At 55.8% G+C, this 54,841-nt stretch carries 58 protein-coding genes and 1 tRNA gene (2 of these 59 only partly in view); 34 read left to right on the plus strand and 25 right to left on the minus strand.

The features are described from left to right. The 5 genes from SIC18_RS02915 to purF form a co-directional block, all read left to right on the plus strand. Window positions 1-230, plus strand: the 3' portion of a protein-coding gene (locus SIC18_RS02915) for a hypothetical protein (protein ID WP_413430115.1). 769 nt of this gene lie to the left of the window's left edge; only the last 230 of its 999 coding nucleotides appear in the window; the start codon falls outside the window, past its left edge; the stop codon is at window positions 228-230. A 470-nt stretch (window positions 231-700) separates the two neighbouring features. Further along, window positions 701-1,858, plus strand: coding sequence for a DNA polymerase III subunit beta (gene dnaN, locus SIC18_RS02920; RefSeq protein ID WP_048347594.1), 1,158 nt, complete (start codon window positions 701-703; stop codon window positions 1,856-1,858). Between the two features lie 16 nt (window positions 1,859-1,874). Further along, complete coding sequence (locus SIC18_RS02925) at window positions 1,875-2,675, plus strand: RNA methyltransferase (protein ID WP_250395497.1); 801 nt, start codon at window positions 1,875-1,877, stop codon at window positions 2,673-2,675. A 36-nt stretch (window positions 2,676-2,711) separates the two neighbouring features. Beyond that, window positions 2,712-5,045: a phosphoribosylformylglycinamidine synthase subunit PurL gene (gene purL, locus SIC18_RS02930; RefSeq protein WP_413430116.1), complete on the plus strand. Its 2,334-nt coding sequence runs from the start codon at window positions 2,712-2,714 to the stop codon at window positions 5,043-5,045. Beyond that, window positions 5,045-6,550: an amidophosphoribosyltransferase gene (gene purF / locus SIC18_RS02935; protein ID WP_413430117.1), complete on the plus strand. Its 1,506-nt coding sequence runs from the start codon at window positions 5,045-5,047 to the stop codon at window positions 6,548-6,550. The genes purL and purF overlap by 1 nt, the downstream gene beginning before the upstream one ends. Here the strand turns inward: purF and SIC18_RS02940 are convergent, their stop codons facing one another. The 3 genes from SIC18_RS02940 to queG form a co-directional block, all read right to left on the minus strand. After that, window positions 6,551-9,013, minus strand: a complete 2,463-nt coding sequence (locus SIC18_RS02940; protein WP_048347598.1) for a DNA topoisomerase (ATP-hydrolyzing) subunit A — start codon at window positions 9,011-9,013, stop codon at window positions 6,551-6,553. Between the two features lie 69 nt (window positions 9,014-9,082). Beyond that, window positions 9,083-9,922, minus strand: a complete 840-nt coding sequence (locus SIC18_RS02945) for a tetratricopeptide repeat protein (protein ID WP_245407177.1) — start codon at window positions 9,920-9,922, stop codon at window positions 9,083-9,085. Between the two features lie 59 nt (window positions 9,923-9,981). Then, the gene (queG, locus tag SIC18_RS02950; RefSeq protein WP_250395227.1) at window positions 9,982-10,959 is read right to left on the minus strand and encodes a tRNA epoxyqueuosine(34) reductase QueG; all 978 of its coding nucleotides are present in this window, start codon (window positions 10,957-10,959) and stop codon (window positions 9,982-9,984) included. Between the two features lie 41 nt (window positions 10,960-11,000). Here queG and SIC18_RS02955 point away from each other — a divergent pair, with 41 nt between their 5' ends. From SIC18_RS02955 to SIC18_RS02985, 7 genes are all read left to right on the plus strand, one after another. Continuing rightward, window positions 11,001-11,663 (plus strand): HpsJ family protein, encoded by a 663-nt coding sequence (locus tag SIC18_RS02955; protein ID WP_048347601.1) that lies wholly within the window; start codon window positions 11,001-11,003, stop codon window positions 11,661-11,663. 55 nt (window positions 11,664-11,718) lie between these two features. Then, window positions 11,719-12,468, plus strand: coding sequence for a DUF502 domain-containing protein (locus SIC18_RS02960; RefSeq protein WP_250395228.1), 750 nt, complete (start codon window positions 11,719-11,721; stop codon window positions 12,466-12,468). Window positions 12,469-12,489: 21 nt separating this feature from the next. Next, a complete protein-coding gene (nusB, locus tag SIC18_RS02965) occupies window positions 12,490-13,122 on the plus strand; it encodes a transcription antitermination factor NusB (RefSeq protein WP_250395232.1) in 633 nt (210 codons plus the stop codon). A gap of 4 nt (window positions 13,123-13,126) precedes the next feature. After that, window positions 13,127-14,752, plus strand: a complete 1,626-nt coding sequence (ftsY, locus tag SIC18_RS02970; RefSeq protein ID WP_413430118.1) for a signal recognition particle-docking protein FtsY — start codon at window positions 13,127-13,129, stop codon at window positions 14,750-14,752. 67 nt (window positions 14,753-14,819) lie between these two features. Continuing rightward, a complete protein-coding gene (locus SIC18_RS02975; protein ID WP_250395230.1) occupies window positions 14,820-16,229 on the plus strand; it encodes a PP2C family protein-serine/threonine phosphatase in 1,410 nt (469 codons plus the stop codon). Window positions 16,230-16,260: 31 nt separating this feature from the next. Next, on the plus strand, window positions 16,261-17,679 hold the full coding sequence (gene argH / locus SIC18_RS02980; protein ID WP_413430119.1) for an argininosuccinate lyase: 1,419 nt from the start codon (window positions 16,261-16,263) through the stop codon (window positions 17,677-17,679). A gap of 126 nt (window positions 17,680-17,805) precedes the next feature. Continuing rightward, window positions 17,806-18,357: an RNA recognition motif domain-containing protein gene (locus SIC18_RS02985; RefSeq protein WP_413430120.1), complete on the plus strand. Its 552-nt coding sequence runs from the start codon at window positions 17,806-17,808 to the stop codon at window positions 18,355-18,357. A gap of 18 nt (window positions 18,358-18,375) precedes the next feature. On the opposite strand, the gene dusA is transcribed toward SIC18_RS02985, so the two are convergent. Beyond that, complete coding sequence (gene dusA / locus SIC18_RS02990) at window positions 18,376-19,380, minus strand: tRNA dihydrouridine(20/20a) synthase DusA (RefSeq protein ID WP_413430121.1); 1,005 nt, start codon at window positions 19,378-19,380, stop codon at window positions 18,376-18,378. A gap of 66 nt (window positions 19,381-19,446) precedes the next feature. On the opposite strand from dusA, the gene msrB reads away from it, so the two are divergent. Together msrB and SIC18_RS03000 are read left to right on the plus strand one after the other, a co-directional pair. Then, entirely contained in the window at window positions 19,447-19,959 is a 513-nt protein-coding gene (msrB, locus tag SIC18_RS02995; protein ID WP_413430122.1) for a peptide-methionine (R)-S-oxide reductase MsrB, read from the plus strand. A 34-nt stretch (window positions 19,960-19,993) separates the two neighbouring features. After that, entirely contained in the window at window positions 19,994-21,199 is a 1,206-nt protein-coding gene (locus SIC18_RS03000) for an NAD(P)/FAD-dependent oxidoreductase (RefSeq protein WP_413430497.1), read from the plus strand. A gap of 69 nt (window positions 21,200-21,268) precedes the next feature. Here the strand turns inward: SIC18_RS03000 and SIC18_RS03005 are convergent, their stop codons facing one another. Genes SIC18_RS03005 through SIC18_RS03015 form a run of 3 tightly spaced genes read right to left on the minus strand, consistent with a single transcriptional unit; the run spans window position 21,269 to window position 25,411 of the window. Continuing rightward, window positions 21,269-22,537 (minus strand): type II secretion system F family protein, encoded by a 1,269-nt coding sequence (locus SIC18_RS03005; RefSeq protein ID WP_413430123.1) that lies wholly within the window; start codon window positions 22,535-22,537, stop codon window positions 21,269-21,271. Window positions 22,538-22,553: 16 nt separating this feature from the next. Next, window positions 22,554-23,627: a type IV pilus twitching motility protein PilT gene (locus SIC18_RS03010; RefSeq protein WP_413430498.1), complete on the minus strand. Its 1,074-nt coding sequence runs from the start codon at window positions 23,625-23,627 to the stop codon at window positions 22,554-22,556. An 11-nt stretch (window positions 23,628-23,638) separates the two neighbouring features. Continuing rightward, on the minus strand, window positions 23,639-25,411 hold the full coding sequence (locus tag SIC18_RS03015; protein WP_371190312.1) for a GspE/PulE family protein: 1,773 nt from the start codon (window positions 25,409-25,411) through the stop codon (window positions 23,639-23,641). 79 nt (window positions 25,412-25,490) lie between these two features. On the opposite strand from SIC18_RS03015, the gene grpE reads away from it, so the two are divergent. The 4 genes from grpE to rsgA are packed head-to-tail and all read left to right on the plus strand — an operon-like array spanning window position 25,491 to window position 28,536. Continuing rightward, window positions 25,491-26,219 (plus strand): nucleotide exchange factor GrpE, encoded by a 729-nt coding sequence (grpE, locus tag SIC18_RS03020; RefSeq protein ID WP_048347610.1) that lies wholly within the window; start codon window positions 25,491-25,493, stop codon window positions 26,217-26,219. A 42-nt stretch (window positions 26,220-26,261) separates the two neighbouring features. Beyond that, window positions 26,262-27,392, plus strand: coding sequence for a molecular chaperone DnaJ (dnaJ, locus tag SIC18_RS03025; protein ID WP_048347611.1), 1,131 nt, complete (start codon window positions 26,262-26,264; stop codon window positions 27,390-27,392). A gap of 3 nt (window positions 27,393-27,395) precedes the next feature. Further along, the gene (locus tag SIC18_RS03030; protein ID WP_048347612.1) at window positions 27,396-27,635 is read left to right on the plus strand and encodes a sulfurtransferase TusA family protein; all 240 of its coding nucleotides are present in this window, start codon (window positions 27,396-27,398) and stop codon (window positions 27,633-27,635) included. A gap of 19 nt (window positions 27,636-27,654) precedes the next feature. Then, a complete protein-coding gene (rsgA, locus tag SIC18_RS03035) occupies window positions 27,655-28,536 on the plus strand; it encodes a ribosome small subunit-dependent GTPase A (protein ID WP_048348405.1) in 882 nt (293 codons plus the stop codon). On the opposite strand, the gene SIC18_RS03040 is transcribed toward rsgA, so the two are convergent. From SIC18_RS03040 to murC, 3 genes are read right to left on the minus strand one after another with little or no spacing between them, the layout of a single operon-like run. Beyond that, entirely contained in the window at window positions 28,511-28,852 is a 342-nt protein-coding gene (locus SIC18_RS03040) for a YbaB/EbfC family nucleoid-associated protein (protein WP_048347613.1), read from the minus strand. The genes rsgA and SIC18_RS03040 overlap by 26 nt on opposite strands. Before the next feature lie 24 nt (window positions 28,853-28,876). Continuing rightward, window positions 28,877-29,815, minus strand: a complete 939-nt coding sequence (gene murB, locus SIC18_RS03045; protein ID WP_413430124.1) for a UDP-N-acetylmuramate dehydrogenase — start codon at window positions 29,813-29,815, stop codon at window positions 28,877-28,879. Next, the gene (gene murC, locus SIC18_RS03050; protein WP_413430499.1) at window positions 29,791-31,197 is read right to left on the minus strand and encodes a UDP-N-acetylmuramate--L-alanine ligase; all 1,407 of its coding nucleotides are present in this window, start codon (window positions 31,195-31,197) and stop codon (window positions 29,791-29,793) included. Before murC ends, murB begins: the two co-directional genes overlap by 25 nt. 212 nt (window positions 31,198-31,409) lie before the next feature. Here murC and gap point away from each other — a divergent pair, with 212 nt between their 5' ends. Then, entirely contained in the window at window positions 31,410-32,435 is a 1,026-nt protein-coding gene (gene gap, locus SIC18_RS03055; RefSeq protein ID WP_048347616.1) for a type I glyceraldehyde-3-phosphate dehydrogenase, read from the plus strand. Between the two features lie 65 nt (window positions 32,436-32,500). Here gap and thiL read toward each other — a convergent pair whose 3' ends face one another. Both thiL and SIC18_RS03065 read right to left on the minus strand, forming a co-directional pair. Beyond that, window positions 32,501-33,481: a thiamine-phosphate kinase gene (gene thiL / locus SIC18_RS03060; protein WP_413430125.1), complete on the minus strand. Its 981-nt coding sequence runs from the start codon at window positions 33,479-33,481 to the stop codon at window positions 32,501-32,503. A gap of 7 nt (window positions 33,482-33,488) precedes the next feature. Continuing rightward, complete coding sequence (locus SIC18_RS03065; protein ID WP_048347618.1) at window positions 33,489-34,562, minus strand: peptidylprolyl isomerase; 1,074 nt, start codon at window positions 34,560-34,562, stop codon at window positions 33,489-33,491. A gap of 65 nt (window positions 34,563-34,627) precedes the next feature. On the opposite strand from SIC18_RS03065, the gene efp reads away from it, so the two are divergent. Further along, window positions 34,628-35,191 (plus strand): elongation factor P, encoded by a 564-nt coding sequence (gene efp, locus SIC18_RS03070; protein WP_048347619.1) that lies wholly within the window; start codon window positions 34,628-34,630, stop codon window positions 35,189-35,191. Between the two features lie 2 nt (window positions 35,192-35,193). Next, window positions 35,194-35,673, plus strand: coding sequence for an acetyl-CoA carboxylase biotin carboxyl carrier protein (accB, locus tag SIC18_RS03075; protein ID WP_048347620.1), 480 nt, complete (start codon window positions 35,194-35,196; stop codon window positions 35,671-35,673). Here accB and pdxA read toward each other — a convergent pair. Beyond that, entirely contained in the window at window positions 35,660-36,688 is a 1,029-nt protein-coding gene (gene pdxA / locus SIC18_RS03080) for a 4-hydroxythreonine-4-phosphate dehydrogenase PdxA (protein WP_413430126.1), read from the minus strand. The two genes, accB and pdxA, sit on opposite strands and share 14 nt — an antisense overlap. Between pdxA and SIC18_RS03085 the strand changes: the two genes are divergently transcribed. After that, a complete protein-coding gene (locus SIC18_RS03085; RefSeq protein ID WP_048347622.1) occupies window positions 36,687-36,881 on the plus strand; it encodes a hypothetical protein in 195 nt (64 codons plus the stop codon). The genes pdxA and SIC18_RS03085 overlap by 2 nt on opposite strands. Here SIC18_RS03085 and SIC18_RS03090 read toward each other — a convergent pair. Next, window positions 36,844-37,773 carry an SDR family oxidoreductase gene (locus SIC18_RS03090; RefSeq protein ID WP_413430127.1) on the minus strand — a complete coding sequence of 310 codons (930 nt, stop codon included), beginning with the start codon at window positions 37,771-37,773 and terminating at the stop codon, window positions 36,844-36,846. The genes SIC18_RS03085 and SIC18_RS03090 overlap by 38 nt on opposite strands. Before the next feature lie 72 nt (window positions 37,774-37,845). Here SIC18_RS03090 and SIC18_RS03095 point away from each other — a divergent pair, with 72 nt between their 5' ends. Further along, window positions 37,846-38,037 carry a serine protease inhibitor gene (locus tag SIC18_RS03095; RefSeq protein WP_413430128.1) on the plus strand — a complete coding sequence of 64 codons (192 nt, stop codon included), beginning with the start codon at window positions 37,846-37,848 and terminating at the stop codon, window positions 38,035-38,037. Here the strand turns inward: SIC18_RS03095 and SIC18_RS03100 are convergent, their stop codons facing one another. Continuing rightward, the gene (locus SIC18_RS03100; RefSeq protein WP_413430129.1) at window positions 38,038-38,469 is read right to left on the minus strand and encodes an HNH endonuclease; all 432 of its coding nucleotides are present in this window, start codon (window positions 38,467-38,469) and stop codon (window positions 38,038-38,040) included. Window positions 38,470-38,758: 289 nt separating this feature from the next. Here SIC18_RS03100 and SIC18_RS03105 point away from each other — a divergent pair, with 289 nt between their 5' ends. Next, window positions 38,759-40,267, plus strand: a complete 1,509-nt coding sequence (locus SIC18_RS03105; protein WP_048348406.1) for a DEAD/DEAH box helicase — start codon at window positions 38,759-38,761, stop codon at window positions 40,265-40,267. Here SIC18_RS03105 and SIC18_RS03110 read toward each other — a convergent pair. From SIC18_RS03110 to SIC18_RS03120, 3 genes are all read right to left on the minus strand, one after another. Beyond that, on the minus strand, window positions 40,222-40,608 hold the full coding sequence (locus SIC18_RS03110; protein WP_413430130.1) for a hypothetical protein: 387 nt from the start codon (window positions 40,606-40,608) through the stop codon (window positions 40,222-40,224). The two genes, SIC18_RS03105 and SIC18_RS03110, sit on opposite strands and share 46 nt — an antisense overlap. Before the next feature lie 11 nt (window positions 40,609-40,619). Next, window positions 40,620-41,051, minus strand: coding sequence for a DUF6554 family protein (locus tag SIC18_RS03115; RefSeq protein WP_413430131.1), 432 nt, complete (start codon window positions 41,049-41,051; stop codon window positions 40,620-40,622). Between the two features lie 64 nt (window positions 41,052-41,115). After that, complete coding sequence (locus tag SIC18_RS03120; RefSeq protein ID WP_048347628.1) at window positions 41,116-41,631, minus strand: AbrB family transcriptional regulator; 516 nt, start codon at window positions 41,629-41,631, stop codon at window positions 41,116-41,118. 84 nt (window positions 41,632-41,715) lie between these two features. On the opposite strand from SIC18_RS03120, the gene SIC18_RS03125 reads away from it, so the two are divergent. From SIC18_RS03125 to SIC18_RS03135, 3 genes are read left to right on the plus strand one after another with little or no spacing between them, the layout of a single operon-like run. After that, window positions 41,716-42,006 carry a chemotaxis protein gene (locus SIC18_RS03125; protein ID WP_048347629.1) on the plus strand — a complete coding sequence of 97 codons (291 nt, stop codon included), beginning with the start codon at window positions 41,716-41,718 and terminating at the stop codon, window positions 42,004-42,006. 39 nt (window positions 42,007-42,045) lie between these two features. Continuing rightward, a complete protein-coding gene (locus tag SIC18_RS03130) occupies window positions 42,046-42,249 on the plus strand; it encodes a hypothetical protein (RefSeq protein WP_048347630.1) in 204 nt (67 codons plus the stop codon). A gap of 54 nt (window positions 42,250-42,303) precedes the next feature. Further along, window positions 42,304-42,531, plus strand: coding sequence for a hypothetical protein (locus SIC18_RS03135; RefSeq protein ID WP_413430132.1), 228 nt, complete (start codon window positions 42,304-42,306; stop codon window positions 42,529-42,531). A 3-nt stretch (window positions 42,532-42,534) separates the two neighbouring features. On the opposite strand, the gene SIC18_RS03140 is transcribed toward SIC18_RS03135, so the two are convergent. Together SIC18_RS03140 and SIC18_RS03145 are read right to left on the minus strand one after the other, a co-directional pair. Beyond that, a tRNA-Gly gene (locus SIC18_RS03140) sits at window positions 42,535-42,606 on the minus strand. 51 nt (window positions 42,607-42,657) lie between these two features. After that, window positions 42,658-43,812 (minus strand): pyridoxal-phosphate-dependent aminotransferase family protein, encoded by a 1,155-nt coding sequence (locus tag SIC18_RS03145; RefSeq protein WP_048347632.1) that lies wholly within the window; start codon window positions 43,810-43,812, stop codon window positions 42,658-42,660. A 54-nt stretch (window positions 43,813-43,866) separates the two neighbouring features. Here SIC18_RS03145 and cbiD point away from each other — a divergent pair, with 54 nt between their 5' ends. From cbiD to mrdA, 6 genes are all read left to right on the plus strand, one after another. Then, the gene (gene cbiD / locus SIC18_RS03150; protein ID WP_413430500.1) at window positions 43,867-45,042 is read left to right on the plus strand and encodes a cobalt-precorrin-5B (C(1))-methyltransferase CbiD; all 1,176 of its coding nucleotides are present in this window, start codon (window positions 43,867-43,869) and stop codon (window positions 45,040-45,042) included. Window positions 45,043-45,090: 48 nt separating this feature from the next. After that, a complete protein-coding gene (gene guaA, locus SIC18_RS03155) occupies window positions 45,091-46,677 on the plus strand; it encodes a glutamine-hydrolyzing GMP synthase (protein ID WP_413430133.1) in 1,587 nt (528 codons plus the stop codon). 194 nt (window positions 46,678-46,871) lie between these two features. Continuing rightward, window positions 46,872-47,384, plus strand: coding sequence for a hypothetical protein (locus SIC18_RS03160; protein WP_413430134.1), 513 nt, complete (start codon window positions 46,872-46,874; stop codon window positions 47,382-47,384). 472 nt (window positions 47,385-47,856) lie between these two features. After that, on the plus strand, window positions 47,857-48,468 hold the full coding sequence (locus SIC18_RS03165; RefSeq protein ID WP_413430135.1) for a hypothetical protein: 612 nt from the start codon (window positions 47,857-47,859) through the stop codon (window positions 48,466-48,468). 14 nt (window positions 48,469-48,482) lie between these two features. Beyond that, window positions 48,483-48,878, plus strand: a complete 396-nt coding sequence (locus SIC18_RS03170) for a hypothetical protein (RefSeq protein ID WP_413430136.1) — start codon at window positions 48,483-48,485, stop codon at window positions 48,876-48,878. Window positions 48,879-48,883: 5 nt separating this feature from the next. Continuing rightward, window positions 48,884-50,689 (plus strand): penicillin-binding protein 2, encoded by a 1,806-nt coding sequence (gene mrdA, locus SIC18_RS03175; protein WP_413430137.1) that lies wholly within the window; start codon window positions 48,884-48,886, stop codon window positions 50,687-50,689. Window position 50,690: 1 nt separating this feature from the next. Here the strand turns inward: mrdA and SIC18_RS03180 are convergent, their stop codons facing one another. From SIC18_RS03180 to SIC18_RS03195, 4 genes are all read right to left on the minus strand, one after another. Then, window positions 50,691-51,836, minus strand: coding sequence for a glycosyltransferase family 4 protein (locus tag SIC18_RS03180; RefSeq protein WP_413430138.1), 1,146 nt, complete (start codon window positions 51,834-51,836; stop codon window positions 50,691-50,693). Between the two features lie 13 nt (window positions 51,837-51,849). After that, window positions 51,850-53,046 carry an NAD-dependent epimerase/dehydratase family protein gene (locus tag SIC18_RS03185; RefSeq protein WP_048347641.1) on the minus strand — a complete coding sequence of 399 codons (1,197 nt, stop codon included), beginning with the start codon at window positions 53,044-53,046 and terminating at the stop codon, window positions 51,850-51,852. 58 nt (window positions 53,047-53,104) lie between these two features. After that, window positions 53,105-53,272: a photosystem II assembly protein Psb34 gene (psb34, locus tag SIC18_RS03190; protein ID WP_048347642.1), complete on the minus strand. Its 168-nt coding sequence runs from the start codon at window positions 53,270-53,272 to the stop codon at window positions 53,105-53,107. Window positions 53,273-53,406: 134 nt separating this feature from the next. Then, complete coding sequence (locus SIC18_RS03195) at window positions 53,407-54,219, minus strand: thiazole synthase (protein ID WP_413430139.1); 813 nt, start codon at window positions 54,217-54,219, stop codon at window positions 53,407-53,409. A 94-nt stretch (window positions 54,220-54,313) separates the two neighbouring features. Here SIC18_RS03195 and SIC18_RS03200 point away from each other — a divergent pair, with 94 nt between their 5' ends. Then, the gene (locus SIC18_RS03200; RefSeq protein WP_048348407.1) at window positions 54,314-54,835 is read left to right on the plus strand and encodes a hypothetical protein; all 522 of its coding nucleotides are present in this window, start codon (window positions 54,314-54,316) and stop codon (window positions 54,833-54,835) included. Here SIC18_RS03200 and SIC18_RS03205 read toward each other — a convergent pair. Beyond that, window positions 54,803-54,841, minus strand: the final stretch of a protein-coding gene (locus tag SIC18_RS03205) for a tetratricopeptide repeat protein (RefSeq protein ID WP_048347644.1). 537 nt of this gene lie beyond the right edge of the window; the window shows 39 of its 576 coding nt (coding positions 538-576); its start codon lies off the right edge, out of view; it ends in the stop codon at window positions 54,803-54,805. The two genes, SIC18_RS03200 and SIC18_RS03205, sit on opposite strands and share 33 nt — an antisense overlap.

The raw sequence follows: 54,841 nt of genomic DNA on the forward strand, positions 1-54,841 counted from the left end.
TCTACAAAGCCTTCCTGTCCACTTTCCCTCTCAGCACCACATGGGTATTCCTGGGGTTAATCGGTGGCCGGGAGGTTGCCCTGCGGGTTAAGGAAAAAGAGTTTGAGTTTGTATTCACCAATCGAGAAGGCGGAAATCTTGGACGGATCATCGGTCATGACCTTTGGAAAGCCTTCGTCGGCCTGGTGGTGAGCCTGGGGATTGCCCTCGGGATTCAAACTCTGGTTTGACTCAGCGGCAGTTGAATTCCCCCATCACTGGATTTCCGAAGGATGCAAAGGATGTCTGCCCCTCGTTGAACCTCCCATCACCATCAAATTGAAGAGGTTCGGGACAGAAAGTGCCTGCGGAATCCACCGATTAACAGCCTTCTAAACCGTGGAAAACCAGGGACAACTCAGCCGCAAAAAGCACCACCGCTTTTCCCCAGGCTGTGAGCAATGGGGAAAAGGGTCAATTGTCCCCATTGCCTCGCTGAGATTCCACAACCGTTTTCAAGTCAAAAGCAAGATAAATACTGGGGTCAAGGACTCTTTCCCTCCTTTCCACAAGACCTACTACGGCTGTTTTAGTAGTTCTTTTAAGAGAATAAAAACAGCCCTAAAGCCGGGGAACACAAAAAAAGCGTGAAACCATTGCGCTTCTCCCAAGCCTGTGAAATTGTGAGGGGAGATTTGTTCACGCCGTTGATTCGGACCTCATGAAATTGGTCTGTTCCCAGGCAGAACTCAACGCAGCTCTGCAGTTGGTCAGTCGAGCTGTCGCTTCGCGTCCAACCCATCCGGTATTGGCCAATGTTTTGCTCACTGCCGATGCCGGCACCGATCGGCTCAGCCTCACAGGATTTGATCTGAATTTGGGAATTCAGACGTCACTCCCTGCTTCAGTCGACACCAGTGGTGCCGTGACATTGCCCGCCCGCTTGCTTGGTGAAATCGTCTCCAAGCTGTCCAGTGATTCGCCGGTTTCATTGTCCAGTGATGCGGGTGCCGAACAGGTTGAGCTCACCAGCTCCAGCGGCAGTTATCAGATGCGAGGAATGCCCGCTGATGATTTTCCTGAGCTCCCACTCGTGGAGAACGGCACAGCCTTACGTGTCGATCCCTCCTCTTTGCTGAAAGCTCTGCGCGCGACCTTGTTCGCAAGTAGTGCTGATGAGGCAAAACAGCTCCTCACAGGAGTTCATCTGCGCTTCAATCAGAAACGTTTGGAGGCCGCATCCACCGACGGGCATCGTCTTGCGATGTTGACGGTTGAGGATGCCTTGCAGGCTGAAATCAATGCTGACGAGTCTGAGCCTGCTGAATTAGCGGTCACGCTTCCGGCACGCTCCCTGCGTGAGGTGGAGCGATTAATGGCGAGCTGGAAAGGCGATGATCCGGTCAGCCTGTTCTGTGAGCGAGGTCAGGTCGTCGTGCTCGCGGCCGATCAGATGGTGACGAGTCGCACCCTGGAAGGGACCTATCCCAATTACCGCCAGCTGATTCCCGATGGTTTTAGCCGCACGATTGATCTGGATCGGCGGGCTTTCATCTCTGCTTTGGAACGCATCGCAGTCTTGGCTGACCAACACAACAATGTGGTCCGGATCGCTACGGAACCAGCCACGGGATTGGTTCAGATCAGTGCTGATGCCCAAGATGTGGGTAGTGGTTCTGAGTCGTTACCGGCCGAGATCAACGGCGATGCCGTACAAATTGCCTTCAATGTGCGTTATGTGCTGGATGGCCTCAAGGCCATGGATTGTGATCGCATCAGGTTGTCTTGCAACGCTCCAACAACGCCGGCGATCCTCACCCCAACCAATGATGAGTCTGGACTCACCTACCTGGTGATGCCTGTTCAGATCCGTTCCTGAAACCGTTCACGACCTCTTGACTGTTCCGGACCAGCTCCTCTTGAGCGATCTGTTGCACCACCGGGTGCGCTGTGATCAAGGCCTTGATCATGGGCCAGGGGTGATGGCTTGGATGCATCCGCCTGTCCATCGGTTGCTCGGTTGGGTGAGCCGCCCGTCTGCGTTGCGTACCAGTCGAGATGTGTGGCGACTGGATCAATGTCGTGGATTCGACGACCAGCAGGTTTTTGTGAAGGGGGCTCCTGCTGAAGCTGATCAGATCACCTTGGATCGGTTGCCAACCTTGCTGGATGCCGATCTTCTCAACGCCGATGGAGAGAGGATTGGCATCATCGCCGATTTGGCTTTCTTGCCAGCGAGCGGGCAAATCAGTCATTACCTGGTGGCACGCAGTGACCCTCGCCTACCTGGAACCAGTCGCTGGCGCTTGTTGCCAGATCGAATCGTTGACCAACAGCCTGGCTTGGTGTCCACGGCTATCCATGAGCTCGATGATTTGCCTCTGGCTCGGGCCAGTGTTCGTCAGGATTTTCTTCAGCGTTCAAGGCATTGGAGGGAACAGCTCCAGCAGTTTGGAGATCGCGCTGGTGAGCGCCTAGAGGGCTGGTTAGAAGAACCGCCTTGGGACGAGCATCCTGCGGCCTCTGACGTTGCCTCTCCCTATCCGTCAGCAGCATCTTCCACTGTCGACCCATTAGATGACTGGGATGATGGCGATTGGCCCGATGAGCCTGGGGGTGAGCGTGGCCGTTCAGCTCGAAATCATTCAAGGGATCGACACGATTGGCCTGATCATGAGGAAGATCCTTGGGTCTGATCGTCGGCAACACTGGGTACAGATGACTCATCGGTTGTGACCCAGTCCTCTCATGCGGTTGCGGCATTTGATCTTGGGGCGGCTCTGCGCCAGGAAGGGCTCAACGAAACGGATTACAGCGAAATTCAGCGGCGTCTTGGACGGGATCCGAATCGTGCCGAGTTGGGCATGTTTGGGGTGATGTGGTCAGAGCATTGCTGTTACCGCAATTCCAGACCCCTTCTGAGTGGCTTCCCAACGGAAGGCCCACGCATCCTTGTGGGCCCTGGCGAGAACGCCGGCGTGGTGGATCTTGGAGAAGGTCACCGCTTGGCGTTCAAAGTTGAAAGCCACAACCACCCTTCAGCTGTTGAGCCTTTTCAGGGAGCTGCCACTGGTGTTGGTGGCATCCTGCGTGACATTTTCACGATGGGCGCTAGGCCGATTGCGTTGCTGAATGCCTTGCGTTTTGGACCACTGGACGAACCAGCGACCCGTGGATTGGTGGAAGGGGTTGTGGCTGGCATTGCTCACTACGGCAATTGCGTAGGCGTGCCCACCGTGGGTGGAGAGGTTGCCTTTGATCCGTCGTATCAGGGCAACCCCTTGGTGAACGCCATGGCCCTGGGCCTGATGGAAACGGATGACATCGTTCGTTCGGGAGCCGCTGGGGTCGGTAATCCAGTGGTGTACGTCGGGAGCACCACGGGCAGAGATGGCATGGGAGGTGCCAGTTTTGCGAGCGCTGAGCTCAGCGCGGATTCACTCGATGATCGCCCTGCTGTGCAGGTTGGAGATCCCTTTCTCGAGAAGGGCTTGATTGAGGCTTGTCTGGAAGCCTTTCAAAGCGGTGATGTTGTAGCTGCTCAGGATATGGGTGCTGCGGGTCTTACCTGTAGTTGTTCGGAGATGGCCGCTAAGGGAGATGTCGGTGTCGAGTTGGACCTCGATCGGGTGCCCGCAAGAGAAAAAGGCATGACCGCCTACGAATTCCTGCTTTCGGAATCGCAAGAGCGCATGTTGTTTGTGGTCCGTTCAGGTCGGGAGGAGCAGCTGATGCAGCGTTTCCGGCGTTGGGGGCTTCAGGCAGCGGTCGTCGGTCGGGTTTTGGAAGAGCCGGTGGTGAGGGTGTTGCAACACGGTGCTGTCGCGGCAGAAGTTCCGGCCCGGGCTTTGGCTGAAGACACACCGATCAACAAGCACGAGCTGCTTTCCGAGCCTCCAGATGACATCCAGACGCACTGGACCTGGCGTGAATCAGATCTTCCTCGTCCTGCCATCGATCGCGATTGGAATGCGGATCTGCTGCGTTTGCTGGATGACCCCACGATTGCCAGCAAGCGCTGGATTTATCGCCAATACGACCAGCAGGTGCTGGCCAATACGGTGATTCGAGCTGGTGGTGCGGATGCTGCTGTGGTTCGTCTCCGTCCTCAACAGGGTGATGCATCGCTCCAAACGTCTCAGCGTGGCGTTGCGGCCACGCTGGATTGTCCCAATCGCTGGGTGGCGCTCGACCCAGAGCGGGGAGCGATCGCAGCGGTGGCTGAGGCTGCCCGCAATCTCAGTTGTGTTGGAGCCCAGCCGATCGCTGTGACCGACAACCTGAATTTCCCATCTCCGGAAACCCCCAAGGGGTATTGGCAATTGGCGATGGCATGCCGCGGCCTATCCCAGGCCTGTCGCGCCTTGGGCACCCCTGTCACCGGTGGCAATGTCTCTCTCTACAACGAAACGAGGGGGGACGATGGCAGTCTTCAGCCCATTCACCCCACGCCTGTTGTGGGCATGGTGGGACTGGTGGAAGATCTCAACCGCACCGGAGGTTTGGCTTGGCGTCAACCTGGCGATCTTGTGGTGCTGCTTGGTGTCTCCACAGATGAGGAGGGGAATGAAAGTGTTGGCTTGGCGGGCAGTAGCTACCAGGGAGTTGTTCACGGGTTGCTCACTGGTCGTCCCCCGAGCGTGGATCTGGAATTGGAGATTCAAGTTCAAGCTTTGGTTCGTCAGGCGTTTGCCCAGGGAGTGTTGGCTTCAGCCCACGACAGCAGTGATGGTGGGTTGGCTGTAGCGCTTGCGGAAAGTGCCCTGGCCTCTGGCCTTGGGGTTGACCTCAACCTGCCCCATCGGTCTGCTCGGTTGGATCGTGTTTTGTTTGCTGAAGGCGGTGCACGCATTGTCGTTACGGTTCGCGCAGAACAGCACAGTGCCTGGCACGCTTTGCTGATCTCGCAAGAGCATCAACGTGTTCCTGTGACAGAGATTGGAACCGTTGCCGACCATGGTTGTTTCCGATTGGCGGTGGGGAACCATCCAGTGATTGATCTTGACGTTGAGACCCTGCGAGAGCAATACGAACAAGCGGTTCCCCGTCGCCTCGGAGCGGTTTGATGCAGAATCTTGAGACCCATCCGAAGTCGAGGCGGCCGGTGCATCAGCTCGAAATAGAGCGTCCCGATCGCATGGAAGAAGCCTGCGGCGTTTTCGCTGTTCAGGCCCTGGAACAGCCGGTGGCGAACCTGGTGTATTTCGGTCTTTATGCCCTGCAGCATCGGGGTCAGGAATCCGCTGGTATTGCTGTTTTCAACGAAGGAAAGGTCAGGCTCCATAAGGACATGGGCTTGGTGAGCCAGGTGTTTGATCAGGACGTGCTCGAGCGCATGCCTGGTGGTTTAGCCGTGGGACATAACCGTTATTCCACCACCGGGAGTAGCAAGGTTTGCAATGCCCAGCCTGTGGTCTTGATGACCCGTCTCGGCCCCTTTGCGCTGGCTCATAACGGCAATCTTGTGAATGCATCAGAGCTGCGAGCTCAGGTGGATGACGGTGAGGTGGAGTTCACATCCACCACGGATTCGGAGTTGATCGCTTATGCGGTGCAGCAGGCCGTGGATGGGGGTTTGGATTGGACAGAGGGGATTAAAGCGGCTGCATCCCAGTGCCAGGGGGCTTTCAGTTTGGTGATTGGAACGCCAGATGCCCTGTACGGCCTTCGGGATGGTTATGGGATTCGCCCCCTGGTGTATGGCTACCTCGGGGATCAAGGTCTTGGACACTGGGTTCTCAGTAGTGAAACCTGTGGGCTCGACATCATTGGCTCTCCGTTCGTTGCTGATGTTGAACCTGGCGAATTAGTGGTGTTTCGTTGCGGGGATCCCACACCAGAACGTCATCGCTGGATTGAACCCACCACTCGCATGTGCGTGTTTGAAATGATCTATTTCGCGCGCCCTGATAGTCGTTTCTTTGGTGAATCGCTCTACAGCTATCGACAGCGCATCGGCCAGATTCTGGCCCGTGAATCCGCTGTTGAGGCGGATCTCGTGATTGGTGTTCCTGATTCCGGAATTCCAGCTGCGATCGGGTATTCCCAGACCAGTGGCATTCCCTATGCCGATGGACTGATCAAAAACCGCTACGTCGGCCGAACCTTCATCCAGCCGACCCAGGCGATGCGTGAGGCTGGGATTCGTGTGAAGCTCAATCCACTCCCGGATGTTTTAACCGGCAAAAGGGTCCTGGTGATTGATGACTCGATCGTTCGTGGAACCACCAGTCAAAAATTGGTTCAGGCTCTCCGTGATGCCGGCGCCATTGAGGTGCACATGCGCATTAGTTCTCCACCGGTCACCCATCCTTGTTTCTACGGAATCGACACCGATACACAGGATCAATTGATCGCTGCTCGACTCACGCTGCAAGAGATTGAGGAGCATCTCAAGGTGGATTCGCTGGCTTATCTCAGCAAGGAAGGCATGGTGGAAGCTGCACATGCTCAGTCGGAACATTTCTGTACAGCTTGTTTCGATGGGAACTATCCGGTTCCCATGGACGCCTCGATCAAGGCGAGCAAATTAATGCTTGAACCAGCAGGGGTGGCGGCAACGAATCTCTGATCAGCTGATTAAGGGCACCAATCGCAGGATTGATTCGTTGTCTTTGAGCGTGAGTTGATCCTGCTCATTCACGTTCAGTCGTCCGTGACGTCCGTTTGATGTCACCACACCAATGAGTGAATCTGCGAGGCAAGCTGCAGCAATCCGTTCGCTTCCAGGGGTGGATTCTGAATTCAGCTCCCAGCCGATCTCTCCGAGATCGCCTCGTTTGCAGGACCGGATGCTCGTGAGTTCCAACCAGTGCAGACGGCCTGTTTGGCTCGCGAGCAGGATGGTTGTTGGCCCTTCAGCGTGGCCTGCGATTGCGGTGACCAGCTGTTCGCCAGGGAGCAGACGCATGGTGATGGGGCCTTGGGCCAACTTGCCCATCACAGGCAGATTGGTTTCCCCTGCTTGTAAACGCAGAATTCTGCCGATATCGCTGATGACGGCCACATCAGCTCCGTCTTGACAGATCAAGGCAGCTTTCAGACTCACTCCTTCTTTTAGTTTTAAAACGGTGGCTGCTCGCCCCGACAATTCCTGGATGTCTTTTAGTGGTAGCCGCTTGAACCGTCCATCACTGGTCAACAGTCCAAGGGATTTCGTTTCATTGGTGGCCAGATCCTCTGGATTGGGCAAAGGCAGTAGGGACACCACCTCATCGCCTTCAAGGGCTGTGGGTAGGAATCGCTCCAGGGTTCCTTGCTGCTGTCCTGCAAATTCCCAGCGCACAAGTGCTACACGACCGCTCACTGTCACAGCCAAGAGACGTGGTGGCGGCTGGATGGGCAGGCTGATAATGGCTGGAGATGGTTCATCACCCATGGGCACTGGATCGTTGAGATGCAGGCGTCCCAGCAGCTGAGGACTGACGATTTTCACTTGACCATCGTCTTGAATCAGCAGTCTTGAATCGCTAGGGAGGGCATCCAGGGCCTGGCGTCTCTGTAGTTCGGCATTGGGCCTTTGACTGGCGGCCCGCTCAGCAAGCAAGTGGTCGCCACCCTCGACCAGCCTGGTGCGTCTTGGCGTTGCAAAACGTTTTTTGAGTTGGCGAAGTTCCTGGATCAGGGCATCCAGCAATTGGTCGCGGTTTTCCAGCAGCAGGGTGAGTCGCTGTCTTTCTTTCCGAAGATCGTCTGCCTCCTTACGCAGGCTTTCCTGTTCCAGACCTGTGAGCCTGCGTAGTGGCATGGCCAGCACAGCATCTGCCTGCCGTTCGCTTAGATCGAAATGCACCATCAAGCTGGCCCTTGCCTTGGCCGCATCTCTGGCCTCCTGGATCATGGCAATCACCTGTTGCAGTGATGCGAGGGCGGTGGTCAGGCCTTCCACCACTTCAAGCCGATCTTCCGTTTTGCGCAGCGCGTAGTTGGTACGCCGAATGATCGTGAGCTCTCTGTAATCCAGGAAGGTTTGGAGGAGCTGCCGCAGCGTGAGTTGCTGGGGTCTGCCATCGACCAGGGCCAGCAGGATCGCGCCGAAGTTGCTTTGGAGTGACGTGCGCCGTTGCAAGTCAGTCAGCACTGTTTCTGGATCGGCATCACGGCGGAGCTCCACCACCACGCGCATCCCTTCACGGTCGCTTTCATCACGGATATCGGCAATGCCACCAATTTTTCCGTCGTTGACATGTTCAGCCAGTTTTTCGATCCAGCCGGCCTTACTGAGTTGGTAAGGGAGCTCGGTCACGATCACAGCGTTCCGCCGATGCTTTCCTTTGCCGGGATGCACTTCCTCAATATGCGCTACGCCACGCATGGGAATGCTGCCTCGGCCTCTTAAATACGTTTCGCGGACGCCGCTCCCAAGAAGCACCTCTCCACCCGTAGGGAAATCGGGACCAGGGATCAGTTTTAGGACTTCGTCTTCGCTTAGATCGGGGTTTTGAACGAGTGCAATCAGTCCATCCACCACCTCGCCGAGGTTGTGGGGAGGGATGCTGGTGGCCATGCCAACAGCGATGCCCGAGCAGCCATTCAGAAGTAAAAACGGAAGCTGGGCGGGAAGAACGGTGGGCTCCTGTTGGGACCCATCGAAGTTGGAGGCAAAATCGACGGTGTCGTCGCCGATTTCATCCAGTAATCCCTCATGGGAGATCCGTGCTAGCCGCGTTTCGGTGTATCGCATGGCTGCTGGTGGATCGTCATCCACCGAGCCAAAGTTGCCGTGACCATCCAGTAACGGGTGACGGCTGGAAAAGGTTTGGACCAACCGCACCAGGGCGTCATAAACCGCTTGATCACCATGTGGGTGGTACTTACCAAGCACGTCCCCGACTACACGGGCACATTTCCGATAAGGACGATCTGGGGTGAGCCCCAGTTCGTGCATCGCAAATAAAATTCTGCGTTGGACGGGTTTCAGTCCATCACGCACATCCGGGAGCGCTCTGCCCACGATCACGCTCATCGCGTATTCGAGGTATGAGCGCTGCATCTCGTGGTGCAGGGCGATCGATTGAACGCGCTCCTCGGCCATCCTGCAGGGAAATAAGAAGGCAGTCGAGTGTCAGCCTACAGATCTTCTTCTGCTTGACCAGAGTTTTGGTTAGATAGCGCTTTTTGGATCTGCATTTGCCTCGGCACGCTCGACGGCGTTTTGAAGGCTGGGATTGTTCAACAGTTCAGCTGTAGCTCTGCGTAATTTCACGCCCCATAGTTGTTTTTTTTGATGGCCAGGCAGAACGTAATTCGGAGATTCGGCAAGAGCTTTTTGAGCAAGCTTCAAGGATTCCTGATCTCCAGGATTCACTTTGTTCAACGCCGCAGCTAAGGCCAACATCGGCTCTGGGTTGGCATTGATCGTTAAAACGGAACGCCAGCGACGAATGGCTTCTTTGGTGTTTCCCATTTCAAACAACACCAGGCTTTGATTGTTTAAGGCTTCCCAGAAACTGGGCTTAATCGCCGTTGCGCGCTCAAAAGCCTTGAGGGCTTGCTTTTGGTTGGACTGCATCACCCTGGCGTTGCCAAGGTCGAAATAGGCCGTGGCGTTTTTGGGATCGAGTTTGAGACCTCGATCCAACAGGGGGATGGCGTCGTCTGGACGGTTGTCTCGCAGCGCTAAGGATGCTTCTGCGAACCAAAGTCCTGCGTTGGTTGGGTTGAGTGATTTCGCACGGGCCAGGGATCCCGCTGCGTCATCGAGTTGTTCGCTCCGTAGTTGCGCTTCAGCCAACACGGACCAGAGCCGTTCATCGTTCGGTTGTAGACGCACGGCTAGAGCGGCTAAGCGGGCAGCTTCTTTGGGTTGTCCAAGCCTTAGCAATTGCGCTGCAGTGCGACCGATGCCGATCCCAGCCCCTTCTAATTCTTGTGGGCTGGGTGTAAAGACATAGGGGATGAGGGCTTTGGCGGGTTCAGCGCTGCACAGACCAATCGCGCTCATCAGGGTCGCTGACACCCAAACTTTGGTGAACGATTGGCTTGAACGCCGATGGGATCCCATCACCGAATCTCAGATGTAGACACAGTAGGTGGATCTACTGACTTTGCTGAGGCGGCATTGCGGCGCCACATCCAAGGTTTGATGCGTCTGAGTGCGGATCCGCGCAACTTTTGATCCCAGGTCGACGGATCCCATTGCTCAACCTGCGCAGCGCTTAGATCCAAAATCCAGGGACGGGGCTGGACCTCTGGATCTTGACTCGATGGGAGCTCCGTTTGATTGAACGGACAGACGTCCTGGCAAATATCACAGCCTGCGACCCATGGACCCATCCCAGCCTTAATCAAGTCTGGAAGCTGCTGATCTCGGTTTTCAATTGTGTGATAGGCGATGCATCGCCGTGAATCAACCACAAATGGCTCCCGTATGGCCTCGGTGGGACAGGCGTCCATGCATGCTCGACAACGGCCGCAGCGAGGTTGGGCCGGCTGATCCGCTACTAAATCTTCTGTGCTGAGCAAGTGGCCGATCACCATCCAAGACCCCCGTTGCGGATGAATCACGTTGCTGTGTTTGCCAATCCATCCCAAGCCTGCCTCTTCCGCCCATGCCTTATCGAGCAGGGGTTCGGCATCCACGCAAACCCGCCAGCGCGAGTCGGGTCTTTGTGTTTCAAGCCAGCGACCAACGCGGCGCAGTCTTTGGTTGACCACGCGGTGGTAGTCACGGCCCCATGCATAGCGAGCGATGGCAAGGCTGTTCGGTTGGCGCGAGTCGGAGACGTAGTAATTCAGCCCGACGGCAAGCAAGCTTCGAGCTCCATCAAGAAGTGTTTTCGCATCGAGCCTTCGCGGAGCAGCCATCCAGCCCATCTCCGCTTGAAAACCAGCGTCAAGCCAGCGTTGTAAAGCTGCTGTCCGCATCTGCAACCTCGAACTTCCCGGTAGACAGGCGATCCCAACAGGATCGAATCCTTCCAGGCGGGCACGTTCCTTGAGTGCCGCACTGAGTTGGGGTTGTCCAGCGGAGGACGTCACGGAAATGAGCCGTAAAGTTAATCACCTTTAAGCATCGTGACGTGTCCGCATCCCCATCGGGTTCTCAATCCTTACGACTGTCTTTTGTTCTGAGGTGGTTGGGCATCACCTTGGTTGTGCTGCTTGCATTGCAGATGGCTGTGCTGCTGAGTGCAGCCGATTGGGCCGATGGAGTCTTTAAGCAACTCTTAATTGAGCGCTTAGTCAATCAAGCCCCGATGGGGTTGATCGGGCTTTTGCTCATGCTTTTGGGTTCGCGCCTTGACCAACCGGAGTCAGCAAGACCTCCAATTCGTTGGTTTGTTTGCGTGATTTCTGCGCTGTTGGCGATTTTGATGATTGTTGTTGTTCCTGTCTCAATCTCAGGTAATCAGAATCTCTCAGGTGAATCGGATCAAACGCTTGAGCAGCAAAAGGGTCAGTTGGAGATGGCTCGTCAGCAATCGGCCAATCCCGAAAATGTGAAAATGCTGGGTAGTCAGCTCACACAGGCAGGACAGTTGCCTGCTGATGCCAGTGAGGAAGACCAGGTCAAAGCTGCTCAGGCTTTTATCGATAAGCAGCTGGCGCAGATGGAACAGCAGATCCAACAGGGGGAACGTCAGCGAAATCTTGCTGTGAATCAGCGTCGCTTTGGCGGGACCGTGAGTGCGGTGATTCTTGCCGTTGCTTTCGTGCTCTTGGCTCTGGCGGCCGTGATCTAATCGATCTGCTGGTTAGGTTGGTGAGATCACGTCAGCCTTAAGCCACAGGCGTTCCTTGGTGCAGTCCAATACAAGACCTGACCTGCCGCTTAGCGCCAGGCTTCGGCAAGATCTGAAAAACGATTTAATCGCTGGGTTGTTGGTGGTCATTCCGCTAGCAACCACGATTTGGTTGGGAACCACGGTCAGTCGTTTCGTGCTGGCTTTTCTCACTTCGATTCCGAAGCAGTTCAATCCGTTCATCACCCTCAACCCTCTTCTCCAGGATTTGATCAACCTGGCGCTGGGATTAACGGTTCCGCTCTTTGCGATTTTGCTGATCGGCCTGATGGCCAGGAACATCGTCGGTCGCTGGTTGCTGGAGTTCGGCGAAGAAACCCTCCAACGCATTCCTCTTGCTGGCTCGGTTTACAAAACCCTGAAACAGCTGCTTGCCACGTTTCTGAGAGATAACTCTCAGCGTTTTCGGCGTGTGGTTTTAGTGGAATATCCCCGTGAAGGTCTGTACAGCGTGGGCTTTGTGACCGGTGTGGTGGGTCCTTCCCTCCAAGCTGAGCTCACTGAGCCCCTTCTCAGTGTGTTTATTCCCACAGCACCAAACCCCACAACGGGCTGGTACACCTTGGTTCCCGAAACATCTGTCAAAGATCTGGACATTTCAGTGGAAGATGCATTCCGAACGATCATTTCCGCTGGCATTGTGAATCCTGATGAGCGTGAAGCTCCTGTGAATCGAAGTTTTTCCAGCCTGATCTCTCAGCTGAGGGGTTCTGTGTCACCGTCGTCCACCACCACTGGAGCCTGAACTCGACTCGGCCGTATGTCCATGCAGTCCCGATCCCTATCCCGTGAACTAGCGCTGCTGGTTCTCGGTCAATGCCCTGAACGGGTGGATGATCTCCCCGATTTTCCCCTGGACACGTTGCTTCAAAAAGCCCTCGATAGTTTGATGCAGCATTGGACAGAAGTTCTGGACTGCTGTGCTGGAGATCTGGAAAAAGCTCAACAACACCTGCTTGAGAGTGAACTTAAGGATGGGCCTTCTTCCGATCAGGCGTCAGTTCGTGAGTCGTTGCAGTCGTCTCTCACTGGGGCAGAACAAGTTCTGAATGGTCTTTCGGCCAGTCTTGAGTTACCCCGTTTATTGGCCTTATCCAATCAAGATCAGGTGCGTCGCGAGGCCATGCAACGCGTGACGTTTGTGCTGAAAAAACGCAAAGCCATTGATCAGATGCTTGATGGTGTGATGGAGGGCTGGCGTCTCACCCGGTTACCACGCATCGATCGCGATATTTTGCGCTTGGCCGTGATTGATCTTTCGGAACTCAAGACACCTGCGCCCGTGGCTTGCAACGAAGCTGTTGAATTAGCCCACCGCTTTAGTGACGAGCAAGGACGAAAGATGATTAACGGTGTGCTCCGTCGTCTGCAGAACGCCCCCTCACTGGTGTTGTCCTGAAATCATGGTCTACGACTGGTTTAATCGCGGATCCGTTCCTCCTGAAACCCCAGCTGATCCTCCAGTGGATCCAGAGGTCCAACCCGATCAGTCTTCTGCGCCGCAACCATCTGCGCCTGAACCTTCTGAAACCCAACCAGCACAGCTGCAACCGTCGGAACCCCAATCGTCTGAGTCGGAGGACGATTCTCTTGAGTGGGCACGCCAGGCTTATGCACGTTTAAAAGCTCAGAAAGCTCAGGCTGCTGAGGCTGCCAAGACGGTTCAGGATGATTCCACATCTGAGCAGAACGTGGTTGTTCCTCCGGTGATGGAGCCTCCAGCAGTGGTGCCAGCTGCCGTTGTCCCTTCTGTTGTTTCTCCGTCAGAAGGACCTCCTGCACTCGAAGCTCCCTCAGTCGAGCCTGCAGAACCGGCTCCTGTGGTGGAGCCTCCTGCTTCTCCAGCCACAACTCCTACGCCTCCTGCACCGGCGCTGTCTTTTCTTGAACAGGCCGCTGCCCAGCGTGATCAGCGTCAGCAGGAGCTCGAGCAACCTGCTGAGCCAGACCCTGTTCCCGTTGTTCCAGCCACAGCACAAGACGCTCCCAAGATTGAGGAGGATGAACCCCGCCTCGGTGACTTTGACGATGCCTTCACCTGGTCGGCTGAAGTCTTAGCGGCCCAAGGGCGGAGCGCCGAGCAGGTCACCCTCGAGGAGATCGATTGGTTAGGGCGACTTCGCCAAGGCCTGGAGAAAACCCGCCAAGGGTTCGTGACCGGTCTGCTGGAGAACCTTGGCGACGATCCGTTGACGCCAGAGGTGCTCGATGACCTCGAATCACTTTTGTTGAGAGCTGATGCGGGCGTTCAGGCCACGGATCAGGTGCTGGATGCCTTGAGGCAGCGGATGAACGAACAGGTTGTCGATCCGAGTGAAGGCATTCGTTTTCTGAAGGAACAGCTTCGTGACCTTCTCGATCAGCCGATTCAGTCCAGTGCTGTTGAAGTCCTTGCTCCTCAAAGGGATCGTTTGAACGTTTGGCTTTTGGTCGGTGTGAACGGAGTCGGTAAAACCACAACTCTCGGCAAGCTCGCCAATCTTGCCGTCCGCAGTGGTTATTCCGCTTTGATTGCTGCCGCAGACACCTTCCGTGCGGCGGCTGTTCAGCAAGTGCAGGTTTGGGGAGATCGCAGTGATGTGCCAGTTGTGGCCAATCCCTCAGCGAATGCGGATCCTGCAGCAGTGGTGTTTGATGCCATCGGCGCCGCCCGTTCGAAGGGCACTGATTTGGTTCTGGTAGACACGGCCGGTCGCCTACAGACCAAGCACAACTTGATGGAAGAGCTTGAAAAGATCCGCCGTGTGGTGGATCGTCTTGCTCCCGAAGCCCATGTGGAATCGCTGTTGGTGCTTGATGCCAGCCAGGGCCAGAACGGTTTGAAGCAGGCAATGGCGTTTGCCCGCGCAGCTGGGCTCACCGGTGTGGTGATCACCAAGCTTGATGGCACAGCCAGAGGAGGAGTGGCACTGGCTGTTGCCTCAGAAGCCAAGTTGCCGATTCGCTTTATTGGAGCTGGTGAGGGAATTCGCGACCTTCGTCCCTTCAATAGTTTTGAGTTTGTGGAGGCCCTCTTGGCATCGCGTTGATGCGTTTCGCATTGCGGCCTGATCAAGCTGAACTTGCTACGTTGCTGCATCTGCTGGGTGCTAAGCCGTGAGCAGCACACCTTCATGGCGACATCCGGCAACTCCTCAACGTGGAATCAATCAATCGTTGACGGCTACAGCCTCGCTCCGACAGTTGTTGGAGAGCATGTCGCGGGAGCAGCGTTCCAATCAGGAGCTGCTTGTGTCGCTTGGTTTTGCCTTGCGCAGTTTCAGCAACCTCAACCGCTTTTTGGAGCTGGTGCCGGTGGTGGCTGCCCGGCTTGTGGGGGTGCAGGGTTCATTGCTTGTCCCCTTTCAGGCCGACGGACGCCTTTGGCGTGACCAGCTGCAGATGCTTCCTGGTCCACGGACGGAGGCTTTATTGCAGGCGCTTGCTGCTCATGAGCCTGGGAACATCATCGGGTTTGGATCCGACGAAAGCCTTGTGCGAGCTCTGGATCGCTTGGTTCAGAGGCAGCTCGGTAGTGCTGGACTGTTTGCAACGTCGTTGATTGCTCGTGGTCGCCCGAGAGGACGCCTCTATGTGTTCAATCCTTCGAACCCTCTCGCTTGGAGTGATGTCTATCGCCGACATGTGCAGTTGGTGGCTGACCTCACCGGGGTTGCGATTGAAAATGATTTGATGCTTCAGGAGGCCCGTCGTCATGAACGGGTTGATCGTCAGCTCAGCATCGGTGCGGACATTCAGGCTCAGCTGTTGCCCGATCACTGCCCTGTGATCGAAGGTGTTGATCTTGCGGCGCGTTGCCGGCCGGCCTTTCAAGTTGGCGGTGATTACTACGACTTCATTCCGACCCGTCCAGAACTGATCGGGCGCCGCAGGGAGCGCGGTCGTTGGGCCTTTGTGATGGGCGATGTGATGGGTAAAGGTGTGCCAGCGGGATTACTGATGACCATGCTCCGCGGCATGCTGCGAGCCGAGGTTTTGAGTGGTCTGCCGCCTGATCGCATTCTTTATGACCTCAACCAATTAGCGCTGGAGGACCTCTCTCAGTCCCATCGGTTCGTCACGCTGTTTTATTCCGATTTCGATCCACGCACGAGGCGCTTGCGTTTCGCCAACGCTGCCCATAATCCACCGTTGATCTGGCGTGCCCAGTCACGCAAAGTGATGCGATTGGATGCCCCCGGGCTTCTGATTGGTCTGCAGCCTGAGGCGGAATATGGCTGTGAATCACTTGTGCTTGAGCCAGGTGACGTTCTTCTTTATTACACGGATGGAGTGACTGAAGCCCCTGGTATCACAGGTGATCGCTTTGATGAAGCGCGATTGATGCGCTCGCTTGAGCAAGCCTGTCGATCGGGAACTGGTTCTCAAGGGATTCTTGATCAGTTGTTCAGTCGCCTCGACCGGTTTGTGGGACCCACCCGGCAGTTGGATGACGATGCCTCGATGGTGGTGCTCAAGGTCAAAGAGGAGATCATGCTGCCGTCTGTCCCCCGGTCTTTGGCCTGACAAGCTGAGGACAAGCGCAGTGGAGAGTGACATGGCAGGGGGTGTAACCGGTGGAGGCTCCGCAACCTGGAGTGACCGATTTGAGCAGGGATTGCATCCGGCGATTGAACGTTTTAATGCTTCGATTGGCTTTGATATCACTCTTCTTCAAGAGGATCTGGATGGGTCGATCGCCCACGCCCGCATGCTCGCTGAGTGCGGTGTGATCCTGGAGGAGGAGGCCAATCAACTTGTGGGTGGTCTTGAACAAGTCCGCCAGGAAGCGGCGTCAGGACTCTTTCAGCCAGGGCTGGCTGATGAAGATGTGCACTTCGCTGTTGAGCGACGGCTGATTGCCTTGCTTGGCCCGGTTGGAAAGAAATTGCACACCGGACGGAGTCGTAACGACCAGGTGGGGACCGATTTGCGGCTTTGGTTGAGGCGGCGTCTGGATGAGCTCGAACAGCATTTGCTTGGCTTTCAGCGCGCCTTACTTGACCAAGCCAACCTCCACAGCAACACCCTGATTCCTGGCTATACGCATCTCCAGCGAGCTCAGCCCCTTTGTCTCGCTCACCATCTTCTTGCCTACGTGGAGATGGTGGAAAGGGATCGGCAGCGGATGGCGGACTTGCGCAAACGCTTAAATCTTTCTCCTCTAGGTGCTGCAGCGTTGGCAGGCACTCCTGTACCGATTGATCGCAGGAGTACTGCATCGGCCCTTGGTTTCGATGGCATCTATGCCAACAGCCTGGACGCTGTCAGTGATCGTGATTTCACCGTGGAATTTTCGGCCGCGGCCTCACTGGTGATGGTGCATCTCAGTCGTCTTGCTGAGGAGGTGATTTTTTGGGCGTCCGAGGAATGTGGCTTTGTACGGCTCACCGATCGCTGTGCAACGGGCAGCAGCTTGATGCCGCAGAAAAAGAATCCCGATGTTCCTGAATTGGTGCGTGGCAAATGCGGGCGGGTGTTCGGCCATTTGCAAGGCCTGCTCACGATGATTAAGGGCCTACCACTGGCCTACAACAAAGACTTTCAAGAAGACAAAGAGGCGCTGTTTGATGTGGTGGCTACCACATCGCAATGCCTTGAGGCGATGACGATTTTGCTGCAGGAAGGCTTGAGCTTCAGAAGCGAACGCCTTGAGGCGGCTGTTGCTGCGGACTATTCCAATGCCACTGATGTGGCCGACTATCTCGTGGCTAAGCAGGTTCCTTTCCGTGAGGCTTATCAATTGGTGGGTGCCGTCGTGAAACATTGCCTTCATGAAGGGGTGCTTCTTCGCGAACTGACGCTGGAGTGCTGGCAGCAATTTCATCCTGCGATCGAGGCTGATTTGTTTGAGGCCTTAACACCTCGCAATGTGGTGGCAGCTCGAACCAGCGAAGGGGGAACAGGTTTCGATCGCGTCAATGAACAGCTGGCGATTTGGAATCAACGATTTGGCCTTTCGGATCAGCATGGTTGATTGGTGATCATTCGGCTGGGATCGGACTACTCTGAAGAGGCCAGAGGTTCAGTGATCTTCTTTAGGTCCATGACTTGTTGGCCCTTTGATTCCATTGGCCCCTCTTAACTTCGGTCCATTAGATAAGTGAGCATTTTTGTCGGCAATCTTCCGTTCCGCGCTGAGCAGGAAGACATCATTGAATTGTTCTCCACCTATGGAGAGGTCACGAATTGTGCCCTCCCTTTAGAGCGCGACACAGGTCGTAAACGCGGCTTTGCGTTTGTCGAAATGAGCGACGAAGCGGCCGAAGCATCGGCCATTGAGGCCCTTCAAGGTGCCGAGCTGATGGGCCGTCCCCTGCGCATCAATAAAGCTGAGCCCCGTGGCAGTGCCCCTCGTCGCGACTACGGCGGTGGCGGTGGCAACTACGGCGGCGGCGGTGGTGGTCGCAACTACGGCGGTGGTGGTGGTGGCAACTACGGCGGTGGCGGTGGTGGCAACTACGGCGGTGGCGGTGGTGGCAACTACGGCGGTGGCGGTGGTGAGCGCCGCTCTGGTGCGAGCGGCTGGGAAGATCGCAGCTATGGAAGTGGAGCTCCTCCAGCAGGCGGCAGTGCCTACGACGATGGCCGTACCCGTCGCCGCCGTGGTGGAGCTGACGACAACAGTGGTGGCTATGGCGGTGCTGAAGGCTGATCGCCTTCTTGGTGCTGCTTAGAGCCCGGCATCAAGCAGTTGCTGGGCTGCTTGCTCAATGATTTCAATCCCAGCACCAGCTTTTTGAGCTTTGGTGCTGAGATTGTTGCGCCAATATCTTGCTCCGGGCACTGCTTCCACAACCTGGACGAGATGGCGGCATAGATCCCAAAGTCTTCCCCCTCGTTGAAGATGACGTTCGGCATGGGGGAGCAGTCCAAGCACCACATCGGAGGCCAGCACTTGGCGCGGAACGGCGCCGTAGATCAGGCTGTCGATGTCACGCCAGCGCAGTGGGTGGGCATAGGCCGCCCGTCCAACCATCGCTCCATCGCAGTGTTTTAGGGCGTTGAGGCAATCCTCAGGGGTATCGAGCCCACCATTCAATTCGATGGTGAGATCTGGCCTCGATTCTTTTAAGGCAATCACTCGATCGTGCTGAAGAGCAGGAATCGTGCGGTTTTGTTTGGGATCTAATCCTTCAAGCCATGCCTTACGGGCATGCACGGAAAAACGCAAGGCTCCAGCTTCAGCCACTTGGTCCACAAACCGTCTGAGCAGGTCATCACTATCGAGATCATCAATACCCACGCGATGTTTCACCGTGACCGGAAGGGGTGATGCCGCCACCATCGCTTCCACACAACGCGCCACGGTTTGTGGTTCTGCCATTAAACAAGCTCCAAAATTTCCGGCTTGCACCCTTGGACTCGGGCAGCCCACATTGAGGTTGATTTCGTCGTACCCCCAATCGGCTGCCATCCGCGTGGCGTCAGCCAGTAACGCAGGATCGTCGCCCCCCACCTGTAGCGCTATTGGATGTTCCTCTGCGTCGAAGTCCAGCAGCCGTTCACGGCGCTTGCTGTGGTGAAGAGCTTGCGCCACCACCATTTCGCTGTACAGGAGGCTTTGTTTGCTGATCTGGCGCATCAGCATGCGGAAATGCCGATCCGTGCAATCCAGCATCGGTGCCACACTGAAGCGCCAGGCGGGTTCCCGATCGGGGTTGAGTGGGGAATCCATTCCTCCATGCTGCCTCGCTTACTGCCCTTGTCGCTTTAGAACTGGCAACGTTTAAAGACACTGCAGATGACGACTTCGATGCAGCCTTGGTTGTTGAGCCGACGTTCGATGCTTTTGGCCTCGATTGCCGGGATGGTGGGAGTCTTGAGAGCCCCTGATCAAGTGTTGGCTGCTTCTAAGGCCGGTGAGGCAGCTTGGGATCTCAGCGATGAGGAATGGAAACAACGTCTGTCGCCTGAGGCCTACCAGGTGTTGCGTCAGGAAGGCACGGAACGACCATTCACCAGTCCGTTTAACAACGAAAAACGCGAGGGCACTTATCACTGCGCCGGTTGCGACCTTCCGTTGTTTGCTTCCACCGCCAAGTTTGATAGCGGTACCGGTTGGCCCAGTTTTTGGCAGCCTCTTCCCGGTGGTGTGAATACAAAAGTAGATTTCAAATTAATTCTTCCTCGCACTGAATATCACTGCAGCCGCTGTGGTGGGCATCAGGGCCATGTGTTCAATGACGGTCCCCGCCCGACGGGCAAGCGCTACTGCAACAACGGAGTCGCCCTGCGTTTCCAACCGTCGGCATGATCTGATCGTGATCGGCGGCGGGCCTGCTGGCTTTATGGCCGCAATCACCGCCGCTGAGCGCGGGGTTCGTGATGTTCTGATCTTGGAAGCGACCCCAGACGTGCTCACCAAAGTGCGCATCAGTGGTGGCGGTCGTTGCAACGTCACCCACGCTTGTTGGGATCCCATGGAGTTGGTGGGTCACTACCCCCGGGGAAGCAAGCCATTGCGGGGTCCCTTTAGCCAGTTTGCGTGCGGGGATTCGATTGCTTGGTTCGATGAGCACGGACTCACGCTTGTGGAAGAGTCCGACGGACGCATGTTTCCCCAGCAGAATCGCTCAGAGGCGGTGGTGGAGTGCCTGAGGCGGGCTGCTATAGCGGCAGGGGTGAAGATCCAGTGCGGTTCCGCTGTGCGTGAACTCAGCTGCTCTGCTGGTGGTGGCTTTCAACTCTGCGATCAACGCTCTGCCCTTCATCACACCAAGCGGGTGTTGCTAGCCAGTGGTGGCCATCCCAGTGGACGACGTCTTGCTCAGGATTTAGGTCACACGATTGTGCCGCCGGTGCCGTCACTGTTCAGCTTGAAAGTGCAGGCTCCTGCTTTGACCGCGTGCAGCGGTATTGCACTGGATGATGTGAGCTTGGATTTAAGGGTTGGTGATCAGCGCTTTCGTCAGAAGGGCCGGGTGCTGATTACCCATCGGGGTGTGAGCGGGCCTGCGGTCTTGCGGCTCACCGCATTTGCAGCGCGGGCCCTCCATGCCAGTCGTTACCAGGGTGAGTTGCGAGTGGATTGGAGTGGTGGATTAGGGCGTGAGCGTGTTCGGCAGAGGTTGCAAGAGGCGCGGCGTGAGCAGGCGCGACGCACGCTGGTGGCGGCTAAGCCTTTTGAGCATCTGCCGCGGCGTCTTTGGCTTGCCTTCTTGACGCAGGCGGGAGTGGATGGAGAGCGGCGTTGGGCGGATCTTTCCGCAAAGGCGGAACGCAATTTGATGGAGATCCTCTGCGCTCAGCGTTTATCGGTCCAGGGCCGCGGCCCGTTCGGGGAAGAATTTGTCACCGCTGGTGGCGTTGATCTGGGCGAGGTGAATTTGGCAACGATGGAAAGTCGGCGTTGCGCTGGGTTGTACTTAGCAGGTGAATTATTGGACGTGGATGGGGTCACTGGAGGCTTTAATTTCCAGGCGTGTTGGAGCGGCGGCTGGCTTGCGGGTAAAGCGATTGCTGCAGCATTGGCTCCTGTTGATGGGCCGTCATAAAAAACCCTTATCACGCAGAGTTTGTGGCTGGATGATTGCTGGCTAGCTCAAAGATTCTTCAGTTTTTTATTACTGAATCTGATCAAATACCGTAAACATCGGTAGGTACATCGCTAAAAGGATCGAACCAACGATTCCTCCAACAACAACGATCATCGCGGGCTCCAGCATCGAGGTGAGTGCCTTTACCGAGGTTGAGACTTCGTCTTCATAAAAGTCGGCAACTTTGCTCAGCATTCGATCCATTTCGCCCGTTTCCTCCCCAATGGAGAGCATGCTCAGCGCCATGTCAGGCAAAACCTTTTGGCGGGTCAAGGCTGTGCTGAGCAATACGCCTTCCTGAACCAGGGTGCGTGAGTCCAGAATCGCGTCAGAGATGATCGAGTTGCCAGCAGTTTCACTGGAGATCTCCATGGACATCAGGATTGGAACACCAGCGCGCGTGAGTGAGCTGAAGATTCTGCAAAATTGAGCCGTGGCAGTTTTCATGATGAGATCACCAAACAACGGCAGCTTGAGGATTAATTTGTCGAGCACTCTGCGGCCTTTGTGGGTGTTGTAATAACGGCCGATTAACCAGGCGCCAATCATGAGAATCCCAGCGAATACGAGTGAGGCGGAGGAGCGGAGTAAGGCGCTTAAATCCACCATTAATTGCGTAAATAACGGTAATTCGGCTCCGAGGTCTTCAAAGATTCCGGCGAAAGTGGGAATCAAAAAGATCGTCATTCCTAAAAACACCAAAATGGCGATCACCAGCACGGCTACGGGGTAACCCAGGGCACCTTTGATTTGGTTTTGGAGTCGGGCGTTGTCTTCCAGCAACTTGGCGAGGCGCTTGAGGGATTCATCCAAAACACCGCCCGCTTCTCCAGCCTCCACCATGGCGATGGTGAGTTGGTCAAAGACTTTGGGCCACTGGCGCATCGCTGCTGCCATCGCTGTGCCCTGATTCACCTCGAGTCCCACGCTGGTGAGAGCTTTTTTAAACATCGGCAATTTTTGCTGCGTGGCCATGAGATCGAGGCTGCGCACAATTGGGACCCCTGCATCCACGAGCGCGGCCAGCTTGCTGGCCCAAATGGCTTTCTCTTTCACCCCGGGAGGTTTCTGGAACGCTTCTCCCAGATCCATCGACAACCACCCTGCTGATGAGCTTGCACCTGCGCCTTTGGCCTTGGTTTTGTCTTTTCCTTTGTCTGTGTCTTGGCGAAGCTCTTCCGCTTTAATTCCGCGCCTCCGCAGCAGACGGCGGGCCGAAACAGCATCGTTGGCTTTGACCGTGACCGTTCGCGGTTGGCCTGTGGCTGTGGTGTAAGTGGCGGTGAAAGAGACCATGGGCTAACCGACCGATTCAGGTGTTCATCAGGCGTTCCAGTTCCGCGGGTTTGCTGGCTTTGCTTTGTCCTTCATCAAGGCTGATTTCACCCTGATCAATCAGATTGGCAAGGGCCCTTTCCAGGGTTTGCATGCCGAGCTCGCCGCCGGTTTGAATTTGGGAATACAGCTGAGCTGTTTTGCCTTCGCGGATCAAATTGGCGATGGCTGGCGTGTTGATCATGATTTCTTGTGCCATCACGCGACCGAATTGCCCAGGGGCAGGATTTTGGCGTCGGCAGAGCGTTTGAGAGAACACCGCAGTCAGGCTTCCTGAGAGTTGCACGCGGATTTGGGTTTGCTGGCCAGGTGGAAACACATCCACCATCCAATCCACCGTCTGGGCTGCAGAACTGGTGTGCAATGTTCCAAACACCAAATGCCCTGTCTCTGCAGCACTGATCGCCAGTTGAATCGTTTCAAGATCACGCATTTCACCCACCAAAATCACGTCTGGGTCTTCTCGTAGAGCAGCGCGCAGAGCGTTGGCAAAACTGCGCGTGTCTTCGTTGAGTTGGCGTTGATGCACCAAGCTGAGATCACTGGTGTAGACGAATTCAATCGGGTCTTCGATGGTGAGGATGTGCTCAGCCCGCGTGTGGTTGATGTGATCGAGAAGCGCTGCGAGCGTGGTCGTTTTGCCGGAGCCAGTCGGACCCGTGACCAGGACAAGACCCCGGGGGCGTTTGCTGGTTTCCACCACGACGGGAGGCAGATTCAACAACTGAATGCTGGGGATTTTGCTTCCAAGAGCACGTAAGCAGGCGGCATAGCTGCCTTTCTGCCGGTACACATTCACGCGAAAACGCGCGACTCCTTTTAGGCCATAGGCACAATCCAGCTCCCACGTTTGTTCGAGTGTTTTGCGTTGGCTGTTATTAAGCATGGAAAAGATCAGGCGGTTGCAGCCTTCTTCACTGAGCGGTTCTTCCTGCATCGGCCGCAGTTCGCCACTGAAGCGGCCGTAAGGCGGCTGTCCGCTGGCGATGTGGAGGTCGCTTCCGCCTCCGTTCACCAGCTGTTCCATCAAGTCTTCGATCATTAGTTCCATGCCCGGAGCTTTCACTGACGGGGTGTCAGGCAATAGGGGCATTCCAGCCAACCTTCTTGCAGTCCGCCACCACATCCACGGCAAGTGACTGTGCTGAGGGCCCTGGCACGTTGTTCCGATTCCAGACCCGCATCTGTCAACACCATGCGGTCCACCTCTTCCAGCGTGGTGTGACCTTCTCGCACGAGATCAAGGCTGTAGCCGAGCAAGGTTTTCATTCCTGCTTCAAGTGCTAACTGGCGGACGAGATCAGTGGTTGCCCCTTTGGCGACCGATGCCGCCAGGGCCTCATTCATGCGTAACACTTCGTACACACCGATACGGCCCTTGTAACCGGTGCCCTGACAGGTGGGGCATGGCGTTTCTGGCCCTTCGTGGTGTTTGGCTTTGAAAAAGGTGACATTGCCTTCATCGCTCGTCATGAGGCCAAAGCGGCCTAATTCTCGCGAATCTGGGTGGTAGGGGATTCGGCAATCGCTGCATACGCGTCTGAGTAAGCGTTGAGAAACGATGCCGAGCAAGGATGCGCTCACCATGAAGGGTTCAACGCCCATTTCGTCGAGTCGGGCGATGGCGCTCGGGGCATCGTTGCAGTGAAGGGTGGTTAAGACAAGGTGCCCTGTTAACGCGGCTTCAATGGCAGTTTTTGCTGTTTCCTGATCACGGGTCTCACCCACTAACAGCACATCTGGGTCCTGGCGCATGAAGGCACGAAGAGCAGTGCTGAAGTCAAATCCTTTTTCTCGATTCACTTGACATTGAGTAATGCCAGGCAATGTGTATTCAATTGGATCTTCCACGGTGGAGATATTGATCCCAGGTTCGTTGCGTTCGGCTAGTAAGGAATACAGAGTTGTGGATTTACCAGATCCTGTTGGTCCGGTCACAAGAATCATGCCGAAGGGTTTTGAACCAAGGGTTCGTACAAGCTCCAGTGTGGCGGGATTGGAGATGAGTTTTTCTAGCCCTAACTGAGTTGATTGACTATCGAGTAACCGCAAGCAAATCTTTTCTCCATAGCGGCTTGGAAGGCTGTTGACGCGAAAGTCAACAGTTCGTCCTTTGTACTGTCTACGGATGCGACCATCTTGTGCTTGCCTCCGTTCAGCGATATCAAGATCAGCCATGATCTTGAAGCGAGAGGTAATCGCTGGGATTAATTTAGTGGGGAGTGGTTGCGCTAAATTGGTGAGTACACCATCCTTTCTAAGCCTAATTTGCAATCCTGATTGTTGCGGCTCTACATGGATATCACTGGCATTCATGTCTAATGCCTTAATTAAGATACGATCCACCAGTGTGACAACTGGAGATGCACCGGTTATTGATGAATTGATGTCTAGCGAGGAGGCCGAATTGTTTTGAATTTCAGCTTCGTCTGGATCGGCACTTAAGATTCCTTCAGTATCAAATCCATCGAGAAGTGATTTTGCTGTCTCACTAATTGATGTTTGGCTGATATTTGAACCTGAGTTGAATTCTTCTGGATCAAGAATCCGTTTTAGATCTGCTCCATTGGCCAGTACAAGTTTGGAGATGTAGCCATGGCTTTTTAAAACCTGTTTGAGTTGTTCACGACTGTTTCGGTCGCTGCTGCTCGCGATGGCCACCATGAGGCCGTCGTCGCTGAGGTGGATGGGAAGCGCCTGAAGTTGCTTCCAGGTTTCCAGGTCTAAAACCTGCCCGGAATGAAGGAGTGCTTCTCCAGCGGCAAGCTCTGCCTCTGAAATCAGCTTTGCCGGCAGAGCAGGCGGTAGCGGCATTCGGGTGGAGTCGGCGCTCATGCTGATTCGGCTTTCCGCGCTTGTGGTGGGTCCATGTGACCCTTCAACATGTCTAGACGTGATTTTGCATCTGGTCAGCATGAGCGGCGACGCTTCCATCCCGGCTAACGATTCGGCATCGGATGTTCCCGAAGCCCAGCAGGACCCCACACCCTCTGTTGAGGAGACACCCGACGCTGCTTCTCCAGACCCTGCTTCAGAGGGAGTTCCCTCCGCTCAGAACAATGAGGCGCGGCTTGAGCAACTGGAGCGCGAGCACAGCACCCTCCGCCAAGAACACGAAACCTTGAGTAGTCAGTACGTGCGCATTGCGGCCGACTTTGACAACTTCCGCAAACGTCAGAGCCGGGATCAGGACGATCTGAAGCTGCAGATCACTTGCAGCACCCTGACTGAAATTCTTCCTGTGGTGGATAACTTCGAACGGGCTCGCCAACAGCTTGATCCTCAAGGAGAGGAAGCCCAATCGCTGCACCGCAGTTATCAGGGTCTCTACAAGCAGCTCGTTGATGTTCTCAAGCAACTTGGTGTGGCCCCAATGCGGGTTGTAGGACAAGAGTTCGACCCCAGTCTCCATGAAGCGGTGTTACGCGAACCCAGTGACGAGCACCCAGAAGATGTGGTGGTTGAAGAACTACAGCGTGGCTATCACCTCAGCGGCAAGGTCTTGCGTCACGCTTTAGTCAAGGTGTCGATGGGACCTGGACCGCAGCAATCAGATGCCGCGGCTCAAGCGACAGAGGGCGGTGACAGCTCCCCACCAATCCAAGGAGATGATGGCTCCCCGATGCCTACGGCGAGCGAATGATTCAAAACTTATGCCTAGTGTGCGCAGCGGAATGACGAGCTGATGGCCGATTACTACGACTTACTTGGTGTAAGCAGGGATGCAGATGCCGACACCCTGAAGCGCGCTTACAGGCGGATGGCTCGCCAATATCACCCTGATATCAATAAAGACGCCGGAGCTGAAGATCGCTTCAAGGAGATCGGTCGCGCCTACGAGGTGCTGAGCGATCCCCAAACCCGCGGGCGGTATGACCAGTTCGGTGAGGCCGGGCTCGGTGGTGGCGGTGGCATGCCCGATATGGGCGATATGGGTGGCTTTGCAGATATCTTCGAAACCTTTTTCAGTGGGTTTGGTGGTGCTGCTGGTGGGGCAGGGCGTCAGCGCAGGCGAGGTCCTCAACAGGGAGATGATCTGCGCTACGACCTCACGATTGATTTTGACCAGGCTGTCTTCGGTCAAGAGCGGGAGATTCGCATCCCCCACCTCGAGACCTGCACCACCTGTGGTGGCAGTGGTGCCAAAGCAGGCAGTGGTCCGACAACCTGTACCACCTGTGGCGGAGTTGGGCAGGTGCGTCGCGCCACTCGGACTCCGTTTGGGAATTTTGAGCAGGTGGCTGAATGCCCCAGTTGCAATGGCACTGGCCAGGTGATTGCTGACCCTTGTAGCTCCTGTGGTGGTCAAGGCGTCACGCAAGTCCGTAAGAAATTGCGAATCAACATTCCTGCTGGGGTCGACACGGGCACCCGCTTGCGGGTTTCCGGTGAGGGCAATGCTGGGCTGCGTGGCGGTCCATCCGGAGATTTGTATGTCTTTCTCACGGTTAAATCCCATCCGAGCCTGAGGCGTGATGGCCTCACTGTCCTCTCGGAGGTGAAGGTCAGTTATCTGCAGGCAATCCTGGGAGACACCATTGAGGTGGAAACGGTGGATGGACCCGAATCGCTGGAGATTCCTGCAGGTACCCAGCCCAATTCGGTTTTAACGCTTGAAAACAAGGGGATCCCCAAGCTGGGCAATCCAGTGGCCCGTGGTCATCAGCGCATCTCCGTCACGGTGACATTGCCGACCCGTCTCAACGATGAGGAACGCGGTCTCCTCGAAGATTTGGCTGGACACCATTCAGCCCGTGGCGAACAGCACCATCACCACAAGAGTGGCCTATTTGCACGACTCTTCGGGCAACGCTGACGGATGAGTGATGCCCAACCCGATCATTCTCTGGATCTAAGGGGCACTCCCTGTCCAACCAATTTCATTCGTTGCCGTTTGGCCTTGGAGGCCATGCGTCCCGGGCAGCAGCTTCAGGTTGATCTCGATCGAGGTGAGCCTGAGGAGATGGTCATCCCAGGACTGACTCGGGATGGTCATCAGGTGGAGGTGACGGACGAATCCAAAGATTGGGTGCGTCTTCAGGTGGTGTGTGGTGGTTGATCAGTCGGCTCAGTCCGGCATGGTTGTTGCGCTCCAGGCCAATTACTTAGAGGTGGAGCTGGATCAGGTTTCTGAGGTGATTCCCTCACGACTGCTGTGCACTCGGCGCACGCGTTTGAGCCATCGCGGTGAGGCTGTTTATGTCGGTGATCGCGTCAGGGTGGAAGCCATTGATGTGAGTCATGCCCGTGCGGTGGTCTCTCATGTCGAACCTCGCGTCAGTTTTCTGACACGCCCGCCAGTAGCCAATGCCACCACGGTGGTCGTGGCATTGGCGGTGGATCAACCTGCTTTTGATCCCGACCAGGCCAGTCGTTTTCTGTTGACCGCAGAGCGAACCTCACTGGTGGTGCAGCTGGTCCTAACGAAAACCGATCTCTTAGATCCGGAGGCATTGGAGCGGCTGCGCGAGCGCCTCCAGGCCTGGGGGTACCCTCCGCTGTTGGTGTCGACGTGCAGCGGTCGTGGGCTCTCCAAGCTGAAACAAAGCCTTGCGGGATCGTCTCTGTCAGTGCTGTGCGGTCCCTCAGGAGTTGGGAAGAGCTCATTGCTGAACGCTTTGATCCCAGAGCTGGATTTGCGGATCGGTGCCGTATCAGGACGGCTTCAGCGTGGACGTCACACCACCCGGCATGTGGAATTGCATCGCTTGGGCGCTCAGGCACGGGTTGCTGATACGCCTGGTTTTAACCGGCCAGAGTTGCCAGACGACCCCAGGAACCTTGAGGTTTTGTTTCCTGAATTACGAGCTCAGCTCGAGCATCATCCGTGCCGTTTTCGGGATTGTTTGCACCGTGATGAACCTGGATGCGGAGTCACCCGCGATTGGGAGCGCTATCCGATTTACAGGCGAGCTGTGGAGGAACTTCTAGGTCTCAGCCGCCCATCCCGGGGAGGTTGAGATTGAGTCCGCCTGTGAGCTCTTCCATGCGTTCTTTCATCGTTCCGGTGGAGCGCTCATAGGCCGATTGCAAGGCGGCGAGTGTGGCGGTTTCTGTGGCTTCCTGTCCTTCGCTCAAGAGGGATGGATCCAGTCGCACTCTTAATGGCTGTTGATTGCCAGACAACCAGATGCTGGCTCGACCGTCTTCACTGTTGCCCTCGATCTCCATGGCATCGAGTTCCTCTTGCAGTTTTTGCGCGTCTTGCTGGATTTGTTGGGCCTTTCGGAATGCCTCAGTGAGTTGTCCGAAATTGGGAAGTCCAAACCCTGCCATGACACCAATGCAGTGACGCGAAGGTTAATCGGTCGTTTGAAAGCCCAAGCGTTTCACTTCAGGATGCAAAGTGATTCCGTGTCTCCGTTCCACTTCAGCTTGAACTAAGTCGATCAAGGCGCGGATGTCATCCGCTTTGGCATCGCCAACGTTGACGATGAAATTGGCATGCACCGCTGAGACCTCCGCGCCTCCGATCCGTTTCCCCTTGAGCCCTAAGCCCTCGATGAGCTGACCAGCTTTTTCAGGCTCTGGGTTGCGAAACACACTTCCGCAGCTTGGCCATTGATAAGGCTGGGTGGTGGTGCGATGACTGAGATTGCCACTGGTCTTCCGCAGCAACTCCTTGGCGTCGTGGCCGGGCTCCAATTGGAACTGCGCTGCAATCACCAAGTGTTCGCTGCCTTGAAGAAGGCTGTGTCGGTAGTCGTAGGCGAGATCGGCATTGCTGAGCCTCGTTGTGGACCTCACCGTGTCCGTCAGCGATCGATCGATGACCTCCACCGAGGTCAGGGAGTCGGCTGTTGAGCCGCCTTGAGCACCGGCGTTCATGGTTGCGGCCCCACCCACGGTTCCAGGGATGCCAACGGCCCATGCCAGCCCATGCAATCCAAGCCTGGCTGCGCGCCTGGCAAGCGTTGGCAGTGGTTCACCCGCTAAAGCCTTCACCAGCCCTGATTCGGCATCCAGTTGGCTGCCCTGGAGTCGGCGCATACACAGTGTGAGACCGGGAAGACCAGCGTCAGCAATCAGCAGGTTCGATCCGGCTCCAATCACTCGCGTCTTCAGACCTTCCTTTTGGGCCCATTGGAGAAGCCTGAGACATTGCTCAGCATCGCTGGGTTCGGCCAACCATTCAGCTGGACCTCCTACACGCCATGTGGTGAAGTTCGCGAGGCACACCTGCTGTTGGAGGACCCCGGACTCGAGAAGGTCATTCAGGCCGCGATCGCCGGTGAACATGACGCCTCTCCTCCAATTCCTTTCTTAGAAAGTCGTTCCCAGAGACTGTTTACATCACCAGCACCCATCGCCAAGATCAGGTCATCAGGCCGACTGTGCTGTTTCACCAGACCTGTGAGCTGCTCCATAGTGCTAGCTACAAAGACGGGCTGATTGGGATCAATCAGCCGAATGGTGCGCGCTAGAAGCTCACTATTGATGCCCTCGATCGGTTGTTCTCCGGCTCCATAAATCGGAGCAAGAACGAGGACTTCAGCGGACACGAGTGCTTGAGCAAAGGCGTCGAGAAATTCTTCTGTCCTGCTGTAGCGGTGTGGTTGGAAAACAGCGAGAAGGCGTTTGGGTGTGTGTGGCAACGGGCTTCGGCCGCTTTGCACCATCAGCTGGGCCATGGTCAATGTTGCTTGCACTTCGCTGGGGTGATGGGCATAGTCATCCACGACTTGTCTGCCCTGCCACTCCCCCCGGAAATCAAAGCGGCGTCCTGGGGAACGCAGTTCAGTTACAGCCGATAAAAGCGCATCGATGGGAACCCCTTCCATGCGGCAAGCCGCCAAAGCTGCCACAACGTTGCTCAGGTTGTGGAGGCCAGGAAGGGGAAGGGTGATTTGACCAACCCGATGCCCCTGCTCGTAATAGTCAGCGATGGTGCGATCACCATCGAGTTGCACAGGTAAAGCGGCGTAATCCGCTGTCTCCACCTGATGAACAGACCAACAGGCATCAGCTTCAAAGTGTTCTTTGAGAATTGGGTCGTCGTGATTAATGAGTAGGCGTTTGCAGCCGCGGCCAAAGGTTTTCATCGTCTCGATCAAGTCGTCGAGATTGCGGTAATGGTCTGTATGGTCCAGTTCGAGATTGGTGATGATCCCCAGACTGGCTTTGAACTTCACCAGTGATCCATCGGATTCGTCTGCCTCTGCCACAAGGAGACGACCATGACCGGTGTGCCCGTTGCTGCCGTAACAAGGAACGACACCACCAATCACCGCTGTGGGGTCTTCGCCAACCGTGGCGAGGAGTGTGGTCACCACAGTGCTTGTGGTGGTTTTTCCATGGCTACCAGCAACAGCAATAGCGGGTTGTTGTTCGATCAACCAGGCCAAGAGGTCGGAGCGATGCCAAATCGTTAAATCCAAGCGCTGCGCTTCGATCAGCTCTGGATTGGTGCTGGGTATGGCCGTACTCACTACCACCAAGGGCGCTTCGATGCCGCGTGATTGGAGATGGGCAAAATTCTTCGAGACCTGGCTTTCGAATAGGGCGAGTGCTTTGCTCTCAAGGGCCTGCATTGCAGGTGTGAGTTTCCGGTCGGATCCACTGACGGAATGGCCTCGTTCAGCGAGAATCAGAGCCAGGGCCGACATGCCGATTCCGCCCATCCCAATGAAGTGAATGTGCTTCTGGGGCTGGATCGAATCGGCCAAGGGGAGTCAACGTGAGGGCAAACGATAATCCAGCTTTTCCCTGTGGCCAACTGCTTGAAGGTCATTCCATTCAATTTTTCAGCAGATCAATAGAAGGAATTTCCAAATAAATTCTGTATGATCGGCGGCCAAAACCCCCTACGCGGTAAGACCGCTTTATTTCTGCCATGACCCTGCGCGTTGCCATCAATGGATTCGGCCGAATTGGTCGCAATGTGCTGAGGGGTTGGATCAGCCGCGGTGCTGACACTGGTCTGGAAATCGTGGGCATGAACTCCACGGCTGATCCCAAGACCAGCGCCCACCTACTCACCTACGACTCGATCTTGGGTCGTTTGGACCCATCAGTGGATATCAAAACCACTGATGACTCCATGTTCATCAATGGCAAGGAAATCAAATTCTTCGCCGATCGCAATCCCCTCAATTGCCCCTGGAAGGAATGGGGTGTGGATCTGGTGATCGAATCAACCGGTGTGTTCAACACCGACGAAAAGGCCAGCATGCATATCAAGGCTGGTGCCAAGAAGGTGATTCTTACCGCTCCTGGTAAGGGTGCTGGGGTTGGCACGTTCGTGGTTGGAGTCAACGACGATCAGTACCGCCACGAAGATTGGGACATTCTGAGCAACGCCAGTTGCACCACCAACTGCCTGGCGCCAATTGTCAAGGTTCTGGATCAGAATTTCGGCATGGAATGGGGCTTGATGACCACCATTCACAGCTATACCGGTGACCAAAGAATTCTGGATAACAACCATCGCGACTTGCGTCGTGCCCGTGCAGCAGCACTGAACATGGTGCCGACCACAACGGGTGCAGCGAAGGCTGTTGCCCTGGTGTACCCCGAAGTGAAGGGCAAGCTCACTGGCTTCGCCATGCGCGTGCCTACTCCGAATGTGTCCGCTGTTGACCTGACCTTTGGCACATCCAAGGGCCCAAGTGTTGAGGAGGTCAAAGCTGCCATGAAGAGTGCCTCTGAAAACGGCATGAAGGGAATCATCAAGTACACCGACTTGCCCCTCGTTTCCACCGACTACGCCGGTACGAACGAATCAACCATCTTTGACGCTGATCTCACCTATGCGATGGGCGACAAGGCTGTGAAGATTCTTGCTTGGTACGACAATGAGTGGGGCTACAGCCAGCGCGTTGTCGACTTGGCTGAGGTTGTTGCCAAAGGTTGGAAGTAACCCTCAGGTTCGAAGAGATCTAAGTTCATGCCCTCCCCACGTGGAGGGCTTTTTTGTGCGCCCTTTTAGCTGTAATGGGAGAACCCAGATGGCTGCAGCAACGCACCATCGTCGTTCCAGATGATCCTGCCTTTATCGGTGGTGATGGTGCCGAAGCATCGACTTTCAGGCTGATGCAGTGTCCAGGATTCAGCCCACTCAGGAGGCAGGCTCAGCACCAGTTCAAAATCTTCGCCGCCATTGAGGCACCAGCGATCCCATGCCTCCTCGTAGGGCCAGGCATCGGCGCGAGGGAGGGCATCTCTGTGCAGAACGGCGCCGCAGCCACTGCTTCGACAGAGACTCTCCACTGCAGCGAGTAGGCCATCGCTGCTGTCGGTCCCACCGGCTCTCCAGGGAAGCTGCTCGGGTTTGCAGGCCAACAGGGTCTGAAGGGCATCAAATCTTGGCCACGGTCGCTGGTGGCATCGAATCGCCTGCTCTTTCAGCGCGGGTGGAAGAGAGAGTGGGCTGGGTCGCGGTGTGTCTTGCAGGATTGCCAGTCCAAGTCTGCTCAGCCCATGGGGGCCGCTGCTCATCAGCAGATCACCAGGTCGTGCCAGTGCCCGATGCAGTCGTAACGGTCCGAGTCGTCCAAACGCACTGATCGAGAGCAGTCGTTGGTTGCCGGTGCTGCAGTCACCTCCCAGCAGAGTCCCACCAAACCGCTCGAGGGCTTCTGAGATGCCCTGATAGAGCTCTTCGACCCACCACCATGGCGTGGTGCCAGGGGCAACCAGGCCAACCGTGATCCCCTCGACCTGCACGGAGCCGCTGGCCGCTAGATCAGACAGGTTGGCGACCACAGCACGCCAACCCACATCGGCAGGAGCCGTTGTGGCATCACTGAAATGAACACCCTCGACCATCACGTCGGTGTTCACCAGCAATGCCCTGGAATCATGGGTTAGCAAGGCTGTGTCGTCACTGAACTGGCCGGGAGGTGCAAAGCGGGCCAGACGTTCCAGCAGCTTTGTTTCTCCGAGTTCGGCCAGCGTGATGCTCACGGCAGCATCAGGCGTGATCTTGGAGTCGATCGGCGCCTTCGATCACCTGGATGCGTTTGATTCCGTCGTTAACGCCCAGTTCTTCGAGCACATCAAAGCCATCCACCACATAGCCGAAGGCGGCATTCCGTCCGTCCACGAGGTTTAGGCCCGCAGGCGTTAGCTCTGCTTCGTAGAGGAACAGGAAGAATTGCGACGACCCATCGTCAAGGGCTTGATCGGAATGCGCCCAACCCAGAGTCCCAAGGGTGGAAAAGGGAAGGACTGCGGCTGCTTTGAATAGGCCAACGTCCTCAAATGTTTCGTTGTAGAGGGTGTCGGGTTCGCCTGGAACGCGAATTTCTAGGGGAACGTGTCGCTCTTTTTTGGTCTTTGGGTCCACGTAGCCGATGTCAGGACCTTCCGGGTCGCCGGTTTGCAGGATGTAGAAATCTTCGGCGCGATTGAAGGGGAGACCGTCATAGAAGCCCTTCAGGCTGAGATCGATAAAGGCGCCTGCTGTTAGAGGAGCGTTGTAGCCATCCACAACGGCAGTGAGGTTTCCTTGGGTCGTTTCGATGACCACGGTTGCCCGTCCGGCCAGTCGTGGCAAGGCATCGAATTCGGAGGGAATGTCAGGGAGACGATCGTCGATCAACAAGGCTTCGAGATCACCCACCCGGCTCAGAGTGTCGCGACGGATCTGGATGAATCCATCCCGGTCGTTGGCATCCGTCTCCTCCTGAAGCTTGACAAGGTCAGCGCGCACCTCGTTGAGGAGCAGCTCAGCCTCACTGCGCTGATCCTCAGGAACGGCCTCCAAAATGCTGTTGCCGCGGGTGGCCACCAGTTTCTGGGTGCGGCTCACCGTGCGTCCCAAAGCACTCCAGCGCTTGGCACGCAAATCGGTACTGGTGGATTCCAAACGATGCTGAAGCTCGCGAAGATCCTCTTGATTCATCGGCAATGAATCGCGCAGGATTGCCGCAGGATCCTGTACGGCATTGCCTTGAGGCAGGCCTGCCCAGACTGGTTTGGCAAGCCAGAGGCCAAAGGCGGCTAGCCAGGCAAGAAGCAGAGCGGTCAGACGGCGGTGAGCCAAGGAGAACCCCAGGTGCTGTCAGGACTTTGGCACAGCCGTATGATCCACTGAAACGTTCCGCGGGAATGATCTCCAGCAACGACTTTCGCACCGGCACCACAATCGAGCTGGACGGTGCTGTCTGGCGTGTTGTCGAGTTTCTGCATGTCAAGCCAGGCAAGGGGTCTGCGTTTGTCCGCACCAAGCTCAAGTCCGTTCAAAGCGGCAGTGTGGTGGAGAAAACATTCCGAGCTGGAGAGATGCTTCCCCAGGCTCTGCTCGAGAAGTCGACCCTGCAACACACCTACATGGAGGGCGAAGATTTCGTCTTTATGGACATGTCCTCCTATGAAGAGACGCGTCTGACCGCGAAACAGATCGGAGAGAGTCGTAAATATCTCAAGGAGGGCATGGAGGTGAACGTCGTCACCTGGAATGAGAAGCCTTTGGAAGTGGAATTGCCGAATTCGGTTGTGTTGGAGATCGCTCAGACCGATCCCGGTGTGAAGGGAGACACAGCAACCGGTGGGACGAAACCTGCCATCTTGGAAACCGGAGCTCAGGTGATGGTTCCCCTGTTTTTATCGATCGGCGAGAAAATTAAGGTTGATACTCGCAATGACACCTATCTGGGACGGGAGAACGGTTAATCATGCAGCTCGACCACGATCAACTTCACACCCTGCTTGCCGCTCTCGTCGAGAGCGATATTCAGGAATTCCGCCTGGAGGGAGACGACTTCCGCCTGGAAGTGCGTCGCAACCTACCGGTGACCACAGTGGCTGCACCATTGGCACCAGTGGCATCTGCACCGGTCGCTCCTCCGCCGGAGAGTCCTGCTGTTGAATTATCTGCCGGGACTCCACCGCCTGCAGCTGGATCTCGCTCAGATTTGTTGGAAGTGACGGCCCCCATGGTGGGGACCTTCTATCGGGCTCCGGCGCCAGGAGAGCCTTCGTTTGTAGAGATCGGGACCCGCATTGGCGTTGGCCAAACGATCTGCATTCTTGAAGCGATGAAGCTGATGAATGAGCTCGAATCTGAGCTGGCTGGTGAGGTGGTTGAAATCCTGGTGGATAACGGCACCCCTGTTGAATTCGGTCAGGTGTTGATGCGGGTTAAGCCCGTCTGAGGTCCCAGGCGGCCCGAATTGCTGCCACCATGCTCGTCGATCTCGCCACCCCCTGTCCTGCGATATCGAAACCGGTTCCATGGTCTGGTGAGGTGCGCAGGAACGACAGGCCGAGCGTGGTGTTCACGGCCTCATCGAAGGCCATCAGCTTCATGGGGATCAAGCCTTGGTCGTGATACAACGCAAGGATCCCATCCGGTGAGTCCTGTTGACCTCCTTGCTGCCAGGCCTTGGCAGCGCTGAGCCAGCAGGTGTCAGGAGGCAGAGGCCCGCTCAAATTGATCTGGGGATGGTTTTGCTGCCACTCCTGGAGTGCGGGGATGAGCCAGTTGGTTTCTTCGCTGCCAAGGCGCCCCTGTTCTCCAGCATGGGGATTGAGGCCAGCAACAAGCAAGCGTGGGTTGGGATTGAATCTCAGACAGAACTCGCTGAGCACGTCCAGCTTGCGGAGTATGAGGTCGGGGGTGAGTGCAGTGGAAACCTCCTGCAGTGGAATGTGCGTTGTGGCGAGAAGGGTGTTCAGCCTCCAGCCATGGTTCGGTGAGACGGCTGTGAACAGCATTGAGGCTTGACGCGCATTGTCGAGTTCTGCCAAACGTTCTGTTTGGCCTGGATAGTTGTGTCCTGCGGCATGCCAGGCATGTTTTGCAATGGGTGCTGTGACCAAAGCCAGTGTGTGCGCCTCTCTCACGCGCGAGACGGCATGACTCAGCCAGCGAAAACTGGATGCGCCGCTTTCAGGGCTTGGTGTCCCAGGGGTGATTGGGTCATGGATCGGTAGATCGTCAATGTCGAGATCGCTGGGATCCATCAGTAGGGGGCACTGTTGGGCTTTGAGCCTGGTGTACGTCTGCTCTAACGTTGTTCGGCAGCCAACGACGAGTGGGTTCAGTCCATCGGGTAGTCGAGGGTCGGCGAGGGCTTTCAACGTGACTTCCATGCCGATTCCAGCAGGATCACCGAGTGCAATCACCAGGCGGTCGGTAGCGTCAGAGGAGGGATGAGAGAAGGACATGCTGCGCTGGTTGCTCCTGGGGTTATTGCTTTACGGGTTGGGGACGGCGTTGAGGAAGGGTTGGATTGAAGTTCAGTGGCAGCGGTTGCTCGATGATGCAGGACTCATTGAAACCGGTTCAGACAAGCCGCTTCCGTTGCATGAATTGCCGATGCTTAAGGCTTCGCCTCAGGTTCAGGATTCATCCCGTTGAAGCCTTCAGCCTCGAAACAATCCTTGAGACCGCTTGAATAATCGGGATGCAGAAAGGTGTAGCCCAGCTCGTCTCGCAGGAGTGCGTTGCTCACTTTGCGGTTGTCTGCCCAGAAGGAGAGAGCCATTGGGCTCATGGTGGTTTGGGCTTCACTGAAGGGGATCGGTGCTGGGAGTTTGCATCCCAACAGTTCGGCGGCAAAACGTTGAAGCTCGAGGCGGGAGGCGGGCCTGTTATCACTGATGTTCACCACTGTTGGTCGCTGTCCTGCTGCGGCTCGATGCATGAGATGCCAGCAGGCTCCAGCTAGGTCATCCACATGGATTCGGCAAAACATCTGCCCTGGTTGATCTATAGGAGTGACTTCGCCTGAGTGGACGGCAGCCAAAGGGGACCGGCCAGGTCCATAGATCCCTGGTAGTCGCAGGATCTGCACGGGCAGGCCGCTGTTGCGCCACAGTTGCTCACAGTCCAATCGCTTTTGGCTGCGGAGTTGAGTGGGTTGGGGCTCGTTGGTTTCATCCACCCAGTTGCCATTGCTATTTCCGTAGACCCCTGTGGTGGAGAAATAGCCGACCCATTGGAGTGGAAGCTTCTGCAGCTGCTCTCCCAGACACGACAGCACTGGATCCGTTCCCTCTTTGGTGGGTGGGATGGTGCTGATCAGATGGGTGACGGAGGCGAGCACGTCTTGGCTGGGCACCATCCCGTTGGTGCTGTCAAAGGGCAGATCATCACTGCCGGCTTTCGGTCGGCGGCGCGTGCTGATCACTCTCGTCCCAAGCGCTTTGGACAATTTGGCGAGATGCCCTCCGCTGAATCCAGCGCCAAGAATGCACAGCGTCGCGTCTGACGGGAGAGGAGAGCAGCGGTTGACAAGATCGTTCAGCATCAGTACAAACGTATTAATTGCAATTTCGTTGTGGCTGATTCTTCCTTTTCACTGGCGCCCTCACGGCATTCCATGCTGCCCCAGAGCCGGGTGCCTCGTCGTGATCATGCACAGGCTCAAGACACGGCGCTGGTTCGTACGGGCTCAGCGCTTCTGGCAGCGGCTTTGGTGACAGGAGCTTTGTTGTTGGCACCTGAAAGGCCTGAGCAAAGCGCCTCCATCTGTCAGCAGTATCACTCTGAGGCGGCCTGTCGGGTGTGGTGATCAGGCTGTACGAAGCCCCCAGCTCTGATCGTCATCCCTCTCGGAGTGAATCTTGTTTGGCGTTTCGGAGCGGGGCGGTTGGTTGTGTTCAGGCTGGGCCCATTGCAGCAATCGCAGGGCAAGGCGCAGATCGCCATCCATCCAGGCGCGGATAGCCATGGCGCGGCGGGGGTCGTAAAAGCGTTGATGTCGATACCACTCAAAAACATCCTGATCAGACTTACGTCCATTGCAGGACAGGCAAGCGGGCACGCAATTTTCGGTGACGCTCATGCCTCCGCGACTCAGGGGGAAGACATGGTCGATGGATTCAGAAGGTTTGCCGCAATAAATGCAGCGTTTTCCAGTGTGGAGATGGATCGATTGACGCCAGCGTCGAGTTCGTAGCTTTGGACAGAGATCTTCAAGGAAAACCGCATCCCTGCTGTGCATCCCAACACCTCAGCTATTGAGAGTCTGACGTGAGGGCAGGGTTCGTCAACGTGTCGAACGCTGCATTTTCATGGTCATGCAGGTTTTTGCCGGATCAATGGATGCGTGATTGGCACAGTTATCCACGGGTGCTGTGTGGGCCGGCGCGCTTCGGAGCTGTGTAGAGGACTAGCGTCTGAGTCCTTGAATTGGAATCACGGCTTCATCACCAACAGCATGCACGCTGGGATTGACTCCGTCTGGATTGGTGCAGGCCCGTTACCCCTTCGATGCGGTAACTCATGCGGAGATGCGCAGAATTCGCCCGAGGGGCGTCTGGCGTGGTTCTCGGCTGGGTTGGGAATTTCCGCTTGCATCAGCTGAGGGTTTGTTGCAGCGTTTTGAGCGGCGCTTCCGTGTGGATGAGGAGCTGATGCGTTGGTTGCATTGGCATCGTCATCCGCTCCCCCCGCTGCCGCCTCACCGAGATCTGATCGCGCACGCGGATCTGGATCAACGTTTGCGTGATGGCCGCTTGCCGATGCCTCACCAGCGCTCGGGTGCTCGCTGGTTGTTAGCGAGGCGCGGGGCGGTGCTGGCCGATGAGATGGGTCTTGGCAAAACTCTCACTGTTTTGCTGGCGGCGCGAGCCTTGCTGCGTGCCCTGCCGCTGCGTTTGTTGGTAGTAGCCCCTGTGGGGTTGCATTCGCATTGGCGCCGAGAGGCTGCTGCCCTTGAGCTGATGCCGGACCTTTGCAGCTGGGCGCGACTTCCGTCTGAGCTCCCGGAGGCGGGTACTTTGCTGCTGGTGGATGAGGCCCATTACGCCCAAACCCTGCAAGCACAACGTACTCAGGGTTTCCTGCGCCTTGCCCGGCATCCCCGCCTGCGAGCCATTTGGATGCTCACCGGCACTCCGATGAAGAACGGCCGGCCTGATCAGCTTTATCCCTTGCTGGCTGCGATGGACCATCCCATTGCTAGGGATCAGCACTCTTACGAGGAATTGTTTTGTCAGGGGCATTTCCGCGAGCAAGGTGGACGGCAGCGATGGCAAACCGCAGGAGCCAGTCGATTGGACGAGCTGCGTCGCCTGACCCGACCGCTTGTTTTGCATCGCCGGAAGCAGCAGGTTTTGGAACTCCCCCCCAAACGAAGGATGTTTGAAGGGATCGATCTCAACGCTGAGGAGGTCAAGGGTTTTGATTACCGCCTTCGGTTGGTCATCGATGACTATCGCCAACGGGTGGCGGAGGGTTTGGTGCGTTCTGATGCTGAATCTTTGGCGGTCCTCACAGCTTTGCGGCAAATTGCCGCTGAATTCAAGTTGCCAGCTGCGCAACAGTTGATTCAGCGTTTGCGGCAGCAGCACAAGCCGATCGTCTTGTTCAGCAGCTTTGTGGATCCGTTGTTGCTGCTCCACGAACGACTGGGAGGTGTTTTGCTAACAGGCCGGCAGAAACCTGATCAGCGGCAGCTTGCTGTGGACCGCTTTCAATCTGGGGAGACCGATTTACTTTTGGCTACCTTTGCTGCTGGTGGGCTTGGTTTTACGCTCCACCGCGCTCAGCATGTTGTTCTCTTGGAGCGGCCTTGGACGCCTGGGGACATCGACCAGGCGGAAGATCGTTGCCATCGCATTGGGATGGAAGGAGGGCTGACCAGCCATTGGCTTCAGCTTGGTCTTGCTGATCAGCTCGTGGACGGTTTGGTGGCTAGCAAAGCCGAACGGATCGAACTGTTGCTGGGACCGCGTCGCGTCACGCTTGAGCGTCAGCCGTTGCCAACGATGGTGTCCCGCTGCTTGCAGGACTTATGACGCATATTCAGTTCATGCACCACCATTGGATCCGTGGATCCCTTGTTTTGGCGCAATAGCGCCATTGCTTGGGTCACGTCTGCGCAAGCTTGGTCGGTCTTGCCCATCAGGGTGAGCAAAAGCGAGCGATCAGCTAGCGCGGCTGGTTTGTCTCCATGGGCGTCCACGACCTCATTGCAACGTTGAAGTGCTTGGTCGAGTTTGTTCAGATCAAGATCTGACATGCAATCAGCAATGGACGTTTCAGCTGAGACGGTCGCGGTCTTCGGTTCGGATCGGCTGCGGCATCCCAAACCTGTGAGAAGCAAACCACCAATCATCAGGATGGGAATGAATCGCATGGAAGGGAGAGTCAATAGCTGTATCGGTCGTCTTTTCCCCAGTCGGAGGAAGTTTCTGAAGTCGTTGATGAATTGCTCGAATTAGTTGAGTTGAGGACGCTGTTTAGAGATTTTGCAGAACCTTTGCTGCCTCCAAAAAGATCCCCGAGATACTGGCCGCAGTCGGGGTAGCTACCTGGATCTTCGACAACCGCCTCAGTAATCATCACTGCAGCATGTTCTGGTGAGGTTTTGAACATTCCGCTTTTTTGGCGTTTGATCAAGGCATAAGCCGCTTCCCAGCTGACCTTGTGATCGTTATTACTACTTCTCATATAACAATAAATTTTTGCGCCCTTAACGGCCTCAGGTGTCCCCGCGATCGCTTCTAAAGGAGTCAGGTTAAGTCCAGCTATACCGGCCAGAGAGAGGAGGAGCGCAAGGCGCTGGCGCAGTCGGGCCATGGCAGGACGATTGAAGCGATCAGAAACTAAATTATCGATTCAAATCGCTCTGTCTAGGCCCGAGTCAGGAATCACCCAGCCCAAGTGGTGATAGCAGTTTGACCACAACAGGGATGACGAGCAAGACAGTGATCAAGCGAACGGCATGCAGTGCAGCAACAGCTGCGCCAACGCCGTAGTCAGCTCCAACCAGGCTCATGCCGCTGATTCCTCCAGGCGCTGCACCCAGCAGGGTGACGAGAGGATCAACGCCTAGCAGTCTGCTGCTCCATAGCCCCACCACGATTCCGGTGAGGACAAGGGTGAGCGTGATCAAGACCGCAGGCTTCCACAATTGCTGTAATTGATCGAGTGAGGTTTTAGTCAGGCCTGTACCGATCACCGTGCCAATGGCGATTTCCAGGCAGGTCTTTGTGCCTGCTGGCCATTGAGCCACCTCGAGGCGTCCACTCATGCTCACCATGGCGGTTCCGATCAGTGCGCCTGCCAGTGGTGCAGCAGGGATTCCAGTGCGTGTGGCAAGCAATCCCATGCTCGTGCCGGCGAGGAGATAGAGGAGCACCGTTGTGAGTGGGGGCATGAACACCACGCTGCAGATTGATCCTTAGTCTGGTTCGAGTGGTTCTGATGTGCTGTTATCGGGGCATATCTGTTTACTGGTGCGATGACTCAGTCCGTTTCCTTTCGCATAACGCGTACCGCTGAGGATGTAGCCCAGACCCTTAACGCTTTATCTCAACGGCTGATCAAGCTTGAGAACCGCCTTGAGAGTTTGGAGCTTCAGCTGGAACGCCAGTCGTCTGAGGTCAACACCATGCCTACAGATGAGATGGAACGCCTTGATGGGGTCGATCGTTTGCTGACCGACTGCAGAGACCTGCTACTGCGTTCTGATCCGCAATGGGTGGATCAATCCAATTCTGATATGTGCTCGGAGCAAGACTTGGCGGCCTAACCCATCCCCATGGTTGCCACAATTTGAATAAAGCGATCCATGGCTCATTCATCGACCAATTCCGCAGCGATGCGCGAAGTCACTTCGCGCAACTGCCAAAATTTCTTTGAAGGTGGTCACCAGCTTGAAAAGCTGGAATTCGCTCTAGCTGTTGCAATCACACGTGGAGATGCCAGTAGATGCGAAATGCTTCGTGGTCAGATTGCTGAACTTGGAGGCAACATCGAAGAGCCAGGTACTTGAGTTGAGATTGGCTTATCATTCATTCGTTAGACTATTGATATCTAAGTCCATTTAGTGTTGAATTCGGTACTCGATAGAACTTCAACGATGGTGCAATCTGCTCCCAATCAAAAACAGGAGCATCTTGCTAAAGCGGATGTGTTTTTTCAACAAGCGCAATCTGCGGCCGAGGCAGGCGATGTTTCGTCTTCAGGATCTTTTATTTTGAAAGCCCTTGAACAGGAACGACGCGCAGGCACCGTCGGTCCTCAGGTGATGCAACTGATTAAACCTAGATCTTGACTAAGCGGGTGACCGGATTCGAACCGGCGACGTCCAGCTTGGGAAGCTGACATTCTACCGCTGAATTACACCCGCACAGGCGTGATCCTATCCCACGCCCGATGCCCAAGTTGATGATTAATTGCTCTAATTATTGCTTAAGACGGCTGATGCAGCGCTAAGTCCCGCACCCATCTGGCCCTTATGGAAGCCAAGTGAATGCAACACGGATTCAATGGCAGCTACGGCGGTCAAAACATCTCGATCGCAAACAAAGCCGAGATGGCCAATGCGGAACACCTTGCCTTTGAGATGGTCTTGACCGCCGGCTAACAGAATGTCGAAGCGATCTTTAATGGTTTTACGAAGCAGTTCCGCATCCATTCCTGCAGGTGCAACTGCCGTAATCGCCGGACTTCCATGGCCTTCGGCTGCAAACAGCGTCAATCCGATCGCTTTCATCGCAGCGAGTGCTGCATCGCGGTGACGCGCATGGCGGGCAAAAATCGCTTCAAGCCCCTCCGCCTGCATCATCTCCAGCGCGGCGTCGAGAGCGAAGTACAAATTCACTGCAGGCGTGAATGGATTGCTGTTTTTGGCTGCAGTTTTTCGATAGGGACCCAAATCCAAATAAAACTTGGGTAGATCGGAGCGTTCGTAGGCTTTCCAAGCTCGCTCACTCATCGCGACAAAGCTGAGCCCTGGCGGCATCATGTAGCCCTTTTGGGATCCAGATGCGACCACATCCAGGTTCCACTCATCCATGGGCACGTTGGTGGCGCCAAGGCTTGTGACGCAGTCGGCGATTGTCAGAGCTGTGCCATGGGCTTGGACGTGGCGGCTGATCGTTTCAAGATCGTTGATCACGCCTGTGGATGTTTCTGAATGGGTCAGGATCACCGCTCGGATCGTTTTGTCACTGTCGGCTTCCAACACGGTCCGGAAGTTGTCTGGGTCAAGGGGTTGTCCCCAGTCCGCCCTGATCACCTCCACCTCAAGGCCGTAGGCACGTGCCACCTTGACCCAGCGCTCGCCAAACTTGCCATTGTCGCCACAGATCACCCGATCTCCACGACTGAGTGTGTTGATGATTCCAGCTTCCATGGCAGCTGTGCCGCTACCGGTGATCACCAGTACGTCGTTGTTGGTTTGATGGAGCCAGCGCAGTTGGGCCGTTGTTCGTTCCACCACCGCTTGAAACTCACCGCTGCGGTGCCCGATGGGATGGCGTCCCATCGCTTTCAGAACCGTTTCTGGCACCGGGGTGGGTCCGGGGATCATCAGGGTGAGCTTGTCCTGCACGTCCGGAAGAGCGCCAATCGTTCATTCTAAAAAACGATCCGCTGGCTATTCGGTATCACCCAATCCCGCACAGACTCCCCCCAAGGGCTGACACTCCCCGTCTGGGTTGCCGCCGCAGCTCGAGCGGCCACGAAAGTGTTGTGTGGACAGGCGTTCGACACTCCACAATCGCTGCAGATTCCAGGTCGTGATCAGCCCCTCAGCGTGCCGCTTCAATCGGCAGCGCCCTTGCAAGGAGGTGAGCAAGCTTTGGCGATCAGCCGCTGCGACCCAGGTCCAGGTCTTGATCTCACTCGAGATTTAGAAATTTGGGTTCAGGTGCGTTGGAGTCAACCGGTAACAGGCTGGTTGGAGATCGTGCCGGGGGAGGGGATCGGCAGACAGGGGCCTGAGGGTGATCTTTGCGCTTCTGATTTCGCCCGCCGCGTCTTGGAGGCCAATCTGCGCGACCTGGTTCCTCCTGGTCGATGTTTGCAGATGGAAGTTGTGTTTCCGCTCGGCCGCGAATTAGCCCAGCGCACGAGTAATGCAGCGTTTGGCGTGGTGGACGGCTTGGCCTTGATCGGCACGCAAGCCGAGGTGCAGTCGAGTGCATCGCCGGATCAGCTGCGCGCCAGTCTTGATGCTCTTCAGGCAATTGCGGGAGCAGCCGATTTCTGCGGATCCCTCACCCTTGTGATTGGGGAGAACGGGTTGGATCTCGCCCATCAGCTGGGTCTTGCTGATCAACAGCCTCTGCTTAAGGCAGGGAATTGGATTGGGCCTTTGCTTGTGGCCAGTGCGGAAGCGGGTATTCGCAACCTCCTGTTGCTCGGCTATCACGGAAAGCTGGTCAAATTGGCCGGCGGGATCTTCCATACCCACCACCATTTGGCGGATGGTCGATTAGAGGTTCTTGCGGCGATTGCCCTGCAGCAGGGACTCGGTGTGGATCTGATCAAAGACCTACTGGCTTGTGCGTCTATGGAATCGGCGCTTCAAGAGCTTCAGAAGTGCGATTCCACCAGTGCAGATCAGGTCTGGCAAGCGATTGCACAGGCTGTTGAAGTGCGAAGCGAGGCATACCTAAAGCGTTATGGCACCTGGTCTATGCGGGTTGGTGCAGCGTTATTTGATCGCGAACGTCAGTTGCGTTGGACCGGATTGACAGGACACTCCCTTCTCGCCTGCTGCGGACTTGGCATTCATTCGGAAGGGGAAGAGGCCGGCTTTGATCCTTCTCTACGCTGAAGGAACTGAAGGTTTGGAAGGCCGTTCCTTTGACGGTCCTAGTGCGGTATGTCATCAGTCCAGAGCGAAGGTCAGCGCAAACCGGCCATCGTCATTCTTGATTTCGGTTCCCAGTACTCGGAACTGATTGCCCGCCGCGTTCGTGAGACGCAGGTGTTTTCGGTGGTGTTGGGCTACAGCACCAGCGCTGAAGAATTAAGGGCTTTGGCTCCGCGTGGAATCATCCTCAGCGGAGGCCCAAGTTCGGTCTATGCCGATGAGGCTCCCCTCTGCGATCCAGCGATTTGGGATCTGGGCATCCCTGTGCTGGGGGTCTGCTACGGCATGCAGTTGATGGTTCAGCAGCTTGGTGGTCAGGTGGTGGCGGCTACGGGTAAGGCTGAATACGGCAAGGCTCCGCTCATGGTGGATGACCCCACTGCACTTCTCACGAATGTGGAGAGTGGCTCCACGATGTGGATGAGTCACGGTGATTCTGTGGAGGCCTTGCCCGACGGCTTCCTGCGTTTGGCGCATACAGCGAATACGCCTGAGGCGGCGATTGCGAATCACAAGCGACGCTTATACGGCGTTCAATTTCACCCTGAAGTGGTTCATTCCACCGGTGGAATGGTGATGATTCGCAATTTTGTTTATCACATCTGTGGTTGCGAACCGGATTGGACCACTGAGGCTTTTATCGATGAAGCAGTGGCAAATGTGCGTGACCAAGTTGCTCAAAAGCGTGTGTTGCTTGCCCTGTCAGGAGGCGTGGATTCTTCAACTCTAGCTTTTTTATTGAAGAAAGCGATTGGAGATCAACTCACTTGCATGTTTATCGATCAAGGCTTTATGCGTAAAGGCGAGCCTGAATTCCTGATGGAGTTCTTTGATCGTAAGTTTAATATTCATGTTGAGTATATCAATGCTCGAGAACGGTTTATTAAGAAGCTTGATGGCATTACGGATCCAGAAGAAAAGCGCAAAATCATTGGCACGGAATTCATCCGCGTCTTTGAAGAGGAGAGTCGCCGTCTTGGCCCATTTGATTACTTAGCCCAGGGCACGCTGTATCCGGATGTGATTGAAAGTGCTGGTACCAACGTGGATCCCAAGACCGGGGAGCGTGTGGCTGTGAAGATCAAGAGCCATCACAACGTGGGAGGACTTCCTAAGGATTTGCGCTTCAAGTTGGTGGAGCCCCTGCGCAAACTGTTTAAGGATGAAGTTCGTAAAGTGGGCCGAACGCTCGGGTTGCCCGAGGAGATCGTGAGTCGTCATCCCTTCCCAGGCCCTGGACTGGCGATTCGCATCTTGGGCGAAGTGACGGAGGACAAGCTTGATTGTTTGCGTGATGCCGATCTGATTGTGCGCGAGGAAGTGAATGCGGCAGGGCTCTATCACGACATTTGGCAGGCGTTTGCGGTGCTTCTTCCCGTTCGCTCAGTGGGCGTGATGGGGGATAAGCGCACTTATGCCTGGCCGATCGTGCTGCGCTGTGTGTCGAGTGAGGACGGCATGACCGCTGATTGGTCGAGGCTTCCCTATGACCTGATGGAAGCGATTTCCAATCGGATTGTGAATGAGGTGAAAGGAGTGAATCGTGTGGTAATGGACATCACTAGCAAGCCTCCAGGAACGATTGAGTGGGAATAGTTCTAGTCCAAGCCTTATTCCACTTGTCAAAAAGTTGCTTTAAACTAGTAAAAGGGTGTTGATTCAAAGGGAATTTTGGATTGCTGGGTCTTCGAAATAAGCTCTTTTAAAGTTCAAAAGATGTATTTGAAGTAGAAGTTCCCGATGTGTTTGGTTTGAATTGTCTATGTCTTGATGAGAGATAGGTACCCTGGATGAATACTCTTGGTATGAGTATATTTTCCTGGCGCCCGCTGTACATTGCAGCCTACGGTGGAAAATACGGCTGTTTCGGCTATGCTTATCTGGAATCTTTCGTAACTCTTGTTTGGTGCGGCTCCATGACTAAGCACGCCTATTATGCTTCCCTCGAAATCGTTCAAGAGGGTAAATGTTATCGCTGCGATCTCCCGTTTAAATCTTTGAGCCAAGAATTTGAGCGAGGGGAGGTCATTGATCATTTCTATTCAATACTTTCGCATCCGATAAATGGCGGAGTTATTAATAGGTATGGAATGTCCGCCTATGACTTTTCAGTGGATATTGTTGACAATGAAAAGGAGTCTATTGAAAACTATGATCTCAGTTGGCTCTTCTCTGTCGATTGTTGGCAAAGAATTTCCCAGCCTCGCGCTTATCCTTACCAACATCGTCTTAACCTTCTGGGATCATTAAGCAAGCATGTTGAGTATCACTCAGAGCGTAGTGGGCTGGAGGAGAATTTTTAGTGTAGAATTCAAGGCTAGGTGAATGCATTGTACTGGTTATAGAGTTCATTGTGTTTTTGAAAAATTCTTTTTCAAAGTTTAAAATTCCAGGATTATTGGTAGCACTAGTTGCCAATGCGGGTTTTTGAGGCCTGCTGTTCAGAGTTTGTTGTTTGAACAATTCAATAGAAAAGAATTCACGTCAATGGCTCTGCCTTGATCCTTTATTAGCGTTATTTTTAGATAAGCTGACTTCGGAAATGGCGGGATCTCTTTTGCGCTTCCTTTTGAGAAACTGTAGGATTACTCAAAATCGTAGCTTGTGAAAAAGCATCTTCGTTGGTTTGATAAGTGTATTGCGCTTAATTGTTCGAGCTCTTAGTGAGAAACTCAGTTGATTGATTTGGAGAATTGACTTTTCTTGCGTACATATTGGGAGGGGGCTGGTGGATGAGCCTTAGCGTCGATACCCTTAGCTCCCGGCATCAATCCCTTGACCGCTGCTCAAGAGCAGGACCTCCAGCTTCAGCGCCGTCTTCAGCAAGACAGCATTCTGTTGGCAGGGAAAACGATCTACATCAACCCCTTCTTGTACTGGCGTCGCTTTGACAGCAATACAGATCGTTGGTTGCGCGAACCAGGTCAGCTTCCCGAAGAGCAGATTGCCTCGAATCGCAGTCGCTTTTATCCCGAGCTCGACTGGACCTTGCTGGATGACTCCAATCGGGAGATCAAGGATGGAGCGGTGGAGATGTTTCTCAAAAGCTTGGAGCTCATCGGGACGTTTCATCCCGAGCTCAGCTCCGGGCATTTGCTTGAGGTGGAGCGCAAGATGGCGATCACCAAGAAGCGATCGTTCGAGCGTTGGGTCGAGAAGTCGTACCGGAGACGAGCCAAGCAGGAAACCAAGGAACGACGTCGCTTTGTTCGGGACCGTTTTTGGCGCTCGTGGGGGGAATGGCTTTCGTTAGAAGCCACCCATCACGCTTTGGCTCCAGCGGTGGCGTTGTTGGTGCTCGCAGGTGTTGGTGGCTGGTGGCTTGGGTCCTCTAATTCAAGTTGTCCGACACTTTTGCCTCCTCCGGAGCAGACTGGAGTCCGCTGAGTACGGGTCTGCTCATGGCTGAGAATCAACCGTTCGACACCCTGAGACTGACGTTGATGCAGGAGGTCTTGCCAGTGGGGCTTGCTTTGGTCGAGCGAGTCCGGGCTGGAGGTCCAGCCAAGGTGGTGGAGCCTTTTACGTCAGGTGTCTCGGATCCGTTGCGTGAGTTGCGTGATGAAGGTGAACCAGCAGCAAAGGATGTGCGTGAACGACTCGATCAAGTGAGTCCTGGGCTTGGTAATCCAGTGATGCCCGTGCAGGTAGCTGTGGAGGAGCCTTCAGCAGAGGCGGTCGAGGTTCTGGAAGAAGGCAATTCACTGGAACAGGATGAGCAGCAGTTGCATGAGGTTCTGGCGAGGATTACCCAGCGGCTTCGGGCTTTGGAAGCTCAGCTTGAGCTAGAGAGCTAAAGGGCATGACTCGCTCCGCTTCTCCTCAAAGGGACGCTCAGCGTCAAAGCGGATTGCGCCAGCAGCCTGTGGTTTTGTTCGGATTGGTGCTGTTGTTTTGTAGCGCCATGGTCGCTCGCTTGGTGTGGCTGCAGGTGTTGGAGGGTCCTCGCTACAGGCAGTTGGCGGATGAAAACCGCATTCGTCTCGTACCCAGATCGCCAACGCGTGGCCGTTTGCTGGATCGCAAAGGGCGGGTTTTGGCCTCCAGCAAGCTCACCTATTCGCTGTATGTGGAGCCTCGCTTGGTCGATGACGCAGCCTGGCCGCAGTTGCGCGATCGCCTTGCCACTCTTCTGGATTTCAACCCGTCAACCCTGGATCGTCGCCGCCAGTCGGGGCCGGATCGCAATGGCTACCGCATCAATTTGGCCAGTGAACTTAGCTCCGAGCAGGTGCTTCGTTTCCGAGAGCAGTCCCTCGGACTGAAGGGTGCCCAAGTGGACGTGGACATTCTGCGCGCCTATCCCCACGGAACACTGGCAGCCCATACTCTCGGCTACACCCAGCCGATCACTGAGGAGGAATACACCGCACTGGCGGATCGGGGCTACAAGATTCGTGATCGGATTGGTCGCATCGGGGTCGAGGCGGCCTACGAGTCCCACTTGCGTGGCAAGTGGGGCGGGCAAATGCTTGAAGTGAATGCCATGGGTGAGGTGCAAAGGCACCTAGGCGATCGTCCATCCGTGGCCGGTAAGGACCTAACGCTCACTCTCGATCTTGATCTTCAGAAGACAGCTGAGCAGGCTTTGGCTGATAAGCCTGGCGGCGCGATCGTGGCCATGGACCCTCGCAACGGAGCAATCTTGGCCCTTGCGAGCAAGCCCAATTTTGACCCCAATTTTTTCTCGAAACTTGTCACCACTCAGAAGGAGTACGACGCGCTCTTTTCCAATCCCAAAAAGCCGCTACTAAGCCGTGCCATGAATGCTTATGACCCTGGAAGTACATGGAAGCCCGTGACTGCAATGGCAGGAATGGCGTCGGGCAAATTTCCTCCAGAGGTCAAGTTGAACACCACCGCCTGTATCACCTATGGCGGTCACTGTTTCCCTGATCACAATGGCGCTGGGTTTGGACGGATTGGCTACGCCGATGCCCTGCGCTTCTCCAGCAACACGTTTTTTTATCAAGTTGGGGTGGGCTCGGGTTCTCTCGCTCTCAAGAAAGCGGCCACGCAACTTGGTTTCGGGCGGAAGACAGGGATAGAAATTGGTTGGGAGGAAAATGTAGGTCTCGTTGGAGATGAAGAGTGGGCGAAGGAAGGCCGCGGCTGGGCGGAGCCTGGATCCACTCCGTGGATCCCTGAGGACATGGCCTCGGCGTCGATTGGCCAGTCGGTGGTGCAGATTACCCCTCTGCAACTAGCACGGGCCTACAGCGTGTTTGCCAATGGTGGCTGGCTGGTGACACCCCATCTGGCAGATCAAGGCTTGGATTGGACCGCACCATCGCGGCGCACCAAGGTGCCGATCAAGCCATCAACCCTGGCCAAGATCCGTCAAGGGTTACGCAAGGTTGTCGAAGACGGCACGGGCTATGGCCTGAACGGGGAGGGAATTCCTCCTGCAGCGGGTAAGACCGGTACAGCAGAGGACAGCACAGGCGGTCCGGATCATGCCTGGTTTGCCAGCTATGCCCCTTATCCGAATGGGGAGATCGTTGTGGTGGCCTTCGCTCAGAACACGCCAGGGGGAGGCTCAGTGCATGCGCTGCCGATGGCTAAGAAAGTGATTGAGGTGTGGAACCGCAATCGCAAGCAGAACTGACTTACGCCGCTGAGGAGATTTCTGAGGACAGCACCTGGCGGTAAAAGCCGCGTAGCTGCTCTGTTGCCCCGGCCCAGCCCCAACGTTCTGCTTCCGAACGGGCTGCATTGCGCAGAGCTTGACGCTCGAGGTCATTTCCGAGCAGTTTGCCGGTGGCTTCGATCAAGCTCCCCGCCCCTGCATCTTCACCGTCCGGTTCGTAGAGACAACCGTTGACGCCGTCGCTGATGATGTCCGGGATGCCGCCGCGATTGGCGCCCACTACGGGGCATCCAGCTGCCATCGCCTCGAGCAACACAAGGCCAAGGGTTTCTGTGCTTGAGGGGAAGAGGAAGGCATCACCGCTGGCATAAGCCCCCGCTAGTTCCTCGCCAGCCAGATAGCCCACAAAGGTGGTAGCGGTTCCCTCGAAATGCTTCTCCAGTTGCTGTCGGTGGGGACCATCGCCCACCAGTGCTAGTCGCGTATCGGGTAGTGCTTCGAGCACCGGACGGATCCGTTCGATCTGTTTTTCTGCTGACAGCCGTCCGACATACAGCAGAAGCGCTCCGCGGTCGTCGTAACCACCAAGTAAGCGTTGACGTAGTGCGGGGCTACGCAACTCGGGCCGAAACAACTCCGTATCCACGCCCCGCTGCCACAGGGCGGTGTGCTGGATGCCCTTATCGCTGAGCTCTTGCACCATCGCGGTGGAGGTGCAGAGATTTAGGACTGCTTGGTTATGAGCCGCTTTCAGCAGCTCCCACAGCAGGGGTTCGAGCATGCCCATGCCGTAGTACTCGAGATACTTCGGCAGATGTGTGTGGTAGCTGGCGATGAGGGGGATGGATTTGGTCTTGGCGAGCCAGATGCCCCCTAAGCCCAAAACCGCTGGGTTGACCACGTGGATCAGGTCTGGTTGGAAGACATCGATGGCCTCGGAGACAGCAGGCCGCGGCAAGGCCAGCTTCAACTCTGGGTAGAGCGGCAAGGGCATGGCGGGAACCCCCACCACCTTGGCTCCCATGTAATGACTCGGTGCGCCCTCTGGGCAGAACACCACCACCTCGTCTCCGGCATCCGCCAAATGCTTCACCGTTTTGGTGAGCCGGGTCACGATGCCGTCGACTTTGGGGAGGAATGTTTCTGTAAAAAAGGCGATTTTCAAGGGTTCGTCCCGATTAGGAGGCGTTGCCGATGGCTTGGGCCTGCGTCTTGGTCCAGGCCGATGTGCAGAGAATGCGATTCCGGTCGCAGCGATCCGCATAGCGCGTGGCGATTTCCACAACCTCCTTCAACAGGCCGTCATCAAGGGTGGTGGGTTTAAGGCCCAGCTCGATGAAACAGCGGTTGTCCACGATCAGATCGTTTTCAACGGCTTCGTTGCGGGGGTTCGGAAGATTGTTGACCTGAGCACCTGTTAAAGCAGCCACCTTCTTGGCCAATTCGCCCACCTGGTGGCTCTCGGTCATTTGATTGAAGATCTTGACCCGTTCGCCTTTCTCTGGGCGGTTTTCGAGCGCGAGCTGCACACAACGCACCGAGTCACGGATGTGGATGAAGGCGCGGGTTTGACCGCCGGTGCCATGCACGGTGAGTGGATATCCGATCGCTGCTTGCATCAGGAAGCGGTTCAGCACCGTTCCGTAGTCACCGTCGTAATCAAAGCGATTGGTGAGGCGCGGATCACGATCCGTGGCCTCGGTGTTGGTGCCCCAAACAATGCCTTGGTGAAGGTCAGTAATTCGGACCTTGTCGTTCTTGTTGTAGTAGAGGAACAGCAACTGATCGAGCGTCTTGGTCATGTGATAAACGCTGCCAGGACTGGCCGGATGAAGAATTTCCTCTTCAAAACGGCTGCCGTCAGGCTGGGGCACTTCCACCTTCAGGTAGCCCTCAGGAATGGTGGCGCCACGGTGGGAGCCATAGCCATACACACCCATCGTGCCGAGGTGGACCACATGGATGTCCTGGCCCGATTCCACGATCGCGGCCAGCAGGTTGTGGGTGCCGTTCACGTTGTTGTCAACGGTGTAGCGCTTGGTGGCGCTGCTCTTCATCGAGTAGGGCGCAGCTCGCTGTTCGGCGAAGTGCACGATCGAATCCGGTTTCTCTTCAATGATCAGGTCGAGGAGCCGTTGGTATTCGTGGGCGATGTCCATATGGATGAATCGCATGGGCTTTCCGCCAATGCTTTCCCACACCTTCAGACGTTCACCGATGCTCACGATCGGCGTCAACGACTCCACTTCAAGGTCGATGTCGATCTTGCGACGGCTGAGGTTGTCCACGATCAAAACATCGTGATCTTGGTCGGCCAAATTCACCGCACAAGGCCAGCCGCAGAAGCCGTCACCACCTAAAACGAGAACTTTCACCCCAAACTCCTGCTGAAGCGAGCAAGCCGCTGATTTCTCGCAAGCTACTACAGGGTTTTCAGCTGACGGCTACGGACAGAGCAATGAGTGAGACAACAAGCACTGCGCCGGTGATGATCAGAAGCCGAGAGCTGTTGCTGAGAGAGGCGCCGTCGCTGATCACTTCCATACGAGGTTCCTTGGCGAAGGCATTGAGGCGACCGCCATCTTCTTCAGTGACCTGCATGGATTGAGCTACAACTGAACGGGACCTTATGGACTGGATCGCTGTTGCGCCCCTGCTCCTTCATGTTCCTTTACGTCCCGAGATGTTTTGTTGCATCGAGGCGGTGAATGGGTTGATGGGCAGATTGTTCCTTGTTAGCTGTTGATCCGGCCGCTGGTAGGGGAGCTTGGAGAGGCTTCTGGGCGGGTTGGCAATCGGCCAGCCCGCAAGGATTGGCGCCCTGCATGAACGGCGTTGGCCATGGCTTCTGCCATCAGAGGAGGTTGTCCAGAAAGAGCAATGGCGCTGTTGATAAGCACCGCATCCGCGCCCATCTCCATGGCTTGGGCCGCATCACTGGGCACGCCAATTCCCGCATCGACCACCACCGGCACCGTGGCGTTCTGGATGATCAGGCCAATGTTGGCAGCATTGCGCAATCCCTGACCTGATCCGATGGGGGATCCCAGCGGCATCACGGTGGCGCAGCCCACATCTTCTAAGCGTTTGGCCAGCAGTGGGTCGGCATTGATGTAGGGCAGAACTGTGAAGCCCTCCTTCACCAGCATTTCTGCTGCTTCCAATGTTCCAAAGGGGTCGGGCAGCAAATGGCGACTGTCTGGAATGACCTCGAGTTTTACAAAATTGTTGTTGTCCTGACCCGCCAGCTTGGCGAGCTCCCTGCCGAGCCTGGCCACCCGCACGGCCTCTTCCGCGTTGGTGCATCCCGCCGTATTGGGGAGCATCCAGATTTGTGACCAGTCAATCGCTTCCATCAGCCCTGCATGCCCTTCAGCGACGGCCTGAACCCGTCGTACGGCAACTGTGACCATCTCGCAGCCTGAGCGCTGCAGACTGTGCTGCATGGCCTCCAAGCTCGGGTATTTGCCCGTCCCGGTGATCAGTCTGCTGCTGAAAGTGCGTCCTCCAATTTGGAGAGCATCGTCTTGAGAGTGGGTCGGATTCATAGTGGTCAGTTGCGGTTTGGTTGGAGAACCGGATCGTGATGGGGTCCAAGCAGGCCGCAACCGCTCTACCCTGCGCAAATCATCTATTGCTTGCATGCCCGTTCCTCCCGTCATGGACGTACCGGTTGAGATTCAGGCACCGTTTGAGTCTTCCCAATCGTTTGATAGTTCACAACTAGCCATACCTCTCGAACTTGAGGGATCTGTTGAGAGTTTTGATCCTGTTGCCCGCGCTGCTGATCTCGCTGCAACCCTGCCACGCCAGTGGTGCGGAAATTACACCTCGTTCACGTCAAATTCCACCGTGGATGTGGAATTGACCTTGACCCGTTTGAGGCCAATGGGCCAGATGGTGGACTTGCGCGGTGAAATGCGCATCGGCTCGATTTCAACGCCTGTTCAGGGCAATCTCAATGCCAAATCGGATCAGCTTGACCTTCTGCCCTTATCTCCTGAGCTCACCGATGACTTGGAAATTGGCGGGAGATTTTTAGGATTACAGGACTTTTCATTGGCTGGATGGGTGGCTCCAAGGCTGACCAATCCCGGTGGGCGTCTTGACCTTTCAGGAAGCTGCGCTGTTTCAGAATCCGCGCCCATCAGGGCCCTTTGGTGAGGCTTG

The organism is Synechococcus sp. Cu2B8-bc1011 (assembly GCF_047302735.1).
Lineage (GTDB): Bacteria > Cyanobacteriota > Cyanobacteriia > PCC-6307 > Cyanobiaceae > Synechococcus_C.

What these genes read in the sequence shown, in the direction of transcription:
- SIC18_RS03105 (WP_048348406.1), top strand. Translation starts at nt 38,759, where the DNA reads ATGCGCAGAATTCGCCCGAGGGGCGTCTGGCGTGGTTCTCGGCTGGGT.
- SIC18_RS03095 (WP_413430128.1), top strand. Translation starts at nt 37,846, where the DNA reads ATGCTGCCCCAGAGCCGGGTGCCTCGTCGTGATCATGCACAGGCTCAA.
- SIC18_RS03040 (WP_048347613.1), bottom strand. Translation starts at nt 28,852, where the DNA reads ATGGCAGGGTTTGGACTTCCCAATTTCGGACAACTCACTGAGGCATTC.
- pdxA (WP_413430126.1), bottom strand. Translation starts at nt 36,688, where the DNA reads ATGTCCTTCTCTCATCCCTCCTCTGACGCTACCGACCGCCTGGTGATT.
- SIC18_RS02945 (WP_245407177.1), bottom strand. Translation starts at nt 9,922, where the DNA reads ATGAGCGCGATTGGTCTGTGCAGCGCTGAACCCGCCAAAGCCCTCATC.
- SIC18_RS03015 (WP_371190312.1), bottom strand. Translation starts at nt 25,411, where the DNA reads ATGAGCGCCGACTCCACCCGAATGCCGCTACCGCCTGCTCTGCCGGCA.
- purF (WP_413430117.1), top strand. Translation starts at nt 5,045, where the DNA reads ATGCAGAATCTTGAGACCCATCCGAAGTCGAGGCGGCCGGTGCATCAG.
- murC (WP_413430499.1), bottom strand. Translation starts at nt 31,197, where the DNA reads ATGGGCGGAATCGGCATGTCGGCCCTGGCTCTGATTCTCGCTGAACGA.
- SIC18_RS03195 (WP_413430139.1), bottom strand. Translation starts at nt 54,219, where the DNA reads ATGAATCCGACCCACTCTCAAGACGATGCTCTCCAAATTGGAGGACGC.
- SIC18_RS03030 (WP_048347612.1), top strand. Translation starts at nt 27,396, where the DNA reads ATGAGTGATGCCCAACCCGATCATTCTCTGGATCTAAGGGGCACTCCC.
- ftsY (WP_413430118.1), top strand. Translation starts at nt 13,127, where the DNA reads ATGGTCTACGACTGGTTTAATCGCGGATCCGTTCCTCCTGAAACCCCA.
- dnaJ (WP_048347611.1), top strand. Translation starts at nt 26,262, where the DNA reads ATGGCCGATTACTACGACTTACTTGGTGTAAGCAGGGATGCAGATGCC.
- mrdA (WP_413430137.1), top strand. Translation starts at nt 48,884, where the DNA reads ATGACTCGCTCCGCTTCTCCTCAAAGGGACGCTCAGCGTCAAAGCGGA.
- psb34 (WP_048347642.1), bottom strand. Translation starts at nt 53,272, where the DNA reads ATGCAGGTCACTGAAGAAGATGGCGGTCGCCTCAATGCCTTCGCCAAG.
- SIC18_RS03170 (WP_413430136.1), top strand. Translation starts at nt 48,483, where the DNA reads ATGGCTGAGAATCAACCGTTCGACACCCTGAGACTGACGTTGATGCAG.
- SIC18_RS03085 (WP_048347622.1), top strand. Translation starts at nt 36,687, where the DNA reads ATGCTGCGCTGGTTGCTCCTGGGGTTATTGCTTTACGGGTTGGGGACG.
- SIC18_RS03115 (WP_413430131.1), bottom strand. Translation starts at nt 41,051, where the DNA reads ATGGCCCGACTGCGCCAGCGCCTTGCGCTCCTCCTCTCTCTGGCCGGT.
- dnaN (WP_048347594.1), top strand. Translation starts at nt 701, where the DNA reads ATGAAATTGGTCTGTTCCCAGGCAGAACTCAACGCAGCTCTGCAGTTG.
- SIC18_RS02940 (WP_048347598.1), bottom strand. Translation starts at nt 9,013, where the DNA reads ATGGCCGAGGAGCGCGTTCAATCGATCGCCCTGCACCACGAGATGCAG.
- SIC18_RS03200 (WP_048348407.1), top strand. Translation starts at nt 54,314, where the DNA reads ATGCCCGTTCCTCCCGTCATGGACGTACCGGTTGAGATTCAGGCACCG.
- SIC18_RS03005 (WP_413430123.1), bottom strand. Translation starts at nt 22,537, where the DNA reads ATGGTCTCTTTCACCGCCACTTACACCACAGCCACAGGCCAACCGCGA.
- SIC18_RS03130 (WP_048347630.1), top strand. Translation starts at nt 42,046, where the DNA reads ATGGCTCATTCATCGACCAATTCCGCAGCGATGCGCGAAGTCACTTCG.
- dusA (WP_413430121.1), bottom strand. Translation starts at nt 19,380, where the DNA reads ATGGATTCCCCACTCAACCCCGATCGGGAACCCGCCTGGCGCTTCAGT.
- nusB (WP_250395232.1), top strand. Translation starts at nt 12,490, where the DNA reads ATGCAGTCCCGATCCCTATCCCGTGAACTAGCGCTGCTGGTTCTCGGT.
- argH (WP_413430119.1), top strand. Translation starts at nt 16,261, where the DNA reads ATGGCAGGGGGTGTAACCGGTGGAGGCTCCGCAACCTGGAGTGACCGA.
- gap (WP_048347616.1), top strand. Translation starts at nt 31,410, where the DNA reads ATGACCCTGCGCGTTGCCATCAATGGATTCGGCCGAATTGGTCGCAAT.
- grpE (WP_048347610.1), top strand. Translation starts at nt 25,491, where the DNA reads ATGAGCGGCGACGCTTCCATCCCGGCTAACGATTCGGCATCGGATGTT.
- rsgA (WP_048348405.1), top strand. Translation starts at nt 27,655, where the DNA reads ATGGTTGTTGCGCTCCAGGCCAATTACTTAGAGGTGGAGCTGGATCAG.
- guaA (WP_413430133.1), top strand. Translation starts at nt 45,091, where the DNA reads ATGTCATCAGTCCAGAGCGAAGGTCAGCGCAAACCGGCCATCGTCATT.
- accB (WP_048347620.1), top strand. Translation starts at nt 35,194, where the DNA reads ATGCAGCTCGACCACGATCAACTTCACACCCTGCTTGCCGCTCTCGTC.
- SIC18_RS03110 (WP_413430130.1), bottom strand. Translation starts at nt 40,608, where the DNA reads ATGCGATTCATTCCCATCCTGATGATTGGTGGTTTGCTTCTCACAGGT.
- SIC18_RS03090 (WP_413430127.1), bottom strand. Translation starts at nt 37,773, where the DNA reads ATGCTGAACGATCTTGTCAACCGCTGCTCTCCTCTCCCGTCAGACGCG.
- SIC18_RS03000 (WP_413430497.1), top strand. Translation starts at nt 19,994, where the DNA reads ATGGCCGCAATCACCGCCGCTGAGCGCGGGGTTCGTGATGTTCTGATC.
- SIC18_RS03125 (WP_048347629.1), top strand. Translation starts at nt 41,716, where the DNA reads ATGACTCAGTCCGTTTCCTTTCGCATAACGCGTACCGCTGAGGATGTA.
- SIC18_RS03160 (WP_413430134.1), top strand. Translation starts at nt 46,872, where the DNA reads ATGAATACTCTTGGTATGAGTATATTTTCCTGGCGCCCGCTGTACATT.
- SIC18_RS03010 (WP_413430498.1), bottom strand. Translation starts at nt 23,627, where the DNA reads ATGGAACTAATGATCGAAGACTTGATGGAACAGCTGGTGAACGGAGGC.
- SIC18_RS03120 (WP_048347628.1), bottom strand. Translation starts at nt 41,631, where the DNA reads ATGCCCCCACTCACAACGGTGCTCCTCTATCTCCTCGCCGGCACGAGC.
- efp (WP_048347619.1), top strand. Translation starts at nt 34,628, where the DNA reads ATGATCTCCAGCAACGACTTTCGCACCGGCACCACAATCGAGCTGGAC.
- SIC18_RS03100 (WP_413430129.1), bottom strand. Translation starts at nt 38,469, where the DNA reads ATGCACAGCAGGGATGCGGTTTTCCTTGAAGATCTCTGTCCAAAGCTA.
- murB (WP_413430124.1), bottom strand. Translation starts at nt 29,815, where the DNA reads ATGTTCACCGGCGATCGCGGCCTGAATGACCTTCTCGAGTCCGGGGTC.
- msrB (WP_413430122.1), top strand. Translation starts at nt 19,447, where the DNA reads ATGACGACTTCGATGCAGCCTTGGTTGTTGAGCCGACGTTCGATGCTT.